This is a genomic window from Neobacillus sp. GCM10023253 (genome assembly GCF_042653105.1).
Taxonomy (GTDB): Bacteria; Bacillota; Bacilli; order Bacillales; family Cytobacillaceae; genus Neobacillus; species Neobacillus citreus.
Map to the genome: position 1 here is coordinate 1 of NZ_JBHSHV010000014.1, position 57,671 is coordinate 57,671.

A 57,671-nucleotide genomic window follows, 5' to 3' on the forward strand; every position below is an offset into this window, starting at 1 on the left:
AGGTTGATAGGTCAGAGGTGGAAGCGCGGTGACGTGTGGAGCTGACTGATACTAATCGATCGAGGACTTAACCAAGTCATATTAAGTAAGGCGAACTCGTTTTTACTAAACTTCTTCTGCGTTATCTAGTTTTGAGGGAATGAAACCTCTAAATAAATAGGTCTGGTAGTAATGGCGAGAAGGTCACACCCGTTCCCATCCCGAACACGGAAGTTAAGCTTCTCAGCGCCGATGGTAGTTGGGACGCAAGTCCCTGTGAGAGTAGGACGCTGCCAGGCAAACAAAAAGGCAACCTGAATTGGTTGTCTTTTTTTTTCAAAACGACTTACATTAACTGGATTATCTCCACCCTGTTTCCAAATCGATCTCTGAACTCAAACCGGTACCTCCAATTTATTCATTTGCGAAATGCTGTTGGTGAAAGAAGGGAAAGGTTTTTTCTATACATGTATAGAATAAGTAGTTATATCTGTTAAAGGTGGGTGTTTGGATGCTTCAACAAGAATATGGATGGGTTCGGCAGACTAGGGGAACTCTGTTAGATTTTTGTAGGAATTTAGATCCTAATCATTTTACTCAAACAAATGGTTTCGGTTGGCAAAGTGTAAGAGACACATTGGTTCATATAGCAGATTGCTATGTTGCATGGCTTGGCTCATTTGTTTTATTGAAGACGAAAAAACCACTTACTCCAAGAGAAGAATTACAGAACCTCAGTTTAGAGGAGATAATAGCACGATTTGAACAAGTAGATTCAATCGTAAATGAATTATTAGAACTACATGGACATGATTTAAACGTGCTAATTGAGAGAGACATCCCTTGGAGAGAAACACCTGAACGATTATCTATTACTCCTCGTAAATTGCTCATGCACACCATTACTCACGAGTTTCATCACAAGGGACAAATAGTAGCCATGCTCCGCCAGATGGGTTATGAGCCCCCAAATACAGATGTATTGGGAACAGAAGATTAATATAAAATAGAAGTTATTTTGGCGATGTTTAATTGACATTGCCTTTTTGTTGAGCCAGTTTGTGATCTGGCAGTTAGTACAATGTTATTAATCTAGCAAAAAGTAAATGGATGACTTTTACTAAAATGCTATAATCTAGATGATAGGGTTTAATTTTTAGAATGTGTAATGAAAGGGTTGTTTAAATGACAACCTCAGAATTAGTTCTAGATTTTATTAAAGATCATAGAAACCAATTATACTGTGACGATTGCTTATCTGAAGTTTTACATATTCAACCTAGACAACAAATAAACCAAATTTGTAACCATCTAAAAAATAGTAGGGTACTGGAACGGAATAAGAAACAGTGTCATTATTGTTCTAAGGATAAGCTAGTTAACAAATTACTATAGATAATGCGAAGAGGGTTGGGTGCAACTAATGACTATCGTCCTAACAAGTGATGAACGCGAATCATTATTTTCATTATTGACTGAACAGCAAAGGACTTTCATCCAGGAGCACGTTAAGAGAGGAAAAAAGACTGTTTTTGCTAATCAAATGGCCATTGATAAAGGCATTATTTTGCCTGAATCTGCATCTATTGATGAAATTGAAATGTTACTGGATGAATGGATATTAGAAGATTATATCGATAATGGGTTTGTGAATCCTGAAACTCCTTGTGAGTGTGGGCGTCCTTTGCGGTATCAGTATATTGTGAAGCATAAGAGTACAAATCAGCTAAGGCGTTTTGGAATTACTCATTTTGAGGAACATACTGGAATACCGGGTGAACTAGTAAATGCCATCATAAAGGGATTTACCGCAATTGACTATGAAATGGATGAGTTGCTGGATAAAATCAGACAAAATTGGACCTTGGAGGAAGTATTCCCATCCATTCCGCGTGAGGTTGTCCTTCCAACAGATATTAGTGACCATCTTGAAAACAACTTACCGTTGCTTGAACGTCAAATAAAACGGTTAAGGTTATTAATTAACGAATTCTTATCAAAAAGAGAATTGGAACGTTCAAGAGTCATTGAAACTCCACCATCCATTATCGAATCTAGCGAAACCGATGATTACACAAAGGAATCTAATCAATTTACATTTGAATTTGAGTTATTTGAAGATTCAGAGGATTATTCGCCAGTTCAAGACAAAAGGAAGATACTTGAACCTGTAACCAATCACTTATCAGCTGCTATAAAAGATAAAGTTCTTCACTACCTTGAAACCGTATCTAGCGTTCGGATTATTTGTGAATTATTGATTAAACATCACATCGTCGTTGGCCAAAGATACATTACAGGGAAACCTAAGATTTATCCAATCGTTTGTCTTTATTTAGAAAGCCTAGTCAATGAAAATGTAATTTACCTTGAGGAAGTTAATGGTACAGACGATCGAAAATATAAATTTACGAAAAATCGGTAGGTGACAGTCACTAGCCACCAACCTAACGGTAAAAGGTGCAGGGAGAAGTGTTAGCAACACTTCTCTTTATTTGTTCATAGAAGATATCCCACCTAGGATATACTTTTTTGAAGACTTACCTAACTCCGCTGCCCCAAAGTTCTCTGCCGCCAGTATGACCAGTGTTTTGATGGACGTCTTCATCGACGAGTTGAAGGACGCCTGGTTCTTCATTGTGGTGCCAGGTGAACCCCTCAGGAGTGTTCCCTTGTCCTAGCTGCGCGATATCATGTGGGTCTAGCCCTATTTGTTGGGCTAGAGCTGAATCTGATTGGATTGCCTCATATAATTCATGATTCGCGAAGGAGAAATGGACATTGTCTGATTGGAGATAAAGCTCTTCCGGCAACTGAACTTCAACGTCACTTTCAAATACAGGGAAGGTACCTGTCATGTAATCACCACTTGGTAATTCTACGGTTTTCTCGATAAAGGGTACTCCTGTTTCGGGATGAAACTCTCCATTTAAATGGTCGTTTCTTGTATCAAGGTCCTCTGCATCAACAAAATCTGCTCCATCAATAAGATCCGCTACACCTACCGCTAACATGGAAATGGCCGCTACTTTTCCGATGTTTTTAACACCCTGAAGTGCTTGTTCCTTATCGCCTTTTTTTAAGCCTTCATACGTGGTGCCTGCGCTTTTTGCTGTGTAGGTGATGGTGCTGCCGATCCCTTTAAGCGTTCTGCCACCAGAGTCTTTCAAATCGCTGAAGCCATCTTTCTTTGCCTGCTCGTCTTTCTTGATGACTCCGTATGTGCCTTTTACGGCCCCATCGATAAACTGACCGGCATTATCTAAAGCAGTCGTTGATGCCAGCTTAATTCCATCTCCGACTTCCTCTACCCATTCGGATTTAACTGCCTTTCCCGCTAGTTTGACGCCGCCTCCAACAACACCGCCTGCCAAACTACCAATACCTTTACCAACTGTCCGAAAAAAAGCCACCTCAATCGCTCCTATCTATTATTCTCTAACTAATAATAACTGTTTCATATCTCCGTGAACTAAGGAGCCGCTACCACCTGATGAATAAAAATAGATATAATAAATGCCTGCCTTTTTAGCAGAATGGACTGGTTGGTAGCCGTTATTCCATTCCTTTATGTCTTTAATCCATACGTAATCCAGGGCTTTTCCATTTCCTTTGTACCGAATCGCGGCCCGATCGTTAAGTTTTAATTCTCCTTTTATGAACTCTATTTTCATCTCCATCATGTCATCACTATATTTTCTTAAGTAGGTTACCTGACCAATGAACTTGAATCTCTTTAGGTTAAGCGTATCGTTGTTTTTAGCTTTGGTCTTGGTTGTTGCTGCTACAGGTGTTTTAGAATATAGTTCATTGGTTAATGTCTTTTTGGATTGCAGCTTAGGTTTCTTGAAAGTGAAAAATTGGAAGAGCGATCGTTTTTTCCAAGGATTTTGCTGCCGACGGCGTTGTTTGATTTTTTTAATATTCGCTTTTGCTTCTTCCCGATACTGCTGTCTCAAGAGCGCTCGTTGGTTTCGTATCTGGGCTGCAGACTTGGCGTCATCCATTCTAATCATCAAGCCTAAACCGCTAATGTCAAACAATGTACCCAATAGGAAAATAGCCGCGGATTCTTTCATTTTAGAATCAATCGATTTTAAAATTTCAAAATGTTTATTTGTTTTAAGATTGAAGTATTCTCTTAGGAACTCTCCAACAACATAGTCCTTATAAGAGGAGGCTTCTACTAGTTTTACCGCCATATCGTTATTCTTAACGGCCTGGCTGGTAACGAGTAAAAACAATAAATCGTTTCCAACATAGTCGCCTGCACCTAAATCCTGAAAATATTCCCTATTAAAATTGTTTAAATACGTCAAAAACCTTGGATCACTCTGTAATTGCACTAATGCTTTCTTCATTAACAAAATCCCCCATTATATGTAAATATATTTTAACATAAATAGGGGGTTGGTACTTATTACCCATGCTTGTCATAACCCGAATTTTTTGGAAGATTGGTAGAGTTTTGCGAGGGTGGCCTTTTCTTTTTCAAGCATGATGTGAATTCGACCGGTTAATATGATTCGACATTTCACTGCTGCTAAAATATATACCTCTCCCCGGATTACGATACACTGAAACCTTCTGAGATGCCTCCGAATTAAACAACTTACTACAATCATCCGTTACTATTAGAAGATAGATTTTATGTGCGATTTGAAAATGTCTTGCCTTTTTCTAGGTTTATCCCCTTATAAAACAAGAAACATTCATATTACATAATGAGGTGTGGAATGAATAAATATTTTAAAAGTATCGGTTTAGTGGTCGGAGGTATTGCCGTACTTTACATTGTTCTTAAATTCATTCTATTTATTTTAGAATTAATTTTTAGGGGTGTTATAGCAGTATTTACAAGCGGAGTAATATATTTAGTGATTTTTTCTATCATTATTTATATATTCAGAAATCCTATCATAGGATTCTTTAAATCATTAAATGGTGAGCGAGGATATATACGAAAACCGAAACCATATGTTGTCTATGTTCCTCCGAGTAAAGATGACCAGTCAGCTAGTTTTAAAAATAATATTACACAATTTAAAAGTATTGGCGAAGAAAAGCTGGCTCAGCGTACGGATAAGAAGGTAAGTGGAGAAGATTTTAAAAGAGACCGAGAAAATTCTGGTGATCAACTAGATTTTATCAATTACGTCAAATTATTATCTTTTCAGGAAACTACATATATTCTTGATACCAACTATATGGATTTAAGCAATAAATATCAAAATGAAGCAGGATTTGGTGAAAGTGGAGCAATTGAATTTGTTGCTTCTCTATTACTAATGAAATATGATCCCTCTACCCGTTATGATATAAAAAAGGGAATAGAAATGGTATTCACTAATTCTTGGGGTGCAGTAGATTTTAGTGACCATTTAGATATGGTTGTACATAAAAGTAAAGTCCCATACTCTATGTGGAGTGAAGTGTATAGATACTTGAAAAATCTTACATATATTCAAAGCCATCCATGCGCAAAAAACGCTACTAAAATCTCAGAAAAATACATGGAAGTATCTGAACAAATACTAACGACTAGATATACATCGGATGGTTTATTGGATTATACAGACATTTCACAAAAGATTAATATCATATGTCTACATATGATCAATCAAGGTGATTATGATTTAGCCAAAAAAGGGTTGGAGCCATTATTTGTTCAAATGATAGAATATTTCTGTAAAAGTTACAAAAATAGGTTATTTAGCAATAACCAATATTGGTTTTCATATTTTGAGGTACTTTCAGATTTAATGATGAATTTAGCAGTTTGTGAAGTTAACCTTGGTCATGATGGTGCTTGTGTAAACCATGCATCTTTATCTGTTAAGATCTCAAATAATCCTAATGGGAAAATGGAGAAAGCAGGAGAATTAATTTTATATGCAATAACACATAAAGGCAATGCCATGCATATTCATCCTAAAGATTTGTTGAAAGAGCAAATTCCTCATTTATTCTCAGAAAAAGCAAAATTACTATATGATACAGTAATTTTGAATTAGCGTTGTGTTTTCGATCTACTCAAAAGCTATGTAATTTAGATGGGCATCAATGGGAGATGCGTCCAAATGATGCTTCCGTGTATATTAATAATAATAGAACCAAGTTAAGATGGCGGTGGAATTAGATTTCGACATACTTCTGCTGCCAAAATCAATATAAATCCAATTGCCGGAAAGGTTCACGCAGATACTAAACAAACGTTTAGTTAAATGACAAAATTTTTCCCGGAATTAGGAGTAAAAGTCTATGAGATCAATAGTTTTTTAGCTTTTAACCAAACGTTTGAGTGAGAAAGCAGTAGTAGATTTTTAGTGAAAATTAGCAGATTTCCGAGGTTGTGATAAACCGGACAGAAATGAACCGCCGTAATCTGACAACATGCATTAAATTTCTTACGAAAATAGGAGCAGAAACGTTGATATATCAATATCTAGGGACAATCCAATTAAACGTTTGTCTGATCGACAAGCATTTTCGTGATAGTAGAAGAAAAAGTCCGCTAGCGCCAAGACTTTAAATCGGTTTACACAAACGTTTGGTTAGGTTGCACAGAAGCAACAATTTGTTGAAATACATCGTGTGATGCATGGGGACGGTTCTCGTGCATCATTTTTCTTGTAAGTGAAGCAAAAGAACCGTCCCCATGAAATCAGTAGATGGTTTTGGACGTGAATCCGATCGTACGTTAACGATTCGGTAGGAGAGTTTTATCTATAATAGGTAAAAAGAAGTTGGTTGTAAAAAAATCAACTTCTTTTTGTCGTTTATTTCTGGCTCGGTTCATAACAAGCATGAATTTACATTCTATTAAAGAACCTTTATGAAATCATTACATTTGTTTAATACGTGTTTTACCTTTGTTTTGTATGATGAAAAGTGTAAAGCAAATACAAACAAACAAAAAACAAACTCTGGAGGGTTGTTTCGATGAGAAAAGGTTCTGTTTTAACGATGGCTGCAGTAGGAGTTTTATCTGTTTCGATATTTACAGGTTGTTCAAATAAAAATGAGGACACAAAGAATGTCCAAGCTTCAAATCAAGTTTCCGTTGAAGACGTGATCAAGAATGCTAAACAAGAGGGTCAAGTAAACTCTGTCGGAATGCCGGACACATGGGCAAACTGGAAGGGGACCTGGCAGGATCTTGATTCCAAATATGGTATTAAACATATGGATACTGATATGTCCAGTGCGGAAGAGCTGGCAAAATTTGAATCGGAGAAAGAAAATGCCACGGCAGATATTGGCGATGTTGGCGCATCCTTCGGGCCGTTAGCGGAACAAAAGGGATTAACGCTTCCGTTTAAAACTTCACACTGGGACGATGTTCCGAAATGGGCGAAGGATGATAACGGGGACTGGATGATTGGTTATACCGGAACAATTGCCTTTTTGACCGATAAAACGAATGTGAAAAATCCTCCGAAAACATGGAAGGATCTTGAAACCGGCGATTACAAGATTGCGATTGGAGACGTGTTAAAAGCGAGTCAGGCTCAATACGGTGTGTTGGCCGCGGCCTATGCAAACGGCGGGGATGAGAAGAATATTAAACCTGGTATCGATTTCTTTGCCAAGCTGGCTAAACAAGGTCGTCTTCAAACGAATAATGTCAACTTAACGGCATTAGAAAAGGGTGAAGTAGATGTAGCTATCGTTTGGGACTTCAATGGTCTTGGGTATAGGGACCAGATTGACAAGAACCGCTTTGATGTTGTCATCCCTCAGGAGGCATCCGTTATTTCTGGATATGCATCGGTTATTAACAAATATGCCAAAAACCCAAATGCCGCCAAGCTTGCCCGTGAGTATATTTTTTCAGATGAAGGACAAGCAAACCTGGCACGCGGTTATGCACGTCCGATTCGTGAAAATGTAAAATTGCCTGAGGATGCGAAAGCAAAATTGCTTCCAAATGACATGTACAAAAATGCAAAACCTGTATCAGATCCAAAAGCATGGGAGCAAGGCATGCAGCAGTTACTATCATTATGGCAAGAGAAGGTGTTAATGAATGTCAAATAAGCTAGCTTTTATTATGCTCGATGGTCTGCGTTATGACACCGCGATTTCCCAAATGGGCTATCTGCACCATTTGATTGAAATGGGAAAGGCATCGAGATTTAAGGTCAAATCTGAGCTGCCGAGCCTTTCCCGGCCGCTATATGAGGTGCTCTTAACAGGTACGCCGGTTTATAAAAATGGGATTACATCCAATCAAACGGTTCGGTTGTCTCATGAAGAAAGCTTGTTTCATTTAACAAACAAGGCTGGTTTAAAAAATGCGACCGCCTCTTACTACTGGGTAAGTGAATTGTATAATTCGGCGCCCTTTCATCCGATGACAGACCGAATTCAATTGAATACTGAAAAAGCCATTCAACATGGTATTTTCTACTGGGAAGACCATTATCCTGATTCCCACCTATTTTCTGATGCTAATTTTTTAATGGATCAGTATGAACCGGATTTCCTGTATGTCCACTCCATGAATATTGATAATGATGGCCATTTATTTACAGCTGATTCCAAAGAGTATCGGAATCGTGTGATTGCTGTTGATATACTATTGGCGAATATTCTTCCCAAATGGATGGAGGCAGGTTACCAGATTATTGTGACCGCCGATCATGGCATGAATCATGACGGCCAGCACGGCGGTACGACAGCAGCTGACCGAGATGTGCCATTATTTATCATCACGGATAAGATGAAGCATGGCATTTATGAAGAGGTCATTCCCCAGCTTCAAATTGCGCCTTTGGCTTGCGAGTTATTAAAAATCCAGCCATCGTCAGCCATGCAAAAGCTGTCCTTTCCGAAACTAAAATAGGTGTCTTCTTTTCAGGAGGCACCTTTTTCCTTAAAGGGTTTTATCAGAGTAACCACTGTTTATAAAGGAGTTTTTTCATTGAAAAAAATAAATGGAATGCTTGTCGCTAGTCTCATCCCCTTTCTTTTCTTGATTCTTCTGTTCCTGTTCATTCCTTTATTTTTTATGATATATGGAAGTTTTCAGGCGGATGGGGGCACTGGTTTTTCATTCAAGCAATATCAGGAAATTTTTCAGAATGAGTATTACCGCCAAGCGTTTAAGAATAGTATTTTGATTTCGCTTTTATCCAGTTTCATAGCAACGCTCTTAGCCATTTTTGCCACCTATTCCATCACGCATTTTTCTAGTCGTATTCAAAATCGAGTGTTGATTTTTGCTAATCTAACATCCAATTTTGCAGGCATTCCGTTAGCTTTTGCCTTTATTGTTCTGTTAGGAAACAGTGGCTTATTCACCTTGCTGTTTAAGCATTTCGGCTGGGAAACGCTAAGCTCGTTTAATGTCTATTCCTGGTCTGGCCTTGTTCTTATTTATCTTTATTTTCAGCTGCCATTGGCCGTTATGCTTCTTTACCCGGTCTACCAGGGGATAAATAAGCACTGGAAAGAAGCCGCTTCTCTGCTCGGGGCAAGCCCCACGCAGTTTTGGCTGCGGATTGGTATCCCAATTATTCTTCCAAGCATTGCCGGTACATTTAGTATTCTATTCGCCAATGCGATGGGAGCATATGCATCCGCTTATGCGTTAACGGGAAGCACCTATAATCTGGTTACGATCCGAATTGGCGCATTGACGACTGGCGATATTTTTGCCAAGCCTGAGCTTGGCAGTGCGATTGCGGGATTGTTAGGATTAACCCTTGTGGTGGCGATGCTTCTCAATGAGTGGTTAACACGCAAGGTTCGGAGGGATTTATCGTGAACAAGAACCGCCCATTTTTTCATTATCTTACGATCGGAGCAGTCCTTTTATACTTGCTTGTACCGCTGCTTGGGACGCTCATTTATTCCTTCTCCACTCAATGGCATAAAACGATTTTGCCCGAGGGCTTAACATTTCACTGGTACGGGGAGCTTTTTAGTGATTCGTTATTTTTAAAAGCAATGGGACGGTCTCTCATCCTTTCAGTCGGGGCAACCATTCTTTCCCTGCTCATCATGGTTCCGGCGATCTTCTCGATTGTGGTCTACGCACCAAGGCTGGAGAAATTTATCCAGGCCCTGATTGTGTTAACGTATGCCATGCCGGGTGTGATTATTGCGGTAGGGTTAATCAGGGCTTATTCGAACAGTGGCATGCCAATGGTTGTTGTCACCGTGGGCGCCTATTTTGTTGGAATTCTCCCTTACATGTACCAGGGGACCCGAAATAGCCTGCGGAACATTCAGGCCGTTTCGCTTATGGAGGCGGCTGAAATATTAGGGGCTAGCCGATTTACCGCTTTTTTAAAAGTCATTTTACCGAATATTATGCCTGGCGTACTGGTTTCGTCGCTGCTGTCATTTTCAATCTTATTCGGGGAATTTGTGTTAGTGAATCTATTAATAGGCGGGAGCTTCGAAACCGTTCAAGTCTACTTGTATAAAAAATTGAATGTGAGCGGGCATATCGCAAGTGCCATTGTCATTTGCTATTTTATCTTAATCTCCATTCTATCTTCTATCATTGTCAAAGTAACACGGTCAAGAAAGGAGACTTTATAAAATGGGCTATGTCACCATTGAAAATATTAGTAAGGCCTTTAAAGGACAAACCGTCCTGCATGATCTGAATCTATCATTTAAGCAAGGCGAATTTGTTACCCTGCTGGGACCAAGCGGTTGTGGAAAAAGTACCTTGCTGCGAATCCTTGCGGGATTAACCAGCCCAGAACAGGGCGTCATCAAGATTGATGGCTGTGATGTCACGAATGTCAAGGCAAAAGACCGGCAAATCGGGATGGTTTTTCAATCATACGCACTATTCCCGAATATGACAGTCTCTGAAAATATTGCTTTTGGCCTGAAAATGCAAAAGATTCCTAGCGAAACTATTAAACAAAAGGTCGCGCGGATGGTGGCGCTGGTAGGCTTGGCAGGGAAGGAAAATGCCTATCCAAGGGAATTGTCAGGAGGCCAGCAGCAGCGTGTCGCCTTGGCAAGATCCATTGTCACTGAGCCGAAGGTATTACTGCTCGATGAGCCCTTAAGTGCCCTGGATGCACAGATTAGGAAAAATCTTCAGAAGCAGCTGCGCACCATCCAGCAGGAATTGAATATTACTACTGTCCTCGTGACTCATGACCAGGAGGAAGCCATGGCTGTGAGTGACCGGATTTATATTTTAAATGAAGGCAGGATTGCCCAATCCGGTACGCCTCATGAGATTTATACCAAGCCGGGCAGTGAATTTGTCGCAAGATTTATTGGTAATTATAATGTCCTTGAAGGCTCGGAGTTATCGATTGCCACCTCGGAAAGGGAATTTTCAAATCGACTTTACGCGATCAGACCAGAGGCATTCAGTGCCCAGTACATGGAGAATGGCTATACGTTTTCCGGCCGAGTCAATAAGGTCATGATGCTCGGAAATATCACTCGTTATGAGTTCAGTTCAAATGGAATCGTGGTGACAGCAGAACACCTGCATCAATCAGATGAAGATGTGCAGGAAGGAGCTCGGAAAACTCTTTATCTTCATAAAAAGGATGTGATTCCACTGTCATGAATATACTGGTTACAGAACGTCATGAATACATTTTACAGCAACTCGAAAAACAGAAGAAAATATTGGTCACTTCTCTTGCTGGTGAGCTTGAGGTAACGCCTGAAACGATCAGGCGGGATTTGGACATCCTCGAAAAAGAAAAAAAATTGACGCGTGTCTACGGCGGGGCGATTAAGTATCAGCAAACGAAAAGCGAACCGCATTTTTCCCAAAAAATGAATGTCAGGATCTCTGATAAAAAAGCTATCGGGAGAAAAGCGGCTGAGTTTATCAAAGACGGAGATACCGTCATGATTGATGTTGGAACGACGACCGTTCATCTCGCAAGTGCGATTTCGAGTGTTCAGGGAGTGACGATCGTGACTAATTCCCTCGCTTGTGCAGAAGAACTTAACTGCAGTTTGGAAAATAAAGAATTTGAAGGGAAAGTCATCGTACTTGGCGGCGTTACGATTCCTGAACAAAAATCGATTGTCGGTGCCATGACTTGCAAAACACTGGAATCCTTTCGTTTTGATAAAGTCTTCTTATCCTGTGGAGGCATTACCTTAACGGATATCAGTGATTATGATTTTGAGGAATGTTTAGTATCCACTGCGATGGTAGAAAGGGCAAACCAAGTATTTCTGCTATCCGACTCCTCTAAGGTTAACCATGAATCGTTCTATAAAATTTGTCCGATAACGAAAATTGATCATGTGATTTGTGATCAAGACATGCCAAACTCATGGAAAGAAACGGGCATGGATACGATGCTTCAATGGATTACAGTCAAAGGCGGGCGACAAACATGAAGGTTGATTATCATTTACATCTTGAAGAAGGCCCTTATTCACTAAGCTGGCTAGACCGTACCAATCAGGCGTTAAACCATTTCAGTCCCCTGGAAGAAAAGCCGCATACCAGGGGCTGGCTGAAAAAAGGCATGGAGCGGCTGGCAGCACGGCTAGAACGAGGTGCATACGATGCTTCCTGGCTAGATCTCTATTTGCTTGAAGCCAAGCGAAAAGGGCTGAAGGAGGTAGGCATAGTCGACCATCTATACCGTTTTAAGGAATCACGGGCTTATTTTGAAAAGAATCTTGACCTGAGTGATTCCGATGTCGGAACCAAACAGCAGGTTTGGCTGAACCAGGTCATGACGGAGTCAATGGGGGATTTTGTACGATCTATTCATGAAGCGAAGCCGCGCTGGGCGCAACAAGGCGTCACATTACGGTTGGGGCTGGAAGCAGACTACTTTTCCGGAAGCGAAGCGGAATTAAAGGGGCTCATTGAGAAATATGAGTGGGATTTTGTGATTGGCTCTGTTCATTATATGTACGGTTGGGGATTTGACAATCCGGACACCCAAAATCGGTTTCATCATTATAATTTAGTCGATTTATATAAGGACTTTTTTGCTGAGGTCGAAAAGGCGATTCGCAGCAACATCTTTCAGTTTGTAGCTCATCTGGATAATCTAAAGGTATTTAATTACCGACCAGACGAAGCCTTTCTCGTCCCTCACTATGAAAGAATAGCGAAAGCTCTTGTCGAAACCGACACGGCAACCGAAATAAATGCCGGGCTTTATTACCGTTACCCTGTAAAAGAAATGTGTCCAAGCCCAGCGTTCCTGGACATCTTAGTCAATGCGGGTGTGTGTTTTACCACTTCATCCGATTCTCATTTTCCTGATGATATTGGGTCTTTTATTGAACAGAATACACAAACCCTTTTGGAAAAAGGGGTAAAAGAAATTGCCACCTTTAAAGAGGGGCGGCGGGTGATGAGAGGGATTGGTGAAGGTGTTTGTACTACCCGGTGAGGTGTGGGGACTAAATCTAGCTTGGATTCTATTCGATAAAGCAGATAGAGGGTCGCAACGATAGGGAATCTACCTCATTGATAAATGAGATGATTTGTTCCACGGCAAATTCTCTCCTTTCTACCTCATATTTTAAAAAAGGCCGGTTTCGCTAAAGAATCCGGCCTTCTCCTTAAACATTTTGATTTTGAATAGATTCCCCCTACAATTCGTTACCTAACGATTAAACAATTACATACTCAAATTAATAATGATGGTGTCTATTCTAGCAAAAGGAACCACATACCATTCATTTTCATGGGATCGACAACAGTTTCAAAGGTGATGGGACACCAGGAGTCAGCCAAAAGGAGGAAGAGGAGGGTAGTAGATATACAGACCTATTTATGTTAACAATAAAAGAAAGTGGTTTTAAACTTGAACTGGTTCACACGTTAGTATTGCCTTTATTAATTAACCATAGAGATGAGGTATATATATATGAAAGCACTTGTTTTTAATACATTTGGAGGTCCGGAAGTCCTGGAATATTGTGAAGTAAAGGAACCTGTCATCGGTCCGGATGAAATTCTTGTAAGAATGAAAGCAATTGGCCTAAACTTTGCAGACATTTATAGAAGGAAAGGAAATTATCATCTGGCCGGGGAGCCTCCATATATTTTAGGTTATGAAGGTGCCGGAATTGTAGAAAAAGTAGGAGCAGAAGTGCAAGGCATAAGCGAAGGAGACCGTATTGCATTTGCTGATGTTCCATTTGCCAATGCAGAGCTAGTAGCAGTTCCATATGAAAAATTGATCCCTCTGCCAGAATCAGTTTCATATAAGGAGGCTGCCTCTATACTCCTTCAAGGGCTAACTGCACATTATCTTACAAGGGACAGCTATGCTGTAAAAAATAATGATGTTGTCTTAGTGCACGCAGCAGCCGGAGGTGTTGGGCAGCTTCTTGTTCAAATTGTAAAACTTCTTGGTGGTAAGTTAATAGGCTTAACATCCTCCAAGGAAAAGGTTGAAGCGGCAAAAAAAGTGGGAGCGGATTTGGTTCTCCAGTACACGGATGACTGGAAGCAGAAAGTTCTGAAAGAAACAAACGGCAAAGGGGTGGATGTTGTTTATGAATCCATAGGCTCTACACTCATGGACAGTTTTGCTGTTACGCGCATCGGTGGTACAGTTGTATTTTATGGGATGGCAGGTGGAGATCCATCTCCAGTTGATCCCCGTATGCTGATGGATACCTCAAAAACTCTAACGGGGGGAGATCTTTGGAATGTTCTCACTTCTAGGGAAGAAAGAGTGACACGATCGAAAGAGCTGTTTAGATGGATAGAAGAAGGAAAAGTAAAAGTATCAGAGCCGACCACTTTTGCGTTAAGAGATGGACAAGAAGCTCACCGATTTCTAGAAAGCCGAAAAAGTACGGGTAAAATCTTATTACTGCCATGAAAAAACCTATCCCTTTGATGAAAACTAAAAATCCCCAAAGTATCTCTTTACTTTGGGGGATGTTGCCGATTAGGAAGGTATGGAACCTCCTTAGGTATATAAGTGATGACATCAGAAGAATAGATTTCAATTTGTAATTTGTGCTTTAACGCATTTGCATGAATGAGTATAGGCTGGTTGTATTCATTTTTAAAGATGAAATCAGGCCCGTTCCAACTGACGGTGGCATCCCGCTCTGGTGGAACATAGGAAACCTCTTTACTGTGCGAATAACGCTTAACGACTTTTAAACCTGCATTATCGATTGCATTAAAAAGGGTAGAGGATACTTGGCAAATTCCACCGCCCAAGTCTTCTGCATATTCCCCTTTTACAATGACAGTGGCAGGCAGATATCCTTTTCCTGCCGATCTTTCACCAACCACTTTATTAAAGGAAAATGTTTCACCTGGAAAAAGTACATAATTATTAATGGCATTTGCAGCAAGATAAATATTATTGTTTCTTTCTTTGTTATTGGAGCTGAAGAATGTAACATATTCCCCAATTTTTTTTGCTCTTATATTTTCAAGTAATTCACTGTCGACCATTGGAAAAGTAGTTTGTAAAGGGGCAGCGAATTCAGATGAAGTATTGTTAAAATAATAAGAAAAAATTTTTTCTGTGAAAACTTCGCGGTTTAAATGGTAACCGACTTGTTCCGGAATAATATTCCCATTAATATCTATCATTGCGTTTTTAGGGTTTTTCGTAACCTGCTGATCGATTTCGTCCATGAATTTTTGGAATTTTTCTGTATCGATAATGGCTAAGAATGGCAAGTGTATCGCAAAATTAGTACCGTCAGTAACTGAGATAGGATGGCCGTTGTGTGTGATCACTAAATTTCCTGGCATCGTCACTTGTTGAGACAACATGATAAGCCCAAGTAACCAACTGAAATTCATCTGTTTATACCTCCCTACTATCATTATGAGTTGAAATCACTATTTCATGTACCGGGAGGTCAACTTCAGTACCTTTCTTTCTGGAAAGGAATCCTTTTGCAGCCAAGATTGTTAGGAATTGTATTAACTTTTGTCGTTCAAATACAAACACGAATCAAGGCCAAAATGGGTACTGTAGTTAAATAAAAGCATATTAGAACCTTTCAATGCGTTTGGTATTTTTCTTAGTCAGCCACCTTACCACCTCCTACGGATAATATGTCCAGCTTTTACCTTGAAAATAAAAGGATCAGGGTATTTAGCTTTATTAAGCATTACTCTTATTTTTGTGGTACTCCATCAACCTCGGAGCATATCCCTTCTCATTTTCATTCTCCTTTCCAAGTAGACAATAACCTTCGAAAAAGTTTTCCTTGTTTTTGTCACAAAATCATTCGCTCATCCGTTATGTTTGTAAACCATCGAAAAGGGTGATTACATTGACAAAATATGATGTTGCGATTGTAGGCGGGGGAATTGCGGGTTTAACTGCCGCGATTTATGCCGCAAAGGCAGGAGAGAAAACAATCGTTCTGGAACAAAGCAAACGGTTGGGAGGAAGGGCCATTACCAATAAAAAGCAGGGTGTGTATTTTAATTTAGGCGGTCATGCCTTGTATAATGGGGTAGCGTATAAAACATTTCGCGAACTTGGACTGCGTTTAGAAGGGGGCTCACCATCTGCTGATGCTTTCGGGCTATGGAAAAATCAATTATTGACCATGCCAATGAACGTTTCCTCCCTCATTAAAAGTCCGCTTCTGACTTGGGGAGGAAAGCTCGAATTTGCAAAATGGTTTATAAAATTGGGAAAAATGGACACGAGCATCTGGAATCAAATCAGCATCCGGGATTGGATTGAAACGGAATTACAGGATCCGATGCTACGAAACTTGTTCTATGCGCTGCTTCGAACAGCTACCTATGTGGCTGCACCTGATTTACACCCGGCCGGACCGGCTTTAAAGCATCTGCAACATGCATTGCGTGGGGCATTCTATCTGGATAAAGGCTGGGGGTCTCTCGTGGAAGAGCTTCATGAGCACGCTGTCCAGCTGGGGGTAAAAGTAGTCACCAATTGCAATGTAGCTTCTATCGAACATCATGAACAAAAAGTCCGCTCGATTTTATGTGCCGATGGAGGTAAAATAGAAGCAGCAAATGTTATTCTGACAACACCACCCTCCATTGCTCACAAACTAGTTCCACATGCAGAGAAAACTGCACTTGACACATGGAAAAAGCAAGCCCTCGCTGTTACTGTTGCCTGTCTCGATGTTGGATTACGCCAGCTTCCCAAGCCTAAACACCAATTTATTTACGGCATGGATCAACCAATTTTACTTTCCAACCATTCACGTGACGGAAAACCACGTCCGGCCATCCTAAGTGATGATGAAATACAAGTAGTTTCGCTTTTCAAATATCTGGGCTCGCAAACGGACCCGGAACAGGATGAAAGAGAGTTAGAACAGGTGTTAGATCTTGCTCAACCCGGTTGGCGAAATCACTTGGTTGTCCGGCAGTATCTGCCCAAAATGACGGTGGTTCATGATTTTCCTCATCTGAATCGAATCGAAAATCCAGGTCCCACAGTACCTGAAATTGAAGGGCTCTATGTCGCCGGTGATTGGGCATCGCATGGGGAGCTGCTCGTAGACGCATCTGTGGCCAGTGCGAAACGTGCTGTTTCACAGCTATCGAAGGTCAGAAAGGATACCGAATTATGTGTGTAGAAACACTGTATCAAGCCTATCAACCTCTGCTTTTTTCTTTAGCCTATCGCATGTTGGGCAGCGTCATGGATTCGGAGGATATTGTGCAAGAAGCATTTATTGCCTTTAACCAGCTCCCTAACCGCGAAACGATTGAAAACAAAAAAGCCTATCTTTGCAAGATTGTCACCAATCGCTGTCTTGATTTAATCCGGTCATCCGCAAAGACACGCGAGGTGTACGTCGGACCCTGGCTGCCGGAACCGTTGCTTGAAAAAGAGAACCCGGCAAATGACCCTTCACAGGCCTTTTTACAACAAGAGTCTATCTCCACAGCCTATTTGCTATTGCTGCAACAGCTCAATGCCAACGAAAGGGCCGTCTTTTTGCTTCGCGAGGCCTTTCATTACTCCTATGATGAAATCGCAGAAATTCTCGACAAAAGCAGTGCGAACTGTCGGCAAATTTTCCACCGCGCCAAGAAAAGTATGGATTTTACCCCCGACCAACAGCCATCCGTTACGATTATGGAAACAAAAATAAAAGAGTTTGTCCACAGCTTCATAAATGGAGACATTACGCAAATATTGGAACTTGTCAGCGAAGATATCGCGATGTACGCGGATGGCGGCGGAACGGTAACAACAGCAAGGGTGCCTATTTTCGGCGCTGCAGGCGTCATCCGATTGCTACAAAACCTGTTGAAAATGCATGCAGGAAAGTTTACCTTCTCCTTTGCCACCATCAATGGGAGCCCGGGACTGATCCTAACAATGGATGATGACCTGAAGTATGTCTATTCCTTCGCTTTTAATGGAAATCGGATTCAGACCATCTATATAGTGGGCAATCCCGACAAACTGCGGCATTTGCAATAAAGGAGAACATGCTTTAGACGTGGGGGAAAGTTGGTTTGCTTGTTAAGAACCGCATGAAAAGAAAAAGAATCCATATTAATCAAGAGTGATTAATATGGATTCTTTTTTATTCCAAACGATTTGATGTCACAGTACATTTCTCCAGTAAGATAAATTGTCAACCTGATAGGCTATCCTTATAAAAAGGAAACAAAAGATTTAATTTTTTAAAAATAAAATCATAATATTCCTTTACAGGAATATTCTAATTGTGTTATATTCTATTTAAGGAATATTATTAGAACTTCATTTTTGGAGAATTGTGTACAGTTGGGTGGGGGTATTGAGACAAAGTACTTTTTACAATTAAATTAAATAGGGTTAAATGAATATTAAATTTAGCTGTTTTATGGATAGGGGTGGGTTCTATAAATGGATACTACAACACTGAACGCTCTTTCCGAACCCAATCGTTTACAGATTGTAGAACTTTTGCGAGAAGGTCCCCTTACAGTGGGGGAAATTTCCGAACGCTTACAAATCCGTCAGCCACAAGTTTCTAAACACCTTCGTGTTCTTAGTGATGCCGGAATTGTTAAAGTACACGCTGATGCAAATCGGCGCATCTACCAATTACGACCTGAGCCATTTATCCAATTAAATGCGTGGCTTGAGTCTTATCGCCGAATTTGGGAAGAAAGATTTGATAGCTTGGACGATTATTTAAAGGTAATGCAAGAAAAAGAAGAAAAATAAAATCACAGTTGAAAGCAATGCGTTAATCCCTTTAAAAAATATAAAACATTTGAACAAGGAGGAAATAAAATGGCAAACAACACAATGGTATCGAGAGTAGAGAATGATCGGGTATTGGTACTGGAGCGCGTTTTCGATGCGCCACGAGATCTCGTATTCAAGATGTTTAAAGAGCCGGAGCATCTGAAACGCTGGTGGGGGCCGAGGGGCTGGGAGATTCCTGTTTGCACCGTCGATTTCCGTCCGGGAGGCGTTTGGCATTACTGTATGAAGTGTGTCGATCAGAATCAGGGTCAATTTTTTGGTATGGAATCCTGGGGTAAAGGGGTTTATAAGGAGATTATCGAGCCGGAGAAGATCGTCTACACCGATTACTTTTCGGATGCCGAAGGCAATGTGAATGACTCCATGCCGTCGACCGAGATCACATTGGAATTCATCGATTTGGGTGGAAAGACAAAGCTGATAAACCGTGCTGAATATGTTTCCGAAGAGGCCCTCAAGACCGTCATGGACATGGGTATGATACAGGGCATCACTGAAACTTGGGACCGTTTGAACGAGCTAGTGGAGTCGCTGAAGTAGATTTACCGTAACGCTGTTTTCAGCATTAGTAGGGTTTTAAACCAGTTTAGTTTAAAGGGATTTTGGAACCTTTGGTAAAATACGGTCATTTATATTTAACATGACTACAAAGGAGGAATATTGAACATGCCCACATCTGAACAGGAGTTTACCATTACCCGTACCCTGAATGCCCGCCGCGAGCTCGTGTGGCGCGCCTGGACAGAGGAGAAGGAACTCGCCAACTGGTTGCCTTCGACACCCCTGGAGACCATCTCCTTCGACGTTCGCGAAGGCGGACGCTACCGCTACACGATGGTCAACATCGAGACCGGCGAGGAGTATCCCACCGGAGGTGTGTTTCTCGAAGTCGTACCTTTCGAACGGCTCGTCTTCACCTGGGGTTACCCCGATGCTCCAATCGAGAACTCTCCTGTCGTGACTCTAACCCTCAACGCACACGGCGACCGTACCGAGATGATTTTCCACCTGCGCGGATTTGCCGGTCACCCCGGCGATCAGTACGTGTACGACGGCTGGTCCGATGCGCTCGACACGATTGTAAAAAAATATACTTAAACAAACAGGTGCTTAGAGTTAAACAAAGGGTTGCTACTGCAACCCTTTATTTTGTTCCGCTTAAGTGCGGTCTTTTTCTTATTCTAACGAAGCAAGTTAGTAGAAGAAGGAATAATTAAACCTTTATCGAATATGGACAAACAGGGAGTTTAAAAAACAGGAAGGCTGTGAGGATTGAATGTTTGATGAGAAAAAAGAGAGTTCAATTTTAGGAACAGTCATAGCGGTTAGTTTAAGTAAGAGGCATACGTTTAGTAAAGAAAATCAAGAGAGTATAAAAGTAGTGAAGGATTTTGGGGTCGAAGGCGATGCACACTTTGGTCCAACGGTTAAACATCGATCGAGAGTAGCACAAAATCCAAACCAACCGAACCTACGACAGGTGCATTTAATTCAAAATGAGTTATTCGAAGAGTTAGCAGACCGTTTTCATATTAAACCTGGACAAATGGGTGAAAATATAACAACTGTCGGAATAAATCTTCTTGAATTACCTACTGACACGATATTATTTATAGGTGAGTCTGCAATGATTAAAGTAACAGGCTTACGCAATCCTTGTGCTCAAATTGATCATTTTAAACAGGGTCTTTTAAAGGCTGTTTTGGATAAGGATTCAGATGGAAATCTAATAAGAAAAGCAGGAATAATGGGAGTTATATTGCAGAGTGGAGAAGTGAAACCAGGTGATACCATCCGCGCTGTATTACCCCCTAGACCATTTAAAAAGCTTGAACGTGTTTAATCAGCATAGTGCGTATTTTGTACCTTAGTGAAATTAATCTTATTTGTGAACAAATGTATTCAAAGTAACGGGCAGGATCATTTAAGAACGCATTTTCTTATTTTAATCAGGCTTTTTGTACTTTTCAAACAGGTATTGCAATCCATAAAACAGAAATACCTTAGAAAAGAAGTAGAAGAAAAATTGTAAATGATTAAGACGAACCAATGTGAAATGCTTAATTTTTCTCGCAAATTTGGCGAATGGATAGGCAAAAAGAGCATTACCCATTGCATTAAGTAAGGTAAACTTTAGGAATTTTCCATATGACCACTTCATAATCCAAAGTGAAGTTACCAAAAACACACCAATATTAAAAGGAAATTCATTAAATAAGTATGAATTTGGTTTATTATAAAAGACCCACCATCTACGTTTTTTCCCAATTAGTGCATTAATCCCTTCTATACCACCGATAAGGATTGAAACAGGTAAAAATCGCTTTATATTGTATAACCCCATAAGAGGTAATGTTGACAATGCAATTAAGACCATAGCAATATTTAAAATCCTTTGAACCTTTATTGACATCATGACCATCCTTTTTCCATCCCAGGCTAGCTGCTCCTATTTTGTAGGATATCCAAAAATTGAACGTGTATGTAGTTTTACGAAATGCTGTTCGGTGAATGAATGGAAAGGGTTTTCTATACATATAAAGAATAAGTAGTATATATCTATTAAAGGTGGGTGTTTTGATGCTTCAACAGGAATATGGATGGGTTCGGCAGACTAGAGGAACTCTGTTAGATTTTTGTGGGAAATTAGATTCTAATCATTTTACTCAAACGAATGGTTTCGGTTGGCAAAGTGTAAGGGACACATTGGTTCATATAGCAGATTGCTATGTTGCATGGCTTGGCTCATTTGTTTTATTGAAGACTAAAAAACCACTTACTCCAAGAGAAGAATTACATAATCTCCGTTTAGAGGAAATAAAAGCACGATTTGAACAAGTAGATTCAATCGTAAATGAATTATTAGAACTACATGGACATGATTTAGACGTGCTAATTGAGAGAGACATCCCTTGGAGAGAAACACCTGAACGATTATCTATTACTCCCCGTAAATTGCTCATGCACACCATTACTCACGAGTTTCATCACAAGGGACAAATAGTGGCCATGCTCCGTCAGATGGGTTATGAGCCCCCAAATACAGATGTTTTAGGAACAGAAGATTAATTTTATCTAGGAGTACTTTGGGTGATGTTTAATTGACATTGCCTTTTTTGTTGAGTAAGTTTGTGAGGTTTCGTACATTCTACCTACCTTCAAGTGAGAATTCTCGCCAGACCAAACGCAACTGCTGCTGCAAGTCCTCCAATAATCATCGTTTGAACAGCGCTCTTGATAGGCGAAGTTCCCGTGAACCTTCCTTTTACGTATCCAAAAATCATCAAGGCGATAAGTGTGACAATTACAGAAACCATTAATGCTGTTGCAGGATGTTGTAAAATAAAATAAGGGAACAAAGGGATTAATCCGCCGACAATATAAGAAACTGCAATGGTAATCGCACTGTTCCTTGCTCTTGTTGGCTCTGGTTTCTCCAACCCTAATTCGAATCTCATCATAAAATCCACCCATTTTTCAGGGTTCTTTTTCATGGTTTCTGTAATAGATTTGATTTGTTCTTCTTCAAGTCCATATTCCCTGAAAATTTCCGATACTTCCTCCTCTTCGCGTTCCGGAAGATCTATTACTTCGCGCTGTTCGCGAGCAAGTTCAGATTCATAATGTTCCGCATCTGTTTTTCCTGCCAAGTATCCGCCAAGTCCCATTGCAATTGACCCTGCTGCAATTTCAGCACTTCCTGCCGTGAGAATCAATGTTGTTGTATCAACAGCACCGGACAAACCAGCAGCTAATGCAAATGGTACGGTTAATCCGTCTGACATACCAATGACAACATCCCGAATGAAGTCAGAACCAGAAAAATGTTCTTCTACGTGATGCAGGTGTTGATTCATTTTGTTCACCTCCCAATTCACTTATCTAACACCAATATGCGCCTATTTTTGTTATATTTATTGTTTCCATAACTAACTCCTCTTAAAAAGGAAAAAGTTTTTTATAGTATTTGCTGTCGCTTCTTATTTTTAACTTAATTTAAAATTAAAAATTCATTAATTTAGAAAATGTATTCATTTATCGTGCTACATTGTATTCGAAGCTTATTTTAACTTTAAGTGGTTTGTTTTCCGGAAAAATAGAATTCGGTGACAATGACCAAATTAAGAATCTAAAAGTTGCTTTTGGATTTTAAAATGCAGAAGAAATGCAAACACTACTCTCATTAATAGGAGGACAAACCAATGAATACACGGGCAATCAAGGTCCAAAAACAAGGATGGATTCCTAAAAAGGAACGTATATGGGTAATCGTGGCGATTATTATCGCAGCTGCGATCATGCTTTGGGAACTAAGGGGGTTATTGCAGCTTTCATTAACGACTCTGCACAGCAAGCAGTTCGAACATACATTTAAAGATTTTGGCTCCAATGCAAGAATTGCCTTATTTTTTGTACTTGCTTATTATGTGCTTCTTCGTGTTATGAAGCTTCGTTATTTAAAAGGTCAAGCCAAGGTGAAAAAATGGTTGTCCACCTTACTGCGCTTTGCCCGAAGATGGCATACTCCGGTAGCAATTCTCGCCATCGCTTTTATTATCTTGCATACGGTAGCTGTCTTTATGCACGGCTTCAAATTTGATTTTAATAATATAAGTGGATTGCTTTCCTTGATAGTCCTGCTTCCCGTTCCTATATCAGGACTATTTCGATATCAAAGGATGGACCGGAAGTGGCATTTACGGTCTGGTGTTGCTTTTGCCATTCTATTCTTAATTCATTCTTTTTTATAAACAACATGTGCATAAGCCGTTATGGCGTGACCTTGATTAAGGATTAATGTCCAAATCATATAGTAAAAATGGGATCAGAATAAATCCTTAGCACACAGGGGGATTATTTACCATAGGTTAAAGTCCCCCAATACTTTATATACCGGGCCCTTCCTGCTATAATAAATACTACAGTTGTAAAAGTAGGAGAGGTATCATGAAGGAAATTCCACAAATATCAGAAGCAGAATATGAAGTGATGAAGGTTATATGGAACTATGAGCCGATTTCGACACCTGAGGTAGTGGAGAAATTATCGAATAAGAGTGATTGGAAGCCCAATACCATTCACACCATGCTGGCGCGCCTAGTTAAGAAAAAGGCTTTGCATGCAAGGAAGGATGGCCGGGTGTTTATATATACTTCACTGGTTGAAAAGCACCAATATGTTGAGCAAAAAAGTAAATCCTTTCTGCAGCAGTTTTTCGGTGGTACGTTACATTCAATGGTCTTAAATTTTATTGAAAATGATCAGTTATCGAACGAAGAAATATCGGAACTAAAGAAAATATTGTCTTTGAGAGAAAAGAAAGAAGGGGAGAAATAATGGATACACTGCTGCTGCGAATTTTCGTCAGTACCTTCGTGGTATCCCTCCTTATTTTTATCATTCTGTTAATTAAAAAGCTATTAAATCAACATTTGACAGTGAAAGCACATTATCATGTTTGGTATTTTCTTGGCATTCCAATGCTTGCTGCCGTTTTACCTTGGAATTATTTTCGCCTTGGAGAAGGAATTCGCTATTTAAAAGGCTTACTATTTTTCCATAGAGAAGCGCCATTGGACAGTGAAAAGATCAATGGAGTGGCTGCCTCGCAGGCGCCAAACAGCGATTTATTACATGATTTCACGGTCTCGGTAAACAAATCAGCTCCTGATTTCGTCTACCATACACTTTTTATAGTTTGGCTCATTGGAGTGGTTCTTTTTGTAGGGGCTGCTGTTTATTCCACCTATCAAATCAATCAAATCAAAAAGTCCGCTGCGGCCATTGATGACCAAAATCTAAATCAATTATTAGAAGCGTGCAAAAAGATGGTTGGGGTGAAAAGAAACGTAAGGCTGCGCGAGACCTCTCTGATTTCCTCGCCGATCACGTTTGGGATTTTTCAGCCCTATATTTTTTTACCAAGAAAAACGCGGGAAGAATTCTCGTTAAATGAATTAAAATACGTGCTATTGCACGAGCTGCATCATCATAAAAGCAAAGATTTGTTCGTGAATTACGTCATGTGGCTGGTTCAGATTATGTATTGGTTTAACCCGGTCGTCTGGTATGCTTCAAAAAGGATTCGAAATGATCGGGAATTGGCCTGTGATGCGTCCGTTTTAAATCTCTTGGATGAGAGCGGCTATATCGAATATGGTTATACCATCATTCGTTTTGCCGATAAAAAGCAGGGTCGTCCCTTTGAACAGATTGCTCCAGGTATAGGCGGGACAAAAAAACAAATCAAACAAAGAATCCAGCGGATTGCAAGTTACTCTAGAGATTCGCTGTTATTGAAATGGAAAAGCAAGATCATCTTTGCTGTTTTAGGAATGGTGGTACTATTCCTTGCTCCATTCACGACCGTTATTGCCAGCCCAAATGATGTGTATCAGTTTAGCGGGAAGAATACGGTCGATGAAGATCTAAGCGCATATTTTAAGGGCTACAAGGGAAGCTTTGTTTTATATGATTCTTCTAAAAAACAATATCAAATCTATAATCGCGAGATGAGTGAACAGAGGGTTTCTCCTGATAGCACCTATAAAATATATTCGGCCTTATTTGCATTGGAATCCAATGTGATTTCCCCGAATAACAATAACCAGGTTTGGGATGGGGAAATTTATCCGTTCCCAGAATGGAATCAAAATCAAAATTTAGCGACTGCCTTAAGCCGTTCCGTGAATTGGTATTTCCAGAATACCGATCGAGAGGTAGGGAGAAAGCCGCTGCAGGATTATTTTCATAAGATTAAATACGGGAATGAGGATCTTTCAGGGAATTTGGATAGCTACTGGATGGAATCTTCTTTAAAAATATCACCCATTGAACAAGTCCAATTATTATCCCAATTAGAGGAAAATCAATGGGGTTTTAAAGCGGAAAATATCAAAGCGGTACAAAAGGCACTTTTAATAGATGAGCAAAAGAATGGGCAGTTGTACGGTAAAACGGGAACCGGTATGGTTAATGGAAAGAATGTAAATGGCTGGTTTATCGGCTTTGTCGATAAAGGTGAGGATCGTTTTTATTTTGCGATTAATATTCAAGATAAGGACGGCCTGGCCCAAGGAAGCAAAGCGGCGGAGATTGCTAAGCAGATTCTGCATGATAAACAGATTTATTAAAAAATACCCCAGAAAGAATGTACCTTTCTTTTTGGGTGTTTTTTGTTCCAAATACTACAAGTGTAGTATTTTGATTCCACCTTGTACACAAACTCCCAATAGGAAAGAGCTGATAAGTTTTGAAGCAAAAAGAAAATATAGTAAAAAGTAAAACTCGATGGAGATTGACTAGTCTCTTTTTCGTGGTCTTTGTCCTTTTTTCCATCTTAATTCTGCGCCTGGGGTTTATTCAAATTTTTAAAGGAGAAGCCTTTGCGGCTCAAGCTGAGAAGACGGATGTGACCCCTGTCAGCTATTCTGTTCCACGCGGAAAAATATACGACACGAACGATAGGTTAGTAGTCTACAATATTCCGGAAAAGGCGATTATCTATACACCGCCGAAAAATCCGCAGCCAAGCGAACTGCTTGAACTAGCCAAGAAGTTAAATACCTTCCTGGTCATGACTGATAAAGAGATCAATAAAGTGACCGATCGGGATTTGAAAGATATCTGGCTGTTAGTACATAACAATGGCACGGATTTAATCACTAAGAAGGAGGAGAAATTATACGAACAGGAAAAGCTGAATGACAAGGATTTATATCAATTAAAATTGAACCGCATTACAGAAAGCAATCTTCAGGCACTGGACAAAAATCTTGCGGCCATATACCGGAAACTTTCGTCCGCCACCGCTTTAACACCGACGATGGTCAAAAATGAAAATGTAACAGAGGAAGAATTTGCGAAGGTTAATGAAAATCTGGATAACCTGCCGGGTGTGGATGTGACGACCGATTGGAAGAGGGGCCGCACCTACGGGGAAACGTTTTGGAATATGCTTGGGGAAGTTACGAGTGCAGATGAAGGCCTACCGGCAGACAAGGTAGATTACTATACCTCTAAAGGATATAAACTGAATGACCGCGTCGGAAAAAGCTATATTGAAGAGCTTTACGATAGTGTGTTGCAAGGCCATAAGGAAAAAGTGAAAACGGTGACCGATCAAAATGGAAATGTGGTAAGTACAAAGACGGTATTGGAAGGGAAGAGCGGCAAGGATCTTGTTCTGACCGTTGATATGGAGTTCCAGGCCCAGGTGGAAAAAATCATGCAGGAAGAGTTAGTCAGTGCGATCCAAAAACCGCATACGGATACCCTTGACACTGCCTTTGTCGTGGCAATGGAACCGAAAACAGGCCGGATTCTGGCGATGTCAGGAAAAGTGTATGACAGGAAGTCCGGGGAGTTCACCGATTTTACCCCGGGAACCTTCACTTATGCGTTTGAACAGGGGTCCGTTGTAAAAGGTGCCACCGTATTAACCGGATACCAAACGGGTGTCAGGGATTTCGGAGAAACCGAGCTGGATGAAGTCATGCGGTTTAAGGGCTCGGGCACCTTTTCCTCTTACCAAGTCATGAACAGAATTAACGATTTAGAGGCATTAGAGCGTTCATCAAACGTGTATATGTGGAAAACCGCGATTGAAATGATGGGCGGCAAGTATGTCCCCAATGGCACATTAAATATCGACCCGAAAAAAATTGAAACGATCCGCTATTATTTCAACCAATTTGGTTTGGGCGTCCCGACCGGTATTGGTTTTGATAATGAAACCTCGGGAATTAAAGGAACCAATCCAAGTACCTATTTTCAAATTGCCATCGGACAATTAGATACCTATACACCGCTGCAAATTGCCCAGTATATGACAACGATTGCCAATGGAGGTTACCGGATGAAGCCCCAATTGGTGAAGGAGATTCGTGAACCCAATATGGAAGGTAATGAACCAGGGCGCTTGATCAATGAAATTGAACCGGTTGTTCTGAATCAGGTGGGTATGAGTGAGGCGATGCTGAAGAGGGTTCAACAAGGTTTTTGGCTGGTCACCCATGGTTCCCAAGGAACTGCGAGAGGATATTTTAAAGACGAACCGTACAATGCCGCGGGTAAAACAGGGACCTCGGAATCCTATAAAAATGGGGTGAAGACTTGGAATCTTTCTTTTGCTGGTTATGCCCCATTCGATGATCCCGAGATTGCCATTGCTGTTATTGTGCCAAATGCCTACCGTGATGGTTATGCTCAGCCGCACAGTGCAGCGAATATCATCAGCCAGCGGGTTTTTCGTGCATATTTTGACCTTAAGGAAAAAGGACAGCCAACTGCAAAATGATTGACATCTTTTTATTACAAGTGTAGTATTAAGCGTGTAATAAATACTACATATGTAGTATTTAGTGCGTATCCTACTATTTCGCATGTAATCAAATTGTAGAAAGGAGGGATACCTTTCCTCCCCATCATTTCGGGGCAGTTTTTTAAGAAGCTGAAAAAGTGCAATAAGCCGCTTATTCTATTTTCAGAACTTCTAATATTAATAGAAAGAGGTAAAGATTATGAGGAAAACAAATGATATTTTCAACATAAAAAGTTTTATAATTACCCTGCTTGTGCTAGTGGTTGCCATTGTACCGCTCGCCGGCTGGTCAATGACTACTGATACCCTTTCTGACAAGTCCGAAAAGGCAGTCAGGAAAACGCCGGCACCCCAAATACACCGCGAGTTTGCAGAACTCGAGGACAAATATGATGCCCGTCTTGGAGTCTACGCGATCGATACAGGTACAAATCGGAAGGTCTCCTATCGGCCACAAGAGCGGTTCGCTTTCGCATCTACTTACAAAGCTCTAGCCGCAGGTGCATTGCTGAAGCATTCCTCCATTGACCGGCTTGACGAGTTGGTTACATACAACAGCGAGGACATCGTTACGTATTCACCCGTCACAAGCCTTCACGTAGATACCGGGATGACTCTTCGGGAAGTGATTGAGGCTGCTGTTCGATATAGTGACAACACTGCAGGGAACCTTTTATTTGAGAAATTGGGAGGCCCTAAAGGGTTTGAAGCAGCATTGAGGCAGATTGGCGATCACTTAACCCAAGCTGATCGCTACGAGACGGATTTGAACTCAGCCGTTCCTGGAGACAGACGTGACACCAGCACGCCAAAAGCACTTGCAACCAGCCTTCAGGCTTTCGCAGTCGGCGACGTGCTCCCCGCTGAAAAACGGACGCTCCTGACAGATTGGATGCGAGGAAATGCCACTGGAGATGCCTTAATTCGGGCTGGTGCACCAACAGGCTGGGAAGTCGCTGATAAGAGCGGGGCAGGAAGCTATGGAACGCGGAATGACATTGCGGTTGTGTGGCCGCCGAATAGAGCTCCCATTGTCATCGCTGTTCTATCCACCCGCGATACACAGAATGCAGCCTTTGACAATGCGCTAATCGCAGAAGCTGCAAAGGTCGCACTTAACGCTCTTAAGTGAACAGATTAGGTGGGGTTGGAGATTAAGCAGATATTAAATCCCATCATGTAATTCGATTTGGGTATGATTAAGGACTTAATTGTTTCGTGAAAAACTAGTTCAACTAATTTAGCAGATAACAGAATAATAAAGGATAAGTTTATAGATCCTAAAATATGGATGTTTTTAAGAAATACTTGCGTATAAAAAGCCAACTGCCACATTGAAAAGGTAGTTGGCTTTAGTCATTTGGGGATATACCAAGAACGGTATGACTTTCACCCCTTCATTCGCTCAGGCAGGCTCTGGATCGACTGGACGACTAAATCTAGCTTGGATTCTATTCGATAGAGCAGATAGAGTGTCACAACGATAGGGAAGCCAACCTCATTAATAAATGAGATGATTTGTTCCACGGCAAATTCTCTCCTTTCCGATTTATATTTTAAAAGAGGCCGGTTTCGCATATGAACCCGGCCTCCCCTTTAAACGTATTGATTTAACTAGATTGTCTTGCCAATTCACTACCTAACTATTAAACAATTTCATACTCAACCACATTGCGGTCGATAACTCTTGCGCCTTTTGCAGCAACATACCTGCCGCTGGCCGATGTAAATACATCCGCAGCAATAATCTGCTCCATCGATTGTTTGACAGCAGCCTCATCAACCGGCTCCTTCGGATTTTCCACCGCAATACGGGCAGTCTTACCAAACTCCGTGCCAAACATTAATTCCAATGTCTTTGCCATTCCTTTTCACCTCCTTTCTTTGAGGCATGGGTGAGGCATGGGGACGGTTCTTGTGCCTCATTTTTTACTGATTACCTCCTTGTTAGGTTTGAAGTTTTGTTAATTGATAGCCAAATTCATTTAGATCATTAGAACCGTCCCTCTGCATCACTACGCAGTGAGTTCAGTGCTGTCGCTGCGCTCGGTTTTGTTTAGCGGGTAGTTGCATAATGCAGAAATGGCTTGTGCAACTTGGAATAACTGATCAACAGTTGATTCCTTTTTGATATTGCTGAATGTTTTGGTCTTTAGAACAGGATTTCCCTGCTCGTCCAGATCTACCTGGAAGGCCAAGCGAAGCTTTGAACCTTCTAACAATGCTTGTGCCATTGTTTCTCACCTCCTTTCACCCTTTATTTATAGTTTTTGAGGTGAAAAGGATAGGGGGAGGATTAATTTTTTTAAATTTATAATTTTGAGGAGAAGTTTGCTTTTTTAATCAAATGTTTATGTAAATGACAAATAATTTAGATGTGATTGTCTTCTATCCTTGATATATCAGGAAATCTTGCATTTTTAATTAAATGTTTGTGTAGGTGAATTGAGATTGAAATGATGAAGATTGTCGGTTTTTATGAGGTAAGCGGGTTGCTGTTGTAAAGTAAATATGCGTTTGGGAATTTTCTGAGTAGTTGTGGTTGTAAAAAAGTAATTGCGGAAATTCTTTGACAAATAATTTAAATTTAAATAGTCTTAAAATTACAAATATGGTTTAGTATCACATTGATACTAAACTAGCTGACGAGGGGTGAAAGAATGGATTTAATGAATATTCAGCCTGTTGTCCAAAGTATTGCAGATGCGATAGCGGCTGTTTTAAAGATTGAGGTTGAAATTGCCAATCATCATTTTATTAGAGTTGCAGGTACAGGGGAGCAAAGGGTAAGTGTCCTTCACAAAATGGAAGGTGATCTTGTCTATAAATCTGCCATTCGTACCGGGCAGCCAGTCATTATCACAAATCCTGGGTATGCAGAGGTTTGTCAGAGATGCCAATTTTTCCAAAATTGCTCAGAGACCGGGGAGATTTGCACACCAATTACATATGATAACCGGGCGATCGGTGTGATTGGGCTATTGGCATTTAACGAAGAGCAGCGCCAGCGTTTGTTTGAGAACACGGATGGAATATTGACTTTTTTAAGAAAAATGGCAGACCTTTTATCAAGTAAATTGCATTTATACCATCTGAATCAACAGCTTACAAGCAACTCAGAAAAAATGGAAAAATTGATGGATCTTGTCCATGTAGGAATGATTGTGATAGACGAAAAAGGAAAGCTGAATGAAATGAACCTAAAAGCTGAAATGCTATTGGGAGCAGAAAACAAGGCCGTTCCTCTCCATGTACAAAACTTAATTCGTGATTTTGCTTGGGAGTCAGGGGTTTTAAGTCGAACCATTACGCTTGTAACCAGCAGGGGAGAGAAATCTTTGCTTTTGACTAAACAAAAACTATCTTCTCTAGCATCATATCAGACGGAGTATTTGATTAGTATTCAGGATGTCAAAGAGATACGAAATCTTGCAGAAATGGCGGCGGAGGACCAAAAGAAACCGTTTGACCAAATTATTGGTGTCAGCACACAAATCACAGAGGTAAAAAAATACGCCTTTAAGGTATCCCAATCTGACTCCACCGTCTTAATTCAAGGGGAAAGCGGTACGGGGAAGGAGGAATTCGCCACAGCCATTCACCATGCGAGTATGAGGAAAGATCATGCCTTTATTACTGTCAATTGTGGTGCTATTCCCGAGCACTTATTAGAGAGTGAGTTGTTTGGTTATGAGAGAGGCGCGTTTACTGGTGCCAATCAAAAAGGGAAGCCGGGTAAATTTGAATTAGCCCATCAAGGTACGATTTTTTTAGATGAAATAGGGGAGATGCCTCCGCTGTTACAAGTGAAGCTGTTGCGTGTTCTCCAGCAGAAGGAAATAGAACGTCTTGGCAGTACCCATACTATCCCAGTTGATGTACGGGTGATCGCGGCAACGAACAAAGACTTGCAGGAAATGGTGAACAATGGGCTGTTTAGGGAGGATTTGTATTTCCGGCTCAATGTCATTCCTATCGTGATTCCGCCGCTTAGAAGCAGGAAGGAGGACATCATTGCTCTGAGTGACCACTTTATTTCCTTGTTCAATGAACAATTTCATGCGAATGTATTAGGTTTTGGAAAGAATGTCATAAGTGCCATGTTAAATTATCCATGGAAGGGTAATGTTCGAGAACTGAAAAATTTTATTGAATACCTATTTAATTTTATTACCAATGGGTGGATTACCATGGAGGCAGCAGGTGAATTAATTCAACGAAAGCTTGAAATGGAAAAACAGAAGATTCCGCTTACCTCTACATCTTTCTCCTTAGTTGAAATGGAAAAGGATTTGATTAAAAAAGCCCTTCAATACGTTCACAATCATCAGCTTAACGTAGAGGATGCAAGCCAATTATTAGGAATTGGACGAGCAACGCTGTTTCGAAAAATAAAAAAGTATCAAATTGATATTTGATATCAAAATGAGACTTTTTTGTTTTACTAGGAAATTTGCTCCGAATTTTTTATTTTGAGTATCATTTTGATACTTTTTTAAGATTTTCATTTTTATAAAAGCGCTTACTGAAGGGGTTTTCATCTTGGCACGCGACTTGCAATGTATAAGGATAGAAAAACTCTAAAGGAGGAGCAAATATATGCTGCAACAAGTTCAAACAAATAAAGCACCAGCAGCGGTAGGTCCCTATTCCCAAGCAATCATTGCCAATGGTTTTGTTTTTCTATCAGGCATGCTGCCGCTAGATTGTGAAACTGGGAATATAGTAGGGGATTCGGCAGCTGAACAGACAGAGCAAATCTTGAAAAATATTTCAGGATTGCTGTCAGAGTTAAATCTAGGTTTAGAGGATATTGTGAAAGCGACGATCTTCCTTGATTCTATTGATTCATTTCAAAGTGTAAATGAAGTGTATGGATCATATTTTTCAGAACATAAGCCTGCAAGAAGCTGTTTCGAGGTTTCTGCCATCCCTAAAGGGGCAAAGGTGGAAATCGAAGTCATTGCAGTAACAAAATAGAAAAGGAGGGGTTGTTAGTGCAGAGTACCATAAGAAAGGATATAAAGTGGGTTTCCAATACATTCTATGATCCTGTCTATAACGACGATGAATTATCATTTTTTCAAGATAGAGAGGTTGAAAAGATCCACCAGTTTCAAAAATCCCATGAATCCTATACAGAAACACCCTTGCATTCATTAAAAAATTTAGCGGATTATCTTAATGTTTCCGAAATCCTAGTGAAGGATGAATCGTACCGTTTTGGCCTTAACGCTTTTAAGGTAATGGGTGGTATTTATGCGGTGGCAAAGTACCTAGCCAATCAACTTGGTGAAAACATTGAGAACCTTTCATTTAAAGAACTGCAGTCCCCTCGAGTAAAAGAAAAGCTTGGGGAAGTCACCTTTATTTCTGCAACGGACGGGAACCATGGCCGCGGGGTTGCCTGGGCGGCAAGAGAGCTAGGGCATAAATCGATCATTTATATGCCAAAGGGTTCGTCCTTGATTCGTCTGAATGCGATTCGGAACGAAGGAGCAGAGGCGGATATTACGGAGTTAAATTATGACGATGCTGTTCGAATGTGTGCTAACCTTGCAAATAAAAATGGCTGGGTGATGGTTCAAGATACCGCTTGGGAAGGTTATGATGAAATTCCGCTTTGGATCATGCAGGGATATGCCTCGATGGCTAAAGAAGTGGTCGATCAAATGGGCAGCGCCGGAGGAGAACCACCTACACATATTTTCTTGCAGGCCGGAGTTGGATCTTTTGCCGCTGGAATCGCTGCTTATATGGTTCAGCATTATCGGGATAATCCGCCGGTGATTATCGTAGTGGAACCGGAAAAAGCTGATTGTTACTACAGGTCCTTTGCCAATAAAGAAGGGAAGCGCGAGGTTGTCGGCGGGGATATGGACACCATCATGGCCGGCCTAGCTTGCGGGGAACCGAATACAAGGGCGTTTCGGATATTGGGTCAATACGCCAAGGCCGCCTTCTCGTGTAACGATAATATTTCCGCATTGGGGATGCGGCTTTACGGAAATCCGATGAAGGATGACCCTCGGGTTATTTCTGGCGAATCGGGCGCGGTGACCCTCGGGCTTGTCTACTATTTACGGAAATTGGAAGAAGACCAATCTGTAAATGATGAGATATTACTAGACTCAAATTCTAGAATCTTGCTGATTAGCACAGAAGGGGATACGGACCCGGACCATTATAAAAAAGTTGTTTGGGAAGGGCGCTGTCCAATTTAAAATAGGGGCTCGGGCCAAGGCTTTTGAGCGGCTATATTCATTTTTTTGGATGACGTGTTGAAGTACCTGGCCTAAGAGTCGTTTTGGAATAGGAATACAATTTTTCTATAGGGGGAGTTAAGGTGTTATCAGAAAAACAGAAAGAAAGTGTGATTAAGCTTTGTCAATCATTAGTGAGATTAAAAAGTTATTCCGGCCAAGAGGATTTGGTGGCAAAAGAGATTAAGGCATATGCTGAACAGCATGGCTTTGATGATTGTATTGTGGATGAGTACGGGAATGTCATGCTCGTTATAAACGGGAATATGGAGGGACCTACCGTATTATTGGATGGCCATATTGATACTGTACCAGTACATACTGAGCAGTGGACGGTCGACCCTTTTTCAGGCGAAATAAGAGATGGGAAAATTTATGGCAGAGGAACCTCCGATATGAAGGGGGCTGTCAGTGCCATGATTGCTGCGGCGATCAATTTTGCTGAAGATACAAAGAAAGCCTTTCCTGGTAAGGTTGTTGTTTCATGCAGCGTCCATGAGGAGTGCTTTGAGGGCGTAGCGACAAGACGGGTTAGTGAAATTGTAAACCCAGATTATGTAGTCATTGGAGAGGCTACGAATTTAAAACTAAATCGGGGACAAAGGGGACGTGCGGAAATTGTTGTCGAAACCGTTGGAAAACCAGCCCATTCCTCTAATCCAGAAAAAGGAATTAATGCGGTCTATCATATGATGAAGCTCCTTTCTGAGATTCGGAACCTGCCAGTGAATGAACATGAGGTATTAGGAAAAGGAATTCTTGAATTAACGGATATCAAATCATCTCCTTATCCTGGGGCATCTGTCGTTCCATCCTTATGTACAGTGACATTTGACCGCCGGCTGCTAGTGGGGGAAACAAAGGAATCCGTTTTAGCGCCAATCCAGGATCTCATTGATAAGCTCCGGTTGGGGGATTCGCAGTTTAAAGCAAGCGTAAAGTACGCTTTCGGCGAGGAACGCTGTTATACAGGGGCCCTAATTAGTGATGAGCGATTTTTCCCGGGATGGGTATATGATGATGACGAAGATTTTGTCCAGCTTCCATTAAAAGAATTAGCTGCGATTGGACTCACACCTGAGTTGTCTCATTATTCCTTCTGTACAAATGGAAGCCACTTTGCAGGTGAAGTAAATATTCCAACAATCGGCTTTGGTCCGTCTTTAGAATCACAGGCCCACGTTGATGATGAATATATCGAGATAGATCAATTGGTAAAAGCTACAGCAGGCTACTCGGCTATTATGAGAGCGTTAACATCCATTCATACCAAGGAAAGGGAGACTGTAAAACATGTATGATTTAATTATTCGCAACGGGAAAATTATTGATGGAACGGGTTCTCCATGGTACTACGGGGACTTGGCAATTGAGAACGGAAAAATCGCCAAGATTGGAAAATTAACAAATTGCCAGGCTAAGGAAGAAATTGATGCGAAGAATCAGGTTGTAAGTCCTGGATTTATTGATATGCATACCCATTCCGACCTTGTTATTCTTGATGAGCCTTTGATTGAAGCAAAGGTTCGCCAGGGAATTACAACCGACTTGCTGGGGCAGGACGGAATTGCTGCAGCCCCGCTGCCAAAGGAATATGTTTCGCCATGGAGAAAAAATCTGGCTGGATTGGATGGAAACCCGCCAATTGAATGGGACTGGACAACAATTTCTGAATATTTGGATAAGATTGAGAGGAACAATCCAAGCTATAATTTAGCGGTGCTTGCCCCGCACGGGAATATCCGGATGGAGGTTATGGGACTCGACAATCGTCCGGCTACAGATGACGAAATTAAACAAATGCAAGATGTACTCCGCCGTTCTCTAGATGAAGGAGCAGTTGGCTTATCGACGGGATTAATTTATCCGCCATGCTGTTTTGCCGAAATGAAAGAATTAGAGGCATTATGCCAAGTAATTGCGGAATACGGTGTGCCGCTTGTCATCCACCAAAGAAGTGAAGGCGACGAAATTTTAGAATCCATGCAGGAATTGATTGACATGATGAAACGGTGCGGAGCCCACCTTCATTTTTCACACTTAAAGAACTGCGGTAAGGATAACTGGCATAAGACACCGGATGTATTAAAAAAGATTGACCAAGCTCGGGAAGAAGGGTTAGAAGTAACCTTTGACCAGTACCCATACACGGCCGGAAGTACGATGCTGAGTGCCATTCTACCGCCTTGGGTCCATGCTGGCGGCACTGATCAACTGCTCGAACGCCTTGCTGATGAAGGGCTTCGGAAGAAAATGATCCAGGAGATGGCAACAGGCTTTAAGGGTTGGGACAGCATGTCGAAGTGGGCCGGTTGGGATGGAATTATTGTTACATCCGTAGAATCCGCTGAGAAACAGTATTGTGTAGGCAAGACGATTGAACAAATTGCTGAATTAGATGGTCGGGAAAATTGTGCCGAAGTAGCTCTGGACTTGATTCTTCACGAGAAAAATGGGGTTGGGATGATTGATTTTGTCATGAATGAGGAATCCGTTAAGGCGATCCTTGCACACCCGGCTGGGACGATTGGAAGTGACGGTTTATTAGGCGGTGAACCACATCCTCGTGCCTACGGTTCATTTCCTCGGATTCTTGGAAAATATGTAAGGGAAGAAAAGGTTCTCCCGTTAGAAGATATGATTCGCCGTATGACGTCCCAGCCTGCGAGAATCATAGGTTTGCAGGACCGCGGGATCTTACGTGAGGGATTGGCCGCTGATATTGTCATCTTTAACCCAGACGAAATTATCGACCGAGCCACATTTGAAAAACCGCGCCAGTTCAATCTTGGAATTGATACGGTCATCGTCAACGGTGAGGTTGTCATTCAAGGTGAGCAGGCTTATCGGAAAGCTGTGGGAAAGGTGATTCGCCGTCATTATCCAGGGGTTCAAGGAGTTAATGAAAAAGAGTTATTGTCCCGTTAAGAACAGAGCTGAAATGTAGATTGTCATGCAAGCTATTTTTAAGGAGGATGATTTATGGGAATTATTTGGACAATTGTTATCGTTTATATGGCAGCCATGATTGGAATTGGGTTATATGCAAAAACAAAGGTCAAGGATAGTAACGATTATCACCTAGCAGGTCGTCGATTAGGTCCGATTATGCTTGCAGGGACATTGGCCGCAACTGAGATCGGCGGAGGAAGTTCTGTTGGTGTCGCCTCTAAAGCTTATGGTGATTGGGGGCTGTCTGCCGGCTGGTATGTGGTATCGGCCGGGATTGGTATATTACTAGTATCTTTTGTGGCCCCTTATATGCGGAAGGCAATGGCGACAACTGTTCCGGAGATTATTGGCCGGAGATATGGTAAGAGCAGTTATGCTATATCTAGTTTCTTGTCTTTTGTTGCTTCAACTGCCTTGGCTGCAGTTCAAATAACAGCAACGGCATCAATTGTCCATATATTAACAGGTTTTAGTGTAACATGGGCAATTCTGATCGCAGGATTAGGGGTTGTATTCTACACCTATCTAGGTGGAATGTGGAGTGTTACACTTACGGATTTTGTGCAATTTTTCCTTATTGTTTTTGGGTTTGCGATTGCTGTTCCCTTCGCCTTTCACAGTGCGGGGGGTGTAGACGCAGTTATGTCCAATCTGCCGAAGGAACAGTTAGGCTTTACCAAGATTGGATGGGGAACCATCATCGGGTTAACCATCATGTACTTTATGACCTTTTCAACTGGACAGGAAGCGGTACAGCGCTACTACTCCGCAAAAAATCAGAAAGTAGCTGTAACAGGTTCACTATTATGCGGCATCTTAATGACATTATATGCCTTCATTCCGGCTGTTCTTGGTTTAATTGCGTTAGCTGTGTTTCCTACGATTAATGCCAATGATGCATTGGCCACCGTTTCTGTTGAATTATTGCCGCCGCTTATTTCAGGGCTTCTCCTGTCAGGTGTCATTTCTGCAACATTGTCTAGCGCCTCTGGAAATTTACTTGCTGTAGCAAGTGTATTCGTAAAAGATATTTATCCTATTGTTACAAAGAAAGCCGTTGAACCTCATAAAGAGCTTAAATTAAGTAAAATGCTTGTGGTGATCTCAGGTTTTGTGGCGGTTGGCATTTCTTTATTCAGCCAACAGATCATTCCGTTGCTTGTTTTTGCCTTTACCCTTCGTTCAACCGGCCCATTTGCAGCATATCTACTAGGATTGGTATGGGATAAGGTTACGCCAAAAGCCGGTTTGTACTCTATTATTGCAGGAACCGTTATCGGGCTCGGATGGCAGCTGGCAAAAGAACCATTTGGTATCATGGCTGTCATTGCCGGAAGCGTAGCCAGTCTCCTAACCTTCTTGATCGTAAATAAAATCGAACTCAATAGAGGGGTCCCGGCAGCGCCTTCGGCGTATAATCAGGAGGATCAGTATACGGCATAAAGTGGTATTGCAACTTGCTAACTATAATAAGGCAACTGTTCTTTTAGTAGAGATTGGTATATTGATTCGAAAAAGCCAACAACTTCAAAGGTTGTTGGCTTTTATTGTTAGGTGTGGGCTGGATTGGGAGGATCACCTTAATTCAAGCATTAATTACATTAGTTTAGTTAGAATTGCTTAACTTCAATTGTGATTTTAACTCACTTTGCACCCTTTGTTTCTCTTCAGGAGCGACTATTCCATAATAAATTTTGTTAATCTTTGTGCCTGTTTCTTTTATCTCGATTTGTTCAATGCTGTTTCCGGCCGTTTTATCATTTTTTTGAATGGCGGCCATTTGGTCAAAGGTTAAGTTTGTTTTGACATTTTTACCAAGGGCGGAGAAGATATCAGAGAAGTTTGTTAAGGTAGAAAGGCTGGCACCTTCTTTAATAACTGCTTGAATGATTTGACGCTGCCTTTCTTGTCGGCCAAAATCCCCTCTAGGGTCCTCGTGTCTCATCCTCGAATAACTTAACGCTTCATCGCCATTTAGGTTGATCTTCCCTTTTGCGAAATGGTATTGGTCGACAGTAAAGTCCAAGTCATTCTGAACTGTCACCCCGCCAACCGCATTGACAATGTCTTTGAAGCCCTCCATGTTAATTTGGATATAATAATCGATCGGGATATCGAGAAAGTTTTCAACGGTATCCATTGCCATCGGTACTCCGCCGAAGGCATAAGCATGATTGATCTTGTCCTCTTTTCCCTTGCCCACTATTTCAGTGCGTGTGTCACGCGGTATGCTTAACATTTTTACCGATTGTTTTTGTGGGTTAACAGCCAAGACAATCATGGAGTCAGAACGACCTTTGTCACCTTGCCGTTCATCGACACCCAGCATTAAGACAGTAAATGGATCCTTCTTTACTTCAACTGGCTCTTGTCGTTTATCTGACTGTTTTCGCTCGATTGGCTGGTGCATGGTATCAACGGCGGTTTTAAACGATTTATATATGGAATAACTGTAAATTCCGAATGATAAGAACAACACAAGAAGAGTGATGAGCGTTATTTTGACCCATTTTCTCTTCTTTTTTTGGGTTTTCATTTAGGGAATCCTCCTTTATTTTAAACTGTTGGCTGGGTTATATAAACGATACAAATCCTGATGCCGTTTTTTTGAGAGACAGTTGGCCTCAGTCTTCCATTTTCTCACAAAACAATATTTATGTAACTATTAACTTTTTCCAAGAAAAGAAAGGTGCCGTCAAATATAACAGTTATAAAAACCTTCCTTGCAGGAGGGCACCGGGGATACAATAAGGAAAAAGAGCGATAGAAAACTAGTAAAAGAATCTAAGCCATGGAAATATATCTGAATACCTTATATTGAGTCTATATAAGAATAGATGACGATAAGAAAAAAGGTGTGATTAAATGGAAAAAAATGAAGATTCAAAGAGGGATTTAAAGCAGCAAAACTCCTGTGTAATTGGACCTAACGATGCAAAAGAGCGTCGGAAGGAAGCGTATCATGTTCGTGGAGAAATTGCAGAATTCCAAAAAAAGGCCCCCCTCCCGGAACATCACTGTAATAACGATGAACACTTGTATTTTAATAAAATTGCAAACTATTCCAAAGGGCTTCCTCACAATTCACTTGGAGAGGTCGATCTTAAGGCGTATAAATCCTTTATTCATTCATTAAGGACAGGCCGCCCCTGTGATTTTGAATCGATTCCAATAGGCGGAGTTGCCAAACTTTCTAACCCTCAAGCCTCTTATGCATTTGAACTAGTTGGACCTGATAGTCACCATTTAAGTGTAAAGGCTCCTCCGTCATTCAGCAGTGCATGGGAGGCAAGTGAGATTGCAGAAGTTTACTGGCAGGCAATTACACGTGATGTCCCTTTTGAGGATTATAACACCAATCCTCTGACCTTATTGGCAGCCTCGGACCTATCCAAATTTTCGGATTTCCGGGGACCAAAGGTTAATAGATTGGTTTCTACTGGTACTTTATTCCGGGGTGTAACGCCGGGTGACCTAATCGGACCATATATCTCCCAGTTTTTGTTGAATGACATTCCCTATGGGGCCACAACCATTATCCAGAGATACAGAACCACACTAGCAGGGGACGATCACATGACATCTTATCAAGAATGGTTAAATATTCAGGACGGATTATCCCCAATAACGAAAAATACTATCGATCCTACTCCTCGGTATATCCGTAATGGCCGTGACTTAGCCGCATTTGTTCACAAGGATTTTAACTACCAATCTATACTTGGCGCTTGTTTAATTCTATCCAGCTTAGGAAGTGCTGCACTTGACCCAGCTAACCCTTATCTAGATTCCAAAACACAGGTTGGTTTCATCACTTTTGGAATACCTCATATTCTGGATTGGGTGGCTAAAGCCGCGAGGTCAGCATTAGAGGCTGGTTGGTTCCAGAAGTTTTTGGTCCACCGGCGGCTGAGGCCAGAAGAGTTTGGTGGGCGCCTCCACAATCACATGACCGGAGCTGCCTGTTATCCTATTCATACAGAACTCCTTAATTCCCAAGTAGTTCCCCAGGTTCATAGCAAGTTTGGAACCTATCTTTTGCCCCAGGCTTATTCCGAAGGTTGCCCCACTCATCCATCCTATCCAGCTGGACATGCATGTATGGTCGGGGCTGGAGTAACAATGCTAAAAGCATTTTTTAATGAAGGGTTCGTTCTCCCTAATCCCGTTGCAGCTTCTTCTGATGGGCTGTCATTGATTCCTTTCCAAGGACCTTCTTTGACAATAGGAGGAGAATTAAACAAACTTGCATCTAACATCGCCCTTGGACGGGATGCTGCCGGCGTCCATTGGCGTTCTGACGGCATTGAGGGGCTAAAATTGGGTGAAGCAGTTGCTATCGGTATCATACAGGATTACAAAAAGACTTATAATGAGAATTTTAACGGATTTACTCTAACCAAATTTGACGGAACTACCATAAAAATTGGATCGTCCATTTAATTTTGGTTGAACTTTAAATGAAACCAACTAGTAAAAATAATGCCCTCAAGACTGTTCAAAAACAATTCTTGGGGGCATCCAGTTTCCAACTATATAGTAGGTAGTTATAAAGTATGAAATTAGATTGTGCTGTTCGTTATGGAAGAGTGCAGCGTGGGCAGCTTCCGTTTATGGGATTCTTGTTTGCCCAAACATTCTCAGGTTTGTCTGATGACGTGACTAAGTATATAAAAGAAATTTGCCAACTACATAATATGGATGAAAATAGGGCGCTGAAAGAAGTAAAAGAAGGGATTAACAAAGGTTGGGGGAAAAAGTTAATCAACTCGCCTTCAGAACGGCTGGAGTTTTTTGTGAAGGGCGGATTTAAAGGCTAACTAACAAAAGGGGGATATCAGCTTGGATCAATTATTTGTATATGATGGCGATATTGATGGAATGGATTCAGCCTAAACATCGAGCATCTATATGGCAATCAAACCATCTTTGAAAAACTAAAAAACTTCGAAAGATCCTGGGGGGTCTTCAAAGTCGAGTGATTCAACTGGAGCACAATTCGTTGTCGATGGCGGTATGATTTCAGATTTGTAATTAAATTAAACTTATACTTCAACACAATAAAGGATAAATTTAAAGAACCTAAAATATGCAAGACTTTAGGAAATACTTGCGTATAAAAAGCCAACTGCCAAAATTGTGAAAAGGTAGTTGGCTTTAGTCATTATGGGAATACCAAAGGGGCGGTAAACAAATACGTGCCCCTCTACTTTTGGTTAATTTGTCAGTTTATAATAGAAATTAAATACGATTCTATCTATTAGTTTCGACAAACTCCTTCTTTGGGCCTAATTATAATGAATAATGGCTACATATAAGGAATGAGGGAGGAAAAAAGTTGAAAAGAATTTTAAAGCTGTTGCCGTTGCTTTTAGTGGTCAGTTTATTTTTTACAACATCGGGATTTGCCAAGAGTGAAAATGCAAAAAAGTCACTGGTTGCATTGGGGGATTCTATTCCATTTGGGTTTGGGCTTACAGATAGTATTGATGAACCATCTAGAGAGGCCTTTCCGTATTTAATTGGAAAAGCAGCCGACCTGCGCGTTCGAAACTTGGCAGTCCCAGGATGGAAGACAGCAGACTTGTTGAATGCGCTAAATCATGATCAAAAGTTCATTCAAGCGGTAAGTAAGGCAGATTATATTACGTTGAATATTGGCAGTAATGATTTGTTAAAGCCAATTAAAGATGCTTTTGTGGCGAGCGGGGGAAATCTGGATAATGAGACCATAATAAGGTTAATTAATACCCAAATTGTTCCGTCTATCCCAATTCTTCAACAAAATATTGTTTCCATTGTTGGAAAAATTAATGCCCTAAACCCTAATGCTAAAATAGTGCTATATAATTTTTATAATCCGTTTCTATTCCTTGGTCCGTCACACCCAATCAATGCGTTAGGTGACCCTCTTATTCAGTTTATCAATCAAACACTAGAGGGGTTAAACAGTCCGCGTGTAGTCGTTGCCAATGCTTACATCATCGGATTGAATCCGTTAAACCTTTTACCAGGAGACATCCACCCTTCTCTTGCGGGGCATGAGCTGCTTGCTATTATTGGCTTGAACGCATTAGAAATAGAATAATATTATTAGAGTAGGGCTGTTGAAGAAAATCAACAGCCTTATTTAATTTAGAATTTTTAAGAGGTTATTGTTTACTTTTTGTTGAATTACTAATATACAAAAAGTAAAAAGGTGGAAAGTATATGAACTCAACGGTTTCTCCGATTGCCGGTAAGGTAAATAATGTATTTATTCATGTTAGTGATTTAAAAAAATCTGCAGAATGGTACAGTGATTTACTTGGGTTACCGTTTAATAAGGAAGAAGTTCATTCTCCTGTTTACAATGTCCCTGTAACTTCAGAAACCGGACTTACTTTAGATGATCACACATTTGACCTAGGCTTTAAATTGAAGCCCTCAGACCACGTTTTATTTAACTTCTTCGTCAAAGATATTGATGAAGCATACCAGTTTATTAAAAATAAAGGAATAGTAGTTGTTAAAGAAATAGAGCGCATAGGTGATTTTGCTTATTTTAATTTCAAGGATTTAGATGGTAATGTTTTAATGATATGTAATTGTTAAGGTTCTGAGCAAGGGTAAGTTTTTTTACCTTTGCTTTTTTATTTGGTTCACTATTGGGGAACCTGGCCAAGAAAGGGAAGTCAAGGTATCAGACAAACACCGGTTCAGGGGCAATCCAAGGTTCCTTTTTCAAAAGAAAATACTGGCACCCGATCAATCCGTATATTCATTGACTGTTCTTGATGTTTTGAACCAACAACCAGGGGAAAGTCGTGACAAGATACTTCAAAAATGGATGTTAAATGTGTGGGAATGTTGGGGACATCAACATAGCTGGGGCAGAGAAGTTTTTTCACTCTTTTAAAGTGATTTATTTTTGTAAATGTATGCATTTTGCACCAAATATTGCATTCCAGTGATTTAGATATACTTTCCGAATTGGTGTAGATACTTTCCAATTTGATGATTTTACTTTCACTTTACGAGCAAATACTTTCTGATTTTCTACTTTTACTTTCCAAAATTAGCGATTTACTTTCCAAACCCTTTTTAACAGAATAAAATAATGGGTCTGTGGGAGAATATGGTGGTTAACTAATTCAAAGGAGGAGTTATTTTTGAGTCACTATACAGACCATCATCATACAGGAGAAACAGTAATGGAATCTGGGCACTATATAGATGCAGATGGAGAGAAGAAAGAACTTCGTCAAGGCGAAACATTTCCTGAATGCCCATCAACAGGGAAATCTACAACCTGGACTCACGAAAGCCACACTCATAGAACTGGTGAAACAGTAATGGAATCTGGGCATTATGTAGATGCAGATGGCGAACATGTAGTACTTAACCAAGGAGAAAAATTCCCAAGCTGCCCATCCACAGGAGAAGCAGTCTCCTGGACTCATGAACAGTAAAAATGAAGTGCAATCATGGAGCAGCCTTTTAAAGGGCTGTTTTTAATTTTTTGCATTCCATCACAGGAATCTGAACGTTTTGGCGGAGAAAAAGAGATACGTTCTATCGTTGGGACAAATATACTTGAAAACAAAAGAAGACCACCCTGCGCTGTCACAAGGTGGTCTCCCCCAGGTAAAGGGACCGTTTCAGGTGCAAGCACTTTCATTGGATTGTCACATAGCAAAAATAGGATGCAATCTATTATAAGAACAAAGGATGACAGATAACATCCAAGATTTGATTAATTTGGGCGCGCTAAACCAATTTGTTGCAATTCATCTAGCGATAAATAATCAAGATTGTATAAGGAAGCAGGGATACTCCTGCTTCTGTTTTTTTGCTTCTTTGGGAACATAAGATATGTCCCCTGTATTTTAAAGTCAAAGAAAGTCACAGTGACCGTTATTCTCTATTATTTAAAATGTTCAATAAATTCAAAATAATCTTGACCTTTGGATGAATTTGGTTTATAAATAGAAATATAAATAAATAGGAATCACATTCCTATAATAGGAATGCAGGAAGGAGGATACATAGCTTCACCTAAGATTTGGCTATTAATATTAAACAAAAACACTTAGGAGGGTATGGAATGAACGAAAGTAAAGTGATTTTTAAGACTGAAGGAAACATTGAATGGATTATTTTTAATCGGCCTGAGAAATTGAACAGTTTGACGAGGGAAAATTTATTGCAAATTAGTCAACATTTAAAGGAAATTTCTGAGGATGAAAATGTAAGGGTTGTCATCTTTACGGGAAGTGGAGAAAGAGCTTTTTCAGCAGGAATGTATGTCCATGAATTTAATCATTTAAGTCCTCAAGAGGCTTATAAGTTGATCTCTGAGTTAAAGGAAGTTTGTGAATTAATTCGTACGATTCCACAGCCTGTCATCATGGCGGTTAATGGCTACTGTATCGGTGGGGCCACGGAAATGTGTATGGCTGCTGACATTCGAATTGCAGCAAAAAATGCCGTTTTTTCAATGCCTGAAATTAACCTGGGGATTCCTTCTGTTTTAGATTCCGTCTTGCTTCAACAGCATGTGGGGCTTAGTTTAGCAAAAGAAATGCTGTTAATCGGAGAACCGGTGAACGTAGAAAGAATGAATCAATTTGGTTTTTTAAATGCGGTAGTGGAACAGTCCGAACTTAGAGAAACTGCCCTGGAATATGCGGAGAAATTAATCAGCAAACCATTTTTTACAATCAAACAACAAAAGGAACTGTTTGAAACATGGCAAAATAGTAGTTTGGATTATGCCATTCAAGATAGTGTAAACAAATTTGCTCTAGCCTTTACGACAAAAATACCACAGGAGAGGCTGGACGATTTCCTTTCAAAGAAGAAATAGCCAATGGATGAAATTCAAAATGATTGGAGTGAAATGATGTGACGATGCCTTTGGAAGGGATAAAAGTTCTGGAATTAGCTAGAACACTAGCTGGTCCCATATCCGGTCAGCTATTAGGCGATTTAGGGGCTGAAGTGATAAAGGTGGAACAACCAGAAATTGGTGATGAATCACGCCGATTCATTCCGCCCGAATGGAATGGGGAGAGCTGTTATTTCCTCAGTTCTAATCGAAACAAGAAGAGCATCACGTTAAATCTTAAAACTGAACAGGGCAGAAATATCATCTATGAGATTATAAAGGATACAGATATTTTAATAGAAAACTTTCGAACAGGTGCGACGGAGAAGCTGGGAACCGATTATCAGACATTAAAAAAAATAAATCCGCGATTGATCTACTTGTCAGTGTCTGGCTTTGGGAGAACGGGTCCTGAAAAATACCGGGCTGGTTATGATTTATTGCTCCAGGGGTATTCAGGGTTGATGAGTACAACTGGTGAACTAGGGATCCCATACAAGGTTGGACCGTCCATAGCTGATATGTCTGCCGGAATTCTTGGAGCTTTCGGTGTATTAGCTGCTTTATTGGCAAGAGATAAAACAGGTGAGGGACAGTTTGTCGATTGCAGCTTGTTAGATAGCCAGATCATGATGTTAAATTACTTAGCGACAAGCTACTTTGCAACCGGAAGTTCGCCTGAGCCTATGGGGCAAGCCCATAATTCGCTCGTCCCCTATCAAGTGTTTAAAGCGAGAGATAAGAATATTATTTTAGCAGTAGGAAATGACAGTCTTTGGGTAAAGCTTTGCAAGGCAATGGGATGGGGAGATTTATTAGAAATCGAGGAATATCGAACGAATCAATCACGAGTGGCGAACCGGGAAAAACTTGTTCCGATTTTAAGTGAACGGTTAGGACAACTAACGAGTGAGGAAATTTGTCACACGCTTGATCAGACAGGCGTTCCATGCGGTCCGATTAACTCTGTCGGTGATGCGGTGACATCACCTCAAGCTGTTGCCAGAAATATGATGGTGGAGATCAATCATCCAATCGTGAAAAATCTAGTGACACCGGCATTCCCGGTAAAACTTTCTGCTACACCAGCAACTGTTCGGCAGCATCCGCCTTTATTGGGGGAACATACGGAAGAAGTCCTATCTACTTTAGGTTTAGGAAAAGAAGAGATTGCGATGATGCGCCGAGAAGGTGTGATTTAGAAAGGAGTGAGCCCTATTAAAACCATAATTCTTTTTCTAAATAAATTGTTTAATGGTATATCTATGATTGGTTTGGCCTTCATGATGTTGTTGATTACTGCAGATGCACTGGCACGATACATATTCCATCAGTCGATACCTGCCGTGTATAACATTACAGAATCGTATTTAATGGTGCTGGTCGTGTTTCTTGGGATGGCTTATGCACATTATAAAGACGACCATATTAAATTTGAATTAATTATCAATCTTATGCCGAGAGGAGTTCAAAAAATCCTTCACGTCGTTACCCATTTCTTCGCCCTTGTTTTTTTTGCTGCGATTGGCTATGAGGGCCTGTTGCTAACTGAAGATGCTTGGTTGAACAATGCTTCTTCAGGAGGTATCGTTTCAATCCCTATGTACTTATCGTATATCTGGGTACCGTTAGGATCGTTTATGTTAGTTTTCATTAGCGTATTGAAAATAGCGGAATCTTCTCGTATGGAATTTCCGAAGGATAATAACTTTAAAGCTTAATAACAATAGGTTGAAATTTTGAAAGGAGGGAGAACATTGGAGATATTAATCGCTTTTTTATTGTTATTTCTTTTCATGGCTGGTGGCATGCCTGTAGGCTTCGCTTTAGGAATTGCCGGCGGTGTGGGTATTTGGTTATCGATGGGGTTTAGTTCGATGTTGGGAATTTTCCAGACCGCCCCCATAGAAAACGCTGCAAGTTTTACGTTAACTACAGTACCTATGTTTATTTTAATGGCAGAATTTATGAATAATGGACAAATGACACAAAAATTATTTACAGCGGCCGTGAAATGGTTCGGTCATTACAGGGGTGGATTGGCCATCTCAACAGTAATGGCATCAGCGGGATTAGCGGCAGTTTCTGGTTCATCTACAGCATCGGCTGCGGGGATGGCTTCCTCCGTTGTTCCGGAAATGAGGCGGTACGGTTATGATGACAAAATTTCAGTAGGAGTCGTTAGTGTTGCTGGAACGCTTGCTTTTATTATTCCACCAAGTACGGTTCTCATCATATACGGTATATTAACGGAGGCTAGTATCGCCAAGTTATTTGTCGCGGGAGTGATTCCAGGATTAATCACCGTGGTTGGATATTGTTTAGCCATCTATCTTTGGGTGAGAAAAAACCCAGAAATAGCGCCAAGTATTAAAGCCTCTTCCATAAAAGAAAAATTTGCCTCCTTAAAGGGTATATGGACAGTTATTCTACTATCTCTTATTGTGATTATTACGATATACACGGGTGTGGTAACCCCAACTGAAGCGGGTGCGTTCGGTTCATTTGTCGCACTCTTGATTATGCTGCTTCAAAAAAAGATAAGTTTCGATGGTATAAAACAGGCATTAGCCTCAACGGCGTTAACGACAGCGAAAATTTTTATCATCATTATAGGTGCTATGATTTTCGGATACTTCTTAACGATTACAGGATCGGTGCAAGAATTAATTGCGATGGTCCAATCTCTGGATGTAAACAGGTGGGTGATCTTAACGATTATCGTCATTGCCTATTTACTATTAGGATGTATCATGGACCAAATGGCAATCTTGTTCCTTACCGTCCCATTAACATTTCCGGTCATCATGGCTCTCGGATTTAATCCGATTTGGTACGGTATTCTCATAACAAAAACAGTGGAAATCGGTTTGGCAACACCGCCATTGGGATTGAATGTGTTTGTCGCGGCAAGCTCCGCTAAAGTTCCACTGGGCACAGCGTTTAAAGGAGCTGGTCGTTTAGTGGCTGCTGACTTTGTAATTTTAATCATCTTGATGGCTTTTCCAATCCTGGTCACTTGGTTGCCCGGTTTGATGTAAATTTTTACAAATCGATTGAAAGGGAGATACGTTAATGGGTAAATTAGGAAAAAGTATAGTCTATGTATTTGTTGCTCTATTAATTGTATTTACAACTGCGTGCGGCAGTAAGGATAAGCAAGTAAATTCCTCTTCTGAAAGTGGGGGGAATGGCGGAAAGAAAGGCACCATTGTCTTAAAGGTTGCAGATTCCTATCCGACTACACACGTCATTTCAAAGGAAGGCATCGACATCTGGATGAAAGAAGTGGAGAAACGAACAGATGGAAAAGTGACCTTTAAGTATTTTCCTGCTGAACAGTTAGGTAAAGCGGATAGTTTGCTTGATGTTTTGAAGAATAATGTAGCGGATATTGCCTCTAATGTTCCTTCGTATTTCGGAGATCGCTTGATGTTAGCCACGGTACCAGAATTACCAGGAACATTTAAAACGACCTATCAAGGAAGCCAAGCCTATCATAAGATGCTTATGGAAAACAAAGAGTTAGAGAAGTTATACTCAAGTAATGGAGTTCGACCATTATGGGGGGCATTATTGGGACCTTATCAGGTTAGCACAGTAAACAAAAAGATAAAAACGCTTGATGATTTTAAAGATTTAAAGATTAGAGCATCAGGCAATACCCAGGAATTGATTTATCAATCACTAGGAGCAGCGCCGATTTCTATGCCGGCTCCAGATCAATATATGGCACTTCAAAGAGGAACAATTCAAGCAACTAGTTATATGGTTCCCAATTGGGAGGCTTATAGTCTTCAAGAGGAACTAAAGTATTCCAGCACCAATGGAGCTTTCGGAACAACAGCCATTACTTATTTAATTAACGAAAAGACCTGGAAGTCATTGCCAGAAGATGTTCGAAAGGCCATGATAGAAGCTGGAAAAACAACAATGGAGCATTTTTCTAAGTATATGGATAATGAATTTGACAATAGTGTAGAAAAGTTTAAAAAGCAAGGAATCGATATGTACGAAATATCTGATAAGGAACTAGAGTCAATCTATAAAATAATCCAGAAACCAACTTTTGATGATTGGATCAAAAAGGCAGGTAAAAATGGGCATGATGCTCGGTCCGTTCTGAATGAATATCAAAAGCTTGTTGAAGAAAGCCCTTTAGAGTAGAGGTTATAGACGGTAGTACCAGGATGAAAAATATAGGTTGTTCCGACAGACTGTTGAGTTTCTTGACAGTCTGTTTTGTTCATATTATAAACCACCTATATTCTTTTTCAAAAAATTGCTAAAATAAGTGGAAGGTTATTTTTTTGGAAAGGAAGGAAGGCCGTCAATGGAATCCGAACAAAAAAACACAGATAAACTTCTAACAGTCGAGCGCTCATTACGCGTATTATCGATCTTTAGCGAACAAAAAAGTGAATATACACTTCATGAAATTTCAAATGAGTTAAATATACCCAAAACGATGGTCTTTAGAACACTTCTTACCTTAGAATCGATGGGATATGTCCTAAAAAATGATAAAGACAAAACCTACACTCTTGGATATGAGGTTTTACGGTTAGGAAAGCTAGTGGAAAAAAACTTCTCTCTCAAAAATGTTATTCAACCTATTTTACAAGAATTAAATGATCTAACCGGTGAAACGGTGTGTTTGGTAATCCCCGACCGAACGCTGCTTCGTGGTGTTCAAATCATTAGCATTGAAACGAAGCATCCGATTAAGCATAATTCGAACATGGTGACGGTTGGATATTTTCACAGCGGAGCAGCGCGTAAAACGATTTTAGCACACATGGAAGAAGAGTTCATTTCAGAAGTGATTCAAAAAACAGGTCTGCCTAAGATTGCGGAACACACCATAACAGATCCTGCTCAACTATTGAAGGAATTGAAGCACATTAAACAACAGGGATACGCTACGAGCAATGAAGAAGCCCTTAAGGATGTCTTTTCCGCAGCCGCCCCGATTTTCAACTCAAAAGGAAAAATAGTGGGGAGTATCGCCATTTACCTCCCAACTTATCGCTTACAAGAAAGCATAGAAGGCGAAGCAAAATATATTGACCTGATGAAACAATACAGCAGCAAAATTTCGGAACAGTTACAGTTGTACTCCTTTACTTGAGTGGGGAGCTCGTGATGCATGGGCATGATGCATGGGGACGGTTCTCGTGCATCAATTATTGGAATCCTGAGAATGATTACGCTCTGAGGATTAGGAGGAATTTGGTTTTTGCCTACGCGACAGGGGAAGGCAGTTAAATTGCCCTTAATTGGCAGTGTACAGCTATTCGAGAAATATCAAGACGCTATCCGATGTATTTTGGATGGCGTCTTCCTTTTTTAGAATAATAAGTTTTAATAGTGGGACTGCCAACCCATCTATCACATGAACGGCAAAATCGGAATGTTAAATGGAGTAACCTACTCCTTTTTAGTTGGCATTTGTCAGCCGCCTTCTATGCAAGTTGCAGAAGAACTTCCAACAACCAAATTCAATTCTTGTAGCAGTGAAGGCAAAAGGTCAATTTCAACTACTGTTTCTAATGTTTCTTTTGTAAGTGGTACATTATATTTTTTAAAAACATCTGCCGTTTCTCCCCAAACTTCAATAATTGCTTCAGGTGACATATTCGATTTTATGACCATGTTAGCACATCCTTCGACCTTATTTTATCATTTGTTTATTAACTATTATACCTGACCGTTGCTTTAAGTCCAGAAGTTCACAATCTCTTGTAAATTTTGACCATGGCGCTTATCCTTGTTCCGGGATAGCACTCGATTGTTTAATAAACTTTATTTTCTTTAAGGAATGGTGTTTGGTCACTACCCGAATAAATTTCGTGTCTACTTTATTGTCCTTACATCAAGGTTGCACGGTAAAGGACAATTTGATCATAGAACAAGTCAATTTTGTCTTTAAGAGGCTAGATAAAAGACAAATTTACAAAGGTTCGGACACTTTCGGTGCTTTTTCTAACGGTTTTGTCCCAAGGTTGCACGGTTTCGGACATTTCTATCATTTTTATACCAAATGTGTAACAAAAGACCCCAATTTGTTAGATCATAACCTTTGCAAAACTAAAGCCCCTAAGGAAACCCCACTGATGCACACTTTTTAAAGCGCTTTTAAAAATACTTTTAAAAATCACTTTAAAAAGATTGAAAGTGTTTTCAATCGGGTGTACAATAACACATGTAGACAGCATAAATCATATTTTCATAAATACATGTTCTATATGAAAGGGGCATTTCTCTTGACTATTTCTACTATTGACGAAGCCGTATTTAAAAATATATCAAAAATTACTTATGAAGGTGAAGAATCAACCAATCCATTAGCTTTCAAATACTATAATGCGGAAGAAATGATCGGTGGTAAGCCGATGAAGGAACATTTGCGTTTTGCGATGAGTTATTGGCACACGCTAACTTTTAAAGGAATGGATCCATTTGGATTGCCAACAATGGAGAGAGAATGGGATTCGTTGGGGGATCCAATGGCTATTGCGAAAAGAAGAGTAGTTGCTGCATTTGAGTTCATGCAGAAATTAGGAATTGAATATTTCTGTTTCCATGATGTCGATATTGCGCCGGAAGGGAAGACACTCGAAGAAACTGAGAGAAACTTGTATGAAATGGTTGATCTTATAGAAGAGAAAATGAAAGAGACGGGGATTAAATTATTGTGGGGAACCACTAATGCATTTAGCCACCAACGATTTATGCATGGCGCGGCCACCTCTTGTCATGCACATGTTTTTGCTAGAGCGGCAGCTCAAGTGAAAATAGCCATGGATATCACAAAACGCCTTGACGGTGAAAACTATGTGCTATGGGGTGGAAGAGAAGGATACGAAACGCTCTTAAACACAGATACAAAGTTGGAACTGGACAATTTAGCTAGATTTTTAAAAATGGTTGTCGATTACAAGCATGAAATCGGATTTACTGGACAACTGTTGATTGAGCCTAAACCGAAGGAACCTACCAAGCATCAATACGATTTTGACACGGCCACTGTCTTAGGATTCTTACGTAATTATGGGCTGGAAAAAGAGTTTAAATTAAATATTGAAGCCAATCATGCCACATTGGCAGGACATACTTTTCAACATGAGCTCAATATGGCTAGAATTCATGATGCATTGGGAAGTATTGATGCAAACCAAGGGGATTTATTATTAGGCTGGGATACGGATCAATTTCCTACCAATATTTATGATGCCGCGATGGCGATGTATGAGGTACTGAAACAAGGCGGTATTGCACCAGGCGGATTGAATTTTGATGCGAGGGTTCGACGGGCTTCATTTGAACCAGAGGATTTATTCTATGCCTACATTGCTGGAATGGATACATTTGCAAAAGGATTAAAAGTTGCCCATAAACTTCTTGAAGACCGTGTTTTGGAAGACGTAATTGAAAAACGTTACGAAAGTTATACAAACGGCATTGGACAAGACATTATCGATGGAAAAGTAGGATTAAGTGACTTGTACCAATATGCACTGGAGCATGGTGATCATAAATTATCTTCAGGTAGACAAGAGATGCTTGAGAGTATTGTCAACTCCTATATTTTTCGAACGAAATAGATAGAATTTGGTGGTTTTATGTATATTCAAAATTTAGAAAAACTAAATAATAGAGATAAAATTTTGGCAACACTTTATTCATACCGGCAACTGACAAAATTTGATATTGCCCAAAAGACGAATATTAGTATACCAACTGTTACCTCCAACCTTACAAAATTAATAGAGGAAGGGCTTGTGGAAGAAGCGGGAATTGCAGAGTCTACTGGTGGAAGGAAGCCAAAGATTATCCGCCTAATCCCTAATGCCCTTTATTCCATTGGGGTAGAAATTGCTCCAACTAAGGTGAGTATGGTTCTTATTAATTTATGTTGTCAAATACAAAGTCGCGAAGAGTTTTTGTTGGATGAATTTGATATTACAGCGGATTTCCATCGAATTATCTTGAAATTGACTGATGAAATTAAACAAATGGTTCATGACTTGGATATCCCGCTATCTCGAATTGCTGGTATTGGCCTATCTGTTCCTGGAACTGTCGATCGCGAGCATTTTGTCCTTGAACTAGCACCAAATTTAGGAGTAAAGCAATTCTCGTTAGAATTTCTAAATGAGATGTTTCCATTCCCCATTTATATTGAGAATGAAGCCAATGCTGGAGCTTTTGGCGAATTATTGCTTGGCCGTAAACAAGTGGGGGAACAAACAGTCTATTTGTCTATAACGGAAGGTATTGGGGCCTCGATTATGACTAAGGATGGCTTTTATAGAGGAAATAAGGAGCGTGCCGGCGAGTTTGGACATATGCATATCGGTTACTCTGAAAAATTGTGTAAATGTGGAAGGACAGGCTGCTGGGAGTTGTTTAGTTCAGAGACCGTTCTATTGGATAGGTACAACCAAACAAAACATACAACTGGCGGTACTCTAGATGATATTGCTGCTCAATATAAGGCTGGGGACGAAGATACGAAGGCTGTGGTTAGTGAGTATTTAAATAATCTGGCGCTGGGCTTGCAAAATATTCTCTTGGCGATAGATCCAAAGGAAATCGTTATTGGCGGTAATCTGGCGAAGTATGGGAATTTATATATTGATGAATTAAGAGATTTAGTATTTGAAAAATCAGTCTTCCATAGTAGCAGTGATGTAGATATCTTATTTTCTACGTTGAATGCAGATTCATCCATATTAGGCGCTGCTGTTACTCCGCTTCAAAAAGTATTCATTACAGATGAGCAATAAGGAGGTGCCGTTTTGGGTTACATTGGGATTGATGTTGGAACGTCTGGAGTAAAGATTGTCTATATCGAAAGTGCAGAGGAAATTAAATATCAGGTAACCAAGGACTACCCCCTTTACCATCCCGAACCGGGGTGGTCTGAGCAAAACCCTGATGATTGGTGGAATGCGACCGTTGAAGGACTAAAAGAACTTTTTACGTTTATGTCTCCAGATGCGGTTAAAGGAATTGGCATTAGCGGACAGATGCATGGCTTAGTTGTTCTAAATAAAAATGGGAATGTCATAACCCCAGCTATTTTATGGAATGACCAAAGGACTCATGAAGAATGTTCCTTTTTAAATGAAAAGATAGGAAAAGATTTCCTGTCGGCACATACAGGGAATATTGCCCTTACAGGGTTCACAGCACCCAAAATTCTGTGGTTAAAAAAGAATAAACCGAATATTTTTGAGGAAGCTCATTATTTTATGCTACCAAAGGATTATATCGGATATAAGCTGACAGGCAATATGTTTACGGATGTTTCGGACGCTTCCGGCACGCTGTATTTTAATGTGAAGAACCGGACCTGGTCACAGGAAATGCTTGACATTCTTGGGATTCGAGAAGAGATGCTTCCAAAGGTCTATGAGTCTTTTGAAATAGCAGGAACGGTAAACGAATTTGCTTCTGCTCAAACTGGAATTCCAGTTGGTGTGAAGGTTGTAGCAGGTGCAGGTGATAATGCAGCTGGTGCTGTTGGCAGCGGAATTCTCCAGGAAGGAACATCCCTTATATCGCTTGGCACATCGGGGGTAGTCTTCGCACCCAAAGAAAGCTATTCAGTAGACCGTCATAATAGTCTGCATACCTTTTGTGATGCCAGCGGGAAATGGCATATGATGGGAGTCATGTTGTCAGCAGCTGCCTCTCTTAAGTGGTGGGTTGAGGATGTGAACAAGAGTGATTATGACACTCTTTTACACGAAGCCGAAAAGGCTGCGGCCGGCAGTAACGGACTTTTTTTCCTTCCTTATTTGTCAGGCGAACGGACACCCCATAATGATCCATATGCCAAAGGAACCTTTGTCGGTTTAAGTTCTTCCCATTCGAGAGGGGAGATGACAAGGGCCATATTAGAAGGTGTAGCATTTGCTTTATATGATTCTGTCCAAATTCTTAAAAAGTTGAACATTCCATTTACGCAAGCAAAAGTGATCGGTGGTGGAACCCAAAGCCCGCTTTGGATGCAAATACTGGCTGATGTGCTTCAGGTTCCATTAGTCACGTCTTCCAATACAGGTGGACCAGCATTGGGTGCAGCCATTTTAGCTTCTGTTGGAAATGGGACGTATTCATCTTTGCAAGATGCTTGTAGGCAGATGGATATTGAGGGTCTCATTTATGAACCAATGGAGCAAAACGCGATCATTTATTCGGAAATGTTCCCCATTTTTCAAAAAATATATTCTTCTTTGAAAGGTGTATATGAGGAAATTTATTTAGTAGAGGATAACTTAATACGTTAGGAGCAGCTGATTATGAACACAAACTTTGATAAGGTCGTGGATCGTTTTCATACGAATTCTGCTAAATGGGACGGGATCTCTAACGATTATGGCAGAGATGTAATCGCTTTATCTGTTGCTGATATGGATTTGCGTGCACCACAAGTCCTTGTCGATAAAATGGTGGAAATGGCTCGGCATGGGATTTATGGCTATACAGAACTTTTTCCTCCCTACTATGATGCCGTGGAAGGCTGGTTTCAAAGGAGGTATGACTGGAACATTAATCGGGAATGGATCGTTTTTTGTCCCCGAATTGTGCAAGCGGTATCTTTGATATTGCAGAATTTTATCCAGGAAGGGGATAAGGTTCTCGTCCATACTCCATCCTATGCGCCTATTACAAATGCCGTAACGGTAAACCGAAGGACACTGGTCGAAAGTCCATTAGTATTAAAAAATGGCCGCTATGAAATAGACTTTGAGGACACAGAAGCAAAGATGAGAGGGGGGGTGAAAATCCTCTTATTATGCTCACCGCATAATCCAACCGGCAGGGTTTGGACAAAGGAAGAACTGTGGCGATTAGGGGAGTTGTGTTTAAAATATAACGTTCTTTTGGTTTCGGATGATATTCATGCAGATTTTATCCATGGTGATCGTCAGCATACAATTGTAGCAAGCCTTTCAGATCAACTGGCTCAGCAATCGATTATTTGTACTTCACCCGGAAAAGCGTTTAATCTGGCAAGCCTAGAAATTGCGAATATTATTATTCCTAATGAAACATATCGTGCCAGGTTTAAAGAATCTTTAATCCAGGCGGGGATTCAT

Annotated in this window: 54 protein-coding genes and 1 rRNA gene (1 of these 55 running past the window's edge); 45 read left to right on the top strand and 10 right to left on the bottom strand. The window is 40.5% G+C overall.

Features of this window, described 5'->3' with window-relative positions; translation table 11 throughout:
• The first annotated feature begins 161 nt into the window (after window positions 1–161).
• The 3 genes from rrf (at window position 162) to ACFPA1_RS17925 (ending at window position 2,404) form a co-directional block, all read left to right on the top strand.
• Window positions 162–278, top strand: a 5S ribosomal RNA gene (rrf, locus tag ACFPA1_RS17915).
• Between the two features lie 212 nt (window positions 279–490).
• A complete protein-coding gene (locus tag ACFPA1_RS17920) occupies window positions 491–979 on the top strand; it encodes a DinB family protein (RefSeq protein ID WP_378584455.1) in 489 nt (162 codons plus the stop codon).
• A gap of 423 nt (window positions 980–1,402) precedes the next feature.
• Window positions 1,403–2,404 (top strand): DUF3895 domain-containing protein, encoded by a 1,002-nt coding sequence (locus tag ACFPA1_RS17925; RefSeq protein WP_378584645.1) that lies wholly within the window; start codon window positions 1,403–1,405, stop codon window positions 2,402–2,404.
• A 115-nt stretch (window positions 2,405–2,519) separates the two neighbouring features.
• Here the strand turns inward: ACFPA1_RS17925 and ACFPA1_RS17930 are convergent, their stop codons facing one another.
• Both ACFPA1_RS17930 and ACFPA1_RS17935 read right to left on the bottom strand, forming a co-directional pair.
• Window positions 2,520–3,392, bottom strand: coding sequence for an HNH endonuclease (locus ACFPA1_RS17930; RefSeq protein ID WP_378584457.1), 873 nt, complete (start codon window positions 3,390–3,392; stop codon window positions 2,520–2,522).
• An 18-nt stretch (window positions 3,393–3,410) separates the two neighbouring features.
• Entirely contained in the window at window positions 3,411–4,340 is a 930-nt protein-coding gene (locus tag ACFPA1_RS17935; protein ID WP_378584459.1) for a hypothetical protein, read from the bottom strand.
• Window positions 4,341–4,715: 375 nt separating this feature from the next.
• On the opposite strand from ACFPA1_RS17935, the gene ACFPA1_RS17940 reads away from it, so the two are divergent.
• From ACFPA1_RS17940 to ACFPA1_RS17980, 9 genes are all read left to right on the top strand, one after another.
• Window positions 4,716–5,993: a hypothetical protein gene (locus ACFPA1_RS17940; RefSeq protein ID WP_378584461.1), complete on the top strand. Its 1,278-nt coding sequence runs from the start codon at window positions 4,716–4,718 to the stop codon at window positions 5,991–5,993.
• 928 nt (window positions 5,994–6,921) lie between these two features.
• Window positions 6,922–8,019, top strand: a complete 1,098-nt coding sequence (locus ACFPA1_RS17945; protein ID WP_213143751.1) for an ABC transporter substrate-binding protein — start codon at window positions 6,922–6,924, stop codon at window positions 8,017–8,019.
• Complete coding sequence (locus ACFPA1_RS17950) at window positions 8,009–8,827, top strand: alkaline phosphatase family protein (RefSeq protein ID WP_378584463.1); 819 nt, start codon at window positions 8,009–8,011, stop codon at window positions 8,825–8,827. Before ACFPA1_RS17945 ends, ACFPA1_RS17950 begins: the two co-directional genes overlap by 11 nt.
• Window positions 8,828–8,923: 96 nt before the next feature.
• A complete protein-coding gene (locus tag ACFPA1_RS17955; protein ID WP_378584647.1) occupies window positions 8,924–9,751 on the top strand; it encodes an ABC transporter permease in 828 nt (275 codons plus the stop codon).
• Window positions 9,748–10,533 (top strand): ABC transporter permease, encoded by a 786-nt coding sequence (locus tag ACFPA1_RS17960; protein ID WP_213117273.1) that lies wholly within the window; start codon window positions 9,748–9,750, stop codon window positions 10,531–10,533. Before ACFPA1_RS17955 ends, ACFPA1_RS17960 begins: the two co-directional genes overlap by 4 nt.
• Before the next feature lies 1 nt (window position 10,534).
• On the top strand, window positions 10,535–11,536 hold the full coding sequence (locus ACFPA1_RS17965) for an ABC transporter ATP-binding protein (RefSeq protein ID WP_378584465.1): 1,002 nt from the start codon (window positions 10,535–10,537) through the stop codon (window positions 11,534–11,536).
• Window positions 11,533–12,330: a DeoR/GlpR family DNA-binding transcription regulator gene (locus ACFPA1_RS17970; protein WP_213117275.1), complete on the top strand. Its 798-nt coding sequence runs from the start codon at window positions 11,533–11,535 to the stop codon at window positions 12,328–12,330. Before ACFPA1_RS17965 ends, ACFPA1_RS17970 begins: the two co-directional genes overlap by 4 nt.
• Window positions 12,327–13,346, top strand: coding sequence for a histidinol phosphate phosphatase domain-containing protein (locus ACFPA1_RS17975; RefSeq protein ID WP_378584466.1), 1,020 nt, complete (start codon window positions 12,327–12,329; stop codon window positions 13,344–13,346). The genes ACFPA1_RS17970 and ACFPA1_RS17975 overlap by 4 nt, the downstream gene beginning before the upstream one ends.
• A gap of 465 nt (window positions 13,347–13,811) precedes the next feature.
• A complete protein-coding gene (locus tag ACFPA1_RS17980) occupies window positions 13,812–14,792 on the top strand; it encodes a quinone oxidoreductase family protein (RefSeq protein WP_378584468.1) in 981 nt (326 codons plus the stop codon).
• A gap of 47 nt (window positions 14,793–14,839) precedes the next feature.
• On the opposite strand, the gene ACFPA1_RS17985 is transcribed toward ACFPA1_RS17980, so the two are convergent.
• Complete coding sequence (locus tag ACFPA1_RS17985) at window positions 14,840–15,739, bottom strand: VanW family protein (protein ID WP_378584470.1); 900 nt, start codon at window positions 15,737–15,739, stop codon at window positions 14,840–14,842.
• A 470-nt stretch (window positions 15,740–16,209) separates the two neighbouring features.
• On the opposite strand from ACFPA1_RS17985, the gene ACFPA1_RS17990 reads away from it, so the two are divergent.
• From ACFPA1_RS17990 to ACFPA1_RS18015, 6 genes are all read left to right on the top strand, one after another.
• Window positions 16,210–17,514 (top strand): phytoene desaturase family protein, encoded by a 1,305-nt coding sequence (locus tag ACFPA1_RS17990; RefSeq protein WP_378584649.1) that lies wholly within the window; start codon window positions 16,210–16,212, stop codon window positions 17,512–17,514.
• Window positions 17,505–18,371 (top strand): RNA polymerase sigma-70 factor, encoded by an 867-nt coding sequence (locus tag ACFPA1_RS17995; RefSeq protein WP_378584471.1) that lies wholly within the window; start codon window positions 17,505–17,507, stop codon window positions 18,369–18,371. Before ACFPA1_RS17990 ends, ACFPA1_RS17995 begins: the two co-directional genes overlap by 10 nt.
• 411 nt (window positions 18,372–18,782) lie before the next feature.
• Window positions 18,783–19,106, top strand: coding sequence for an ArsR/SmtB family transcription factor (locus ACFPA1_RS18000; protein WP_213143759.1), 324 nt, complete (start codon window positions 18,783–18,785; stop codon window positions 19,104–19,106).
• Window positions 19,107–19,175: 69 nt separating this feature from the next.
• On the top strand, window positions 19,176–19,691 hold the full coding sequence (locus ACFPA1_RS18005; RefSeq protein WP_378584473.1) for an SRPBCC domain-containing protein: 516 nt from the start codon (window positions 19,176–19,178) through the stop codon (window positions 19,689–19,691).
• 126 nt (window positions 19,692–19,817) lie between these two features.
• A complete protein-coding gene (locus tag ACFPA1_RS18010) occupies window positions 19,818–20,249 on the top strand; it encodes an SRPBCC family protein (RefSeq protein WP_213143761.1) in 432 nt (143 codons plus the stop codon).
• Window positions 20,250–20,427: 178 nt separating this feature from the next.
• On the top strand, window positions 20,428–20,994 hold the full coding sequence (locus ACFPA1_RS18015) for an MOSC domain-containing protein (protein WP_378584474.1): 567 nt from the start codon (window positions 20,428–20,430) through the stop codon (window positions 20,992–20,994).
• A gap of 102 nt (window positions 20,995–21,096) precedes the next feature.
• On the opposite strand, the gene ACFPA1_RS18020 is transcribed toward ACFPA1_RS18015, so the two are convergent.
• Window positions 21,097–21,573, bottom strand: coding sequence for a hypothetical protein (locus ACFPA1_RS18020; RefSeq protein WP_378584476.1), 477 nt, complete (start codon window positions 21,571–21,573; stop codon window positions 21,097–21,099).
• 158 nt (window positions 21,574–21,731) lie between these two features.
• On the opposite strand from ACFPA1_RS18020, the gene ACFPA1_RS18025 reads away from it, so the two are divergent.
• Window positions 21,732–22,220 (top strand): DinB family protein, encoded by a 489-nt coding sequence (locus ACFPA1_RS18025; protein WP_213143763.1) that lies wholly within the window; start codon window positions 21,732–21,734, stop codon window positions 22,218–22,220.
• An 89-nt stretch (window positions 22,221–22,309) separates the two neighbouring features.
• Here ACFPA1_RS18025 and ACFPA1_RS18030 read toward each other — a convergent pair whose 3' ends face one another.
• Window positions 22,310–23,008 (bottom strand): VIT1/CCC1 transporter family protein, encoded by a 699-nt coding sequence (locus ACFPA1_RS18030; protein WP_378584478.1) that lies wholly within the window; start codon window positions 23,006–23,008, stop codon window positions 22,310–22,312.
• A 345-nt stretch (window positions 23,009–23,353) separates the two neighbouring features.
• Here ACFPA1_RS18030 and ACFPA1_RS18035 point away from each other — a divergent pair, with 345 nt between their 5' ends.
• The 5 genes from ACFPA1_RS18035 to bla all read left to right on the top strand — a co-directional run bounded on the left by ACFPA1_RS18035 (window position 23,354) and on the right by bla (window position 29,605).
• A complete protein-coding gene (locus tag ACFPA1_RS18035; RefSeq protein ID WP_213143765.1) occupies window positions 23,354–23,902 on the top strand; it encodes a hypothetical protein in 549 nt (182 codons plus the stop codon).
• A 196-nt stretch (window positions 23,903–24,098) separates the two neighbouring features.
• Window positions 24,099–24,488: a BlaI/MecI/CopY family transcriptional regulator gene (locus ACFPA1_RS18040; protein ID WP_378584480.1), complete on the top strand. Its 390-nt coding sequence runs from the start codon at window positions 24,099–24,101 to the stop codon at window positions 24,486–24,488.
• Complete coding sequence (locus ACFPA1_RS18045) at window positions 24,488–26,284, top strand: BlaR1 family beta-lactam sensor/signal transducer (RefSeq protein WP_378584482.1); 1,797 nt, start codon at window positions 24,488–24,490, stop codon at window positions 26,282–26,284. Before ACFPA1_RS18040 ends, ACFPA1_RS18045 begins: the two co-directional genes overlap by 1 nt.
• Window positions 26,285–26,403: 119 nt before the next feature.
• Window positions 26,404–28,449 carry a peptidoglycan D,D-transpeptidase FtsI family protein gene (locus tag ACFPA1_RS18050; RefSeq protein ID WP_378584483.1) on the top strand — a complete coding sequence of 682 codons (2,046 nt, stop codon included), beginning with the start codon at window positions 26,404–26,406 and terminating at the stop codon, window positions 28,447–28,449.
• A gap of 223 nt (window positions 28,450–28,672) precedes the next feature.
• Window positions 28,673–29,605: a class A beta-lactamase gene (gene bla / locus ACFPA1_RS18055; protein ID WP_378584484.1), complete on the top strand. Its 933-nt coding sequence runs from the start codon at window positions 28,673–28,675 to the stop codon at window positions 29,603–29,605.
• A 257-nt stretch (window positions 29,606–29,862) separates the two neighbouring features.
• Here bla and ACFPA1_RS18060 read toward each other — a convergent pair whose 3' ends face one another.
• From ACFPA1_RS18060 to ACFPA1_RS18070, 3 genes are all read right to left on the bottom strand, one after another.
• A complete protein-coding gene (locus ACFPA1_RS18060) occupies window positions 29,863–30,000 on the bottom strand; it encodes a YvrJ family protein (protein ID WP_213117301.1) in 138 nt (45 codons plus the stop codon).
• A 119-nt stretch (window positions 30,001–30,119) separates the two neighbouring features.
• On the bottom strand, window positions 30,120–30,338 hold the full coding sequence (locus ACFPA1_RS18065; RefSeq protein ID WP_378584486.1) for a DUF2922 domain-containing protein: 219 nt from the start codon (window positions 30,336–30,338) through the stop codon (window positions 30,120–30,122).
• A 150-nt stretch (window positions 30,339–30,488) separates the two neighbouring features.
• Complete coding sequence (locus ACFPA1_RS18070) at window positions 30,489–30,707, bottom strand: DUF1659 domain-containing protein (protein ID WP_378584488.1); 219 nt, start codon at window positions 30,705–30,707, stop codon at window positions 30,489–30,491.
• A gap of 426 nt (window positions 30,708–31,133) precedes the next feature.
• Between ACFPA1_RS18070 and ACFPA1_RS18075 the strand changes: the two genes are divergently transcribed.
• The 6 genes from ACFPA1_RS18075 to ACFPA1_RS18100 all read left to right on the top strand — a co-directional run bounded on the left by ACFPA1_RS18075 (window position 31,134) and on the right by ACFPA1_RS18100 (window position 39,131).
• Window positions 31,134–32,891, top strand: coding sequence for a sigma 54-interacting transcriptional regulator (locus ACFPA1_RS18075; protein ID WP_378584490.1), 1,758 nt, complete (start codon window positions 31,134–31,136; stop codon window positions 32,889–32,891).
• 184 nt (window positions 32,892–33,075) lie between these two features.
• Entirely contained in the window at window positions 33,076–33,453 is a 378-nt protein-coding gene (locus ACFPA1_RS18080) for a RidA family protein (protein ID WP_378584650.1), read from the top strand.
• A gap of 17 nt (window positions 33,454–33,470) precedes the next feature.
• A complete protein-coding gene (gene dpaL / locus ACFPA1_RS18085; protein WP_378584492.1) occupies window positions 33,471–34,697 on the top strand; it encodes a diaminopropionate ammonia-lyase in 1,227 nt (408 codons plus the stop codon).
• A gap of 122 nt (window positions 34,698–34,819) precedes the next feature.
• Window positions 34,820–36,037, top strand: coding sequence for a YgeY family selenium metabolism-linked hydrolase (locus ACFPA1_RS18090; RefSeq protein ID WP_378584493.1), 1,218 nt, complete (start codon window positions 34,820–34,822; stop codon window positions 36,035–36,037).
• Window positions 36,030–37,664, top strand: coding sequence for an N-acyl-D-amino-acid deacylase family protein (locus tag ACFPA1_RS18095; protein WP_378584494.1), 1,635 nt, complete (start codon window positions 36,030–36,032; stop codon window positions 37,662–37,664). Before ACFPA1_RS18090 ends, ACFPA1_RS18095 begins: the two co-directional genes overlap by 8 nt.
• 54 nt (window positions 37,665–37,718) lie before the next feature.
• Entirely contained in the window at window positions 37,719–39,131 is a 1,413-nt protein-coding gene (locus ACFPA1_RS18100; protein ID WP_378584496.1) for a sodium:solute symporter family transporter, read from the top strand.
• A 163-nt stretch (window positions 39,132–39,294) separates the two neighbouring features.
• Here the strand turns inward: ACFPA1_RS18100 and ACFPA1_RS18105 are convergent, their stop codons facing one another.
• Complete coding sequence (locus ACFPA1_RS18105; protein WP_378584498.1) at window positions 39,295–40,224, bottom strand: LytR family transcriptional regulator; 930 nt, start codon at window positions 40,222–40,224, stop codon at window positions 39,295–39,297.
• Window positions 40,225–40,553: 329 nt separating this feature from the next.
• On the opposite strand from ACFPA1_RS18105, the gene ACFPA1_RS18110 reads away from it, so the two are divergent.
• The 11 genes from ACFPA1_RS18110 to ACFPA1_RS18160 all read left to right on the top strand — a co-directional run bounded on the left by ACFPA1_RS18110 (window position 40,554) and on the right by ACFPA1_RS18160 (window position 51,688).
• The gene (locus ACFPA1_RS18110; protein WP_378584500.1) at window positions 40,554–42,131 is read left to right on the top strand and encodes a vanadium-dependent haloperoxidase; all 1,578 of its coding nucleotides are present in this window, start codon (window positions 40,554–40,556) and stop codon (window positions 42,129–42,131) included.
• 113 nt (window positions 42,132–42,244) lie between these two features.
• Window positions 42,245–42,508 carry a hypothetical protein gene (locus tag ACFPA1_RS18115; RefSeq protein WP_378584501.1) on the top strand — a complete coding sequence of 88 codons (264 nt, stop codon included), beginning with the start codon at window positions 42,245–42,247 and terminating at the stop codon, window positions 42,506–42,508.
• Between the two features lie 518 nt (window positions 42,509–43,026).
• A complete protein-coding gene (locus tag ACFPA1_RS18120) occupies window positions 43,027–43,776 on the top strand; it encodes an SGNH/GDSL hydrolase family protein (protein WP_378584502.1) in 750 nt (249 codons plus the stop codon).
• Between the two features lie 122 nt (window positions 43,777–43,898).
• Entirely contained in the window at window positions 43,899–44,282 is a 384-nt protein-coding gene (locus ACFPA1_RS18125) for a VOC family protein (RefSeq protein ID WP_378584503.1), read from the top strand.
• Window positions 44,283–44,839: 557 nt separating this feature from the next.
• Window positions 44,840–45,139 carry a hypothetical protein gene (locus ACFPA1_RS18130; protein WP_378584504.1) on the top strand — a complete coding sequence of 100 codons (300 nt, stop codon included), beginning with the start codon at window positions 44,840–44,842 and terminating at the stop codon, window positions 45,137–45,139.
• A 635-nt stretch (window positions 45,140–45,774) separates the two neighbouring features.
• Window positions 45,775–46,536, top strand: a complete 762-nt coding sequence (locus tag ACFPA1_RS18135) for an enoyl-CoA hydratase/isomerase family protein (RefSeq protein WP_378584505.1) — start codon at window positions 45,775–45,777, stop codon at window positions 46,534–46,536.
• A 44-nt stretch (window positions 46,537–46,580) separates the two neighbouring features.
• On the top strand, window positions 46,581–47,759 hold the full coding sequence (locus ACFPA1_RS18140) for a CaiB/BaiF CoA transferase family protein (RefSeq protein WP_378584652.1): 1,179 nt from the start codon (window positions 46,581–46,583) through the stop codon (window positions 47,757–47,759).
• Window positions 47,760–47,840: 81 nt separating this feature from the next.
• The gene (locus tag ACFPA1_RS18145) at window positions 47,841–48,278 is read left to right on the top strand and encodes a TRAP transporter small permease (protein WP_378584506.1); all 438 of its coding nucleotides are present in this window, start codon (window positions 47,841–47,843) and stop codon (window positions 48,276–48,278) included.
• 36 nt (window positions 48,279–48,314) lie between these two features.
• The gene (locus ACFPA1_RS18150; protein WP_378584508.1) at window positions 48,315–49,598 is read left to right on the top strand and encodes a TRAP transporter large permease; all 1,284 of its coding nucleotides are present in this window, start codon (window positions 48,315–48,317) and stop codon (window positions 49,596–49,598) included.
• 34 nt (window positions 49,599–49,632) lie between these two features.
• The gene (gene dctP / locus ACFPA1_RS18155) at window positions 49,633–50,724 is read left to right on the top strand and encodes a TRAP transporter substrate-binding protein DctP (protein WP_378584509.1); all 1,092 of its coding nucleotides are present in this window, start codon (window positions 49,633–49,635) and stop codon (window positions 50,722–50,724) included.
• Between the two features lie 166 nt (window positions 50,725–50,890).
• Entirely contained in the window at window positions 50,891–51,688 is a 798-nt protein-coding gene (locus ACFPA1_RS18160) for an IclR family transcriptional regulator (RefSeq protein ID WP_378584510.1), read from the top strand.
• Window positions 51,689–52,011: 323 nt separating this feature from the next.
• Here ACFPA1_RS18160 and ACFPA1_RS18165 read toward each other — a convergent pair whose 3' ends face one another.
• Entirely contained in the window at window positions 52,012–52,212 is a 201-nt protein-coding gene (locus ACFPA1_RS18165; protein WP_378584512.1) for a hypothetical protein, read from the bottom strand.
• 626 nt (window positions 52,213–52,838) lie between these two features.
• On the opposite strand from ACFPA1_RS18165, the gene xylA reads away from it, so the two are divergent.
• The 4 genes in view from xylA to ACFPA1_RS18185 are tightly spaced (at most 18 nt apart) and all read left to right on the top strand, a layout consistent with a single transcriptional unit that may run on beyond the window.
• The gene (xylA, locus tag ACFPA1_RS18170; protein ID WP_378584654.1) at window positions 52,839–54,164 is read left to right on the top strand and encodes a xylose isomerase; all 1,326 of its coding nucleotides are present in this window, start codon (window positions 52,839–52,841) and stop codon (window positions 54,162–54,164) included.
• Window positions 54,165–54,182: 18 nt separating this feature from the next.
• On the top strand, window positions 54,183–55,349 hold the full coding sequence (locus tag ACFPA1_RS18175) for an ROK family transcriptional regulator (RefSeq protein WP_378584514.1): 1,167 nt from the start codon (window positions 54,183–54,185) through the stop codon (window positions 55,347–55,349).
• A 12-nt stretch (window positions 55,350–55,361) separates the two neighbouring features.
• On the top strand, window positions 55,362–56,858 hold the full coding sequence (gene xylB, locus ACFPA1_RS18180) for a xylulokinase (protein WP_378584516.1): 1,497 nt from the start codon (window positions 55,362–55,364) through the stop codon (window positions 56,856–56,858).
• Between the two features lie 12 nt (window positions 56,859–56,870).
• On the top strand, window positions 56,871–57,671 hold the 5' portion of the coding sequence (locus ACFPA1_RS18185; protein ID WP_378584517.1) for a MalY/PatB family protein. 375 nt of this gene lie beyond the right edge of the window; 801 of the gene's 1,176 nt are visible here — the first part of the coding sequence; it begins with the start codon at window positions 56,871–56,873; its stop codon lies off the right edge, out of view.

What these genes read in the sequence shown, in the direction of transcription:
- ACFPA1_RS17920 (WP_378584455.1), top strand. Translation starts at nt 491, where the DNA reads ATGCTTCAACAAGAATATGGATGGGTTCGGCAGACTAGGGGAACTCTG.
- ACFPA1_RS17925 (WP_378584645.1), top strand. Translation starts at nt 1,403, where the DNA reads ATGACTATCGTCCTAACAAGTGATGAACGCGAATCATTATTTTCATTA.
- ACFPA1_RS17935 (WP_378584459.1), bottom strand. Translation starts at nt 4,340, where the DNA reads ATGAAGAAAGCATTAGTGCAATTACAGAGTGATCCAAGGTTTTTGACG.
- ACFPA1_RS17940 (WP_378584461.1), top strand. Translation starts at nt 4,716, where the DNA reads ATGAATAAATATTTTAAAAGTATCGGTTTAGTGGTCGGAGGTATTGCC.
- ACFPA1_RS17945 (WP_213143751.1), top strand. Translation starts at nt 6,922, where the DNA reads ATGAGAAAAGGTTCTGTTTTAACGATGGCTGCAGTAGGAGTTTTATCT.
- ACFPA1_RS17950 (WP_378584463.1), top strand. Translation starts at nt 8,009, where the DNA reads ATGTCAAATAAGCTAGCTTTTATTATGCTCGATGGTCTGCGTTATGAC.
- ACFPA1_RS17955 (WP_378584647.1), top strand. Translation starts at nt 8,924, where the DNA reads ATGCTTGTCGCTAGTCTCATCCCCTTTCTTTTCTTGATTCTTCTGTTC.
- ACFPA1_RS17965 (WP_378584465.1), top strand. Translation starts at nt 10,535, where the DNA reads ATGGGCTATGTCACCATTGAAAATATTAGTAAGGCCTTTAAAGGACAA.
- ACFPA1_RS17970 (WP_213117275.1), top strand. Translation starts at nt 11,533, where the DNA reads ATGAATATACTGGTTACAGAACGTCATGAATACATTTTACAGCAACTC.
- ACFPA1_RS17975 (WP_378584466.1), top strand. Translation starts at nt 12,327, where the DNA reads ATGAAGGTTGATTATCATTTACATCTTGAAGAAGGCCCTTATTCACTA.
- ACFPA1_RS17980 (WP_378584468.1), top strand. Translation starts at nt 13,812, where the DNA reads ATGAGGTATATATATATGAAAGCACTTGTTTTTAATACATTTGGAGGT.
- ACFPA1_RS17985 (WP_378584470.1), bottom strand. Translation starts at nt 15,739, where the DNA reads ATGAATTTCAGTTGGTTACTTGGGCTTATCATGTTGTCTCAACAAGTG.
- ACFPA1_RS17995 (WP_378584471.1), top strand. Translation starts at nt 17,505, where the DNA reads ATGTGTGTAGAAACACTGTATCAAGCCTATCAACCTCTGCTTTTTTCT.
- ACFPA1_RS18000 (WP_213143759.1), top strand. Translation starts at nt 18,783, where the DNA reads ATGGATACTACAACACTGAACGCTCTTTCCGAACCCAATCGTTTACAG.
- ACFPA1_RS18005 (WP_378584473.1), top strand. Translation starts at nt 19,176, where the DNA reads ATGGCAAACAACACAATGGTATCGAGAGTAGAGAATGATCGGGTATTG.
- ACFPA1_RS18010 (WP_213143761.1), top strand. Translation starts at nt 19,818, where the DNA reads ATGCCCACATCTGAACAGGAGTTTACCATTACCCGTACCCTGAATGCC.
- ACFPA1_RS18015 (WP_378584474.1), top strand. Translation starts at nt 20,428, where the DNA reads ATGTTTGATGAGAAAAAAGAGAGTTCAATTTTAGGAACAGTCATAGCG.
- ACFPA1_RS18020 (WP_378584476.1), bottom strand. Translation starts at nt 21,573, where the DNA reads ATGGTCATGATGTCAATAAAGGTTCAAAGGATTTTAAATATTGCTATG.
- ACFPA1_RS18025 (WP_213143763.1), top strand. Translation starts at nt 21,732, where the DNA reads ATGCTTCAACAGGAATATGGATGGGTTCGGCAGACTAGAGGAACTCTG.
- ACFPA1_RS18030 (WP_378584478.1), bottom strand. Translation starts at nt 23,008, where the DNA reads ATGAATCAACACCTGCATCACGTAGAAGAACATTTTTCTGGTTCTGAC.
- ACFPA1_RS18035 (WP_213143765.1), top strand. Translation starts at nt 23,354, where the DNA reads ATGAATACACGGGCAATCAAGGTCCAAAAACAAGGATGGATTCCTAAA.
- ACFPA1_RS18040 (WP_378584480.1), top strand. Translation starts at nt 24,099, where the DNA reads ATGAAGGAAATTCCACAAATATCAGAAGCAGAATATGAAGTGATGAAG.
- ACFPA1_RS18045 (WP_378584482.1), top strand. Translation starts at nt 24,488, where the DNA reads ATGGATACACTGCTGCTGCGAATTTTCGTCAGTACCTTCGTGGTATCC.
- bla (WP_378584484.1), top strand. Translation starts at nt 28,673, where the DNA reads ATGAGGAAAACAAATGATATTTTCAACATAAAAAGTTTTATAATTACC.
- ACFPA1_RS18065 (WP_378584486.1), bottom strand. Translation starts at nt 30,338, where the DNA reads ATGGCAAAGACATTGGAATTAATGTTTGGCACGGAGTTTGGTAAGACT.
- ACFPA1_RS18070 (WP_378584488.1), bottom strand. Translation starts at nt 30,707, where the DNA reads ATGGCACAAGCATTGTTAGAAGGTTCAAAGCTTCGCTTGGCCTTCCAG.
- ACFPA1_RS18075 (WP_378584490.1), top strand. Translation starts at nt 31,134, where the DNA reads ATGGATTTAATGAATATTCAGCCTGTTGTCCAAAGTATTGCAGATGCG.
- ACFPA1_RS18095 (WP_378584494.1), top strand. Translation starts at nt 36,030, where the DNA reads ATGTATGATTTAATTATTCGCAACGGGAAAATTATTGATGGAACGGGT.
- ACFPA1_RS18100 (WP_378584496.1), top strand. Translation starts at nt 37,719, where the DNA reads ATGGGAATTATTTGGACAATTGTTATCGTTTATATGGCAGCCATGATT.
- ACFPA1_RS18105 (WP_378584498.1), bottom strand. Translation starts at nt 40,224, where the DNA reads ATGAAAACCCAAAAAAAGAAGAGAAAATGGGTCAAAATAACGCTCATC.
- ACFPA1_RS18110 (WP_378584500.1), top strand. Translation starts at nt 40,554, where the DNA reads ATGGAAAAAAATGAAGATTCAAAGAGGGATTTAAAGCAGCAAAACTCC.
- ACFPA1_RS18115 (WP_378584501.1), top strand. Translation starts at nt 42,245, where the DNA reads ATGAAATTAGATTGTGCTGTTCGTTATGGAAGAGTGCAGCGTGGGCAG.
- ACFPA1_RS18125 (WP_378584503.1), top strand. Translation starts at nt 43,899, where the DNA reads ATGAACTCAACGGTTTCTCCGATTGCCGGTAAGGTAAATAATGTATTT.
- ACFPA1_RS18135 (WP_378584505.1), top strand. Translation starts at nt 45,775, where the DNA reads ATGAACGAAAGTAAAGTGATTTTTAAGACTGAAGGAAACATTGAATGG.
- ACFPA1_RS18140 (WP_378584652.1), top strand. Translation starts at nt 46,581, where the DNA reads ATGCCTTTGGAAGGGATAAAAGTTCTGGAATTAGCTAGAACACTAGCT.
- ACFPA1_RS18145 (WP_378584506.1), top strand. Translation starts at nt 47,841, where the DNA reads ATGATGTTGTTGATTACTGCAGATGCACTGGCACGATACATATTCCAT.
- dctP (WP_378584509.1), top strand. Translation starts at nt 49,633, where the DNA reads ATGGGTAAATTAGGAAAAAGTATAGTCTATGTATTTGTTGCTCTATTA.
- ACFPA1_RS18160 (WP_378584510.1), top strand. Translation starts at nt 50,891, where the DNA reads ATGGAATCCGAACAAAAAAACACAGATAAACTTCTAACAGTCGAGCGC.
- ACFPA1_RS18165 (WP_378584512.1), bottom strand. Translation starts at nt 52,212, where the DNA reads ATGGTCATAAAATCGAATATGTCACCTGAAGCAATTATTGAAGTTTGG.
- ACFPA1_RS18175 (WP_378584514.1), top strand. Translation starts at nt 54,183, where the DNA reads ATGTATATTCAAAATTTAGAAAAACTAAATAATAGAGATAAAATTTTG.